Source organism: Staphylococcus saccharolyticus (assembly GCF_900458815.1).
GTDB lineage: Bacteria > Bacillota > Bacilli > Staphylococcales > Staphylococcaceae > Staphylococcus > Staphylococcus saccharolyticus.
On sequence record NZ_UHDZ01000001.1, the window covers coordinates 346028 to 403698 of the forward strand.

Sequence of the window (57671 nt, forward strand, 5' to 3'; positions counted from 1 at the left end):
TCGGCATTGCAGGTGGTACTTTACAAGCCACTGGTGGTATCGATTATTTAGTTTATATCGCATCTCGTGTGATTGAACGTTTTCCAAAATCGATTATATTTATTGCACCAATGATTGTGTTTTTATTTGTTTTTGGAATCGGTACAGCTAATATTGCGTTGTCATTGGAACCTATTATTGCTAAAACTGCGCAAAAAGCCCGTATTCAACCTAAACGTGCATTAACAGCATCAGTGTTAACAGCTAATTTAGCTTTATTATGTAGTCCCGCTGCTTCAGCTACAGCTTACATTATTTCAGTACTAGCCGGTTATGAGATTTCAATGGGCAAATATTTAAGTATTGTGTTGCCAACTGCATTGATTAGCATGGTCATGCTTAGCGTTTTTTGTACATTTGTTGGACGGAAAGAGAAGGTATACGATGAATCTGAGCGATTAGTCCAGATGCCAGAAGTAGAAATTGAAAATGAATTTTCTACGAAAGTCAAACTGGGCGTAATGGCATTTATCTTATGTGTATTAGGTATTTTAACTTTTGGAATTTTTCCAAACCTAATGCCTCAATTTAATGTTGGGAGCAAGGTTGTTAAAGTTGAGATGACAGAAATTGTACAATTCTTTATGTATTTAAGTGCTGCGGTTAATCTATTATTAATCAAAATTAATACATCGGATATTTTATCATCCAATATTACGCAATCAGCAATGGGGGCTTTATTCGCAGTTCTTGGTCCAGGTTGGTTAGGTGCGACAATTTTTAATGCGCCACATAATCTAAAAATATTAAAAACCGATATTGGCCATATTGTAAGTGAAGTTCCGTGGTTAGTCATTATATTAGTTTCTGTTGTAGCGATGATTGTTATTTCACAAACTGCCACTGCCTCAATTATGGTTCCTATCGTTATGAGTATTGGTATTCTGCCTATTTATTTTGTAGCGATGGTACAGACTTTGAATGTGAATTTTGTCATACCCGCTCAACCTACCTTATTATTTGCAGTAGAATTAGACGAAACAGGACGCACTAGACCGACAAGCTTTATTATTCCTGGTTTCTTTGTAATAACAGTGTCAGTTATTACTGGATTTATTATTAAAACCATTCTAGGTTACTAGCATATTTATAAATTTAATTAAAATCACCATGTGTTTGGTATTGCAGTTGTCAACTTTACTTTTAAAGTTATGGCTTGCAACCAAAAACAGGTGGTTTTTTAAAATGAATTTGATATTTCAATTTTAAAAATGAGTGTCTTAAGCTTACAGCAATGTTGAAATCTAAAGAGGGTATTATATAACTTTTTGGAAATACATAAATATTCTATATTTATGTATAAAAATCCAATCGCAATTCAATGTAAAGTTCGTTCATTTTGTTAAATTTTAATTTAACACTATTGTCATGGCAATTTTAGATGTATATCTAATTGTCTTAAATTATATAAATATTCACTTATGACTTCTAAAATATTTGTATGGAATTTGCATTATTATTAAAAGTTCGTTATTGTCATTTTTGTGAATCAATAAAAATTGAACGTAATACAACAAAAAGATTCATAAAAAATAATATTAGGGGGATCACATTTGAAAAAGGAAAAAGTTATGGACTGGATGACTTTCATAGGCGTGGTCATTGTGTTACTTTTTGCCGTTATACCTATGATGGTTTTTCCAAAAGCAAGTGAAACAATCATTACTGATATTAATAGTGCCATTACTAATTCAATTGGTTCGATTTACTTATTTATGGGGCTAGCAATATTTTGTTTCGTACTATACATAGCATTTGGTAAGTATGGGAATGTCACTTTAGGAAGAGCGAGTGACAAACCTGAGTTTAATAATTTTACATGGGCAGCTATGTTATTTTGTGCTGGTATCGGTTCAGATATTTTATATTGGGGTGTGATTGAATGGGCATTCTATTATCAAGTACCTCCTAATGGAGCGAAGGCAATGTCTGATGAAGCACTTCAATACGCGACCCAATATGGGATGTTCCATTGGGGACCAATTGCCTGGGCAATATATGTACTTCCAGCATTACCAATTGGTTACTTAGTCTTTGTTAAGAAGAAGCCGATTTATAAAATTAGTCAAGCTTGTCGTCCAATCTTAAAGGGACAAACAGATAAGTTATTAGGTAAAATTGTCGATATCTTATTTATCTTTGGATTATTAGGTGGTGCAGCAACGTCACTTGCATTAGGTGTACCAATGATTTCAGCAGGTATCGAAAAATTAACTGGTTTAGACGGCTCTAACATGGTTTTACGTTCAATCATTTTATTAACAATAACAGTTATTTTTGCAATCAGTTCTTACACTGGTTTGAAAAAAGGTATCCAAAAATTAAGTGACGTTAACGTGTGGTTATCATTCTTATTATTAGCGTTTGTATTTATTGTTGGACCTACTGTGTTTATTATGGAAACAACAGTGACTGCATTCGGTAACATGTTAAGAGATTTCTTCCATATGGCGACATGGATGGAACCTTTTGGAGGCATTCACGGACGTAAAGAAACTAACTTCCCTCAAGACTGGACTATCTTCTATTGGTCATGGTGGTTAGTCTATGCACCATTTATAGGATTATTTATTGCTCGTATTTCAAAAGGTCGTACACTTAAAGAGGTTGTTTTAGGTACAATTTGCTATGGTACGCTAGGATGTGTATTGTTCTTCGGAATTTTTGGTAACTATGCCGTTTACTTACAAATTACAGGACAGTTTAACGTTGTTAATTACTTAAATAGTCATGGTACCGAGGCAACAATTATAGAAGTGATGCATCAGTTACCATTCCCAACGATTACAATTATTTTATTCTTAATTTCAGCATTTTTATTCCTAGCAACAACATTTGATTCTGGTTCATATATTTTAGCAGCTGCTTCACAGAAAAAAGTAATTGGTGAACCTTTAAGAGCTAATCGCTTATTTTGGGCATTTGCATTATGTTTATTGCCATTTTCTCTTATGCTAGTAGGAGGAGAAAGAGCATTAGAGGTATTGAAAACAGCATCTCTGTTAGCTAGTGTACCTTTAATTATCATTTTTACATTAATGATGATATCGTTCTTAATCATTCTTGGACGAGATAGAATTAAACTGCAAAAACGTGCGGATAAATTAAAAGAAGTAGAGAGACGTTCCTTGAGAATAGTGCAGGTTAAAGAAGAACCTGAAGATGATAATTTATAGTCTTTAAAATGAAAAGCCAAGAGAATATAAGGTAAAATACGTTGCATCTCTTGGCTTTTTTCATATCTTTAGTTATTGTTATTGTTTTGTTCAGGGATAGGGAAATAATCAAATATTTCACCAGATTCTAAAGCATCGCTAAGTTGTGCAAGCCATTCGTAGTAAACTTTTGAATGTTCTAGCTGAGACTTAACATTTAACGCTTGCTCTTTTGTTTCATTGTCTAAATGATCTTTATCGAGGAATGGTTGGATAATCTTTTCAGCATCTTTTATTGCTTCCATATTCGTATCAATTTCACGTTCCCATTTGCGCGTGAAGAAGTTACGGAAAAACGTAAAGAAGTTTTTTTCAGCAATAAAATGTTGTTTACGACTGCCGCGTGTAAATTGTTGCTTAACGATATCATATTCTTGAAGTTTTTTGACACCTGAACTCATACTTGGTTTACTCATTTGAAGCTGTTGGCGCATTTCATCTAGTGTCATACTACCTTCGAACACCATTATGCCATACAAATTTCCTACGCTGCGATTAATACCGTATAAATCCATAGTTTCACCAATTGAATTAATCACTAAATCTTTAGCTTCTTCGATTTGGTGCGTGTCGTTTTTATTACGTGTCATCACTGCACCTCCAATTCTATAATTTCTTTTTATCGGTTCTTTGACAAATCAAATGTCTCAGAAAAATACATACGCCAATCATTATAAGACCTTTTATGAAAAAAAGAAAATTAATGTTCTAATTTTAAAAATTAAAATAAAGATGTTTGATACAAGTTGATATGACGACATGTATTTTACAAATATATTTAAAGAAATTGACACTTTTTCAACACCTATGATAACATAACTTTGTAAAATTCGTTAAATAAAAATTTAACAAACTTAACGGAGGTCGTTTGATGGAACTTGTAGATAAATTATCAAATCGTCAATTTATTGATGGAGAATGGGTTGAAAGTTCAAATAAAAATACAAGAGATATTATAAATCCTTACAATCAAGAAACTATCTTTTCTGTAGCGGAAGGTACAAAAGAGGATGTTGAAAGAGCGATTTTAGCTGCAAGAAGATCATTTGAAGAAGGCGAATGGTCACAAGAAACAAGTGAAGTTAGAGGTAAAAAAGTTAGAGCTATAGCAGATAAAATTAAAGAAAACCGTGAAGAGTTAGCTCAGTTAGAAACATTAGACACTGGTAAAACACTTGAAGAATCATATGCAGACATGGACGACATTCATAATGTATTTATGTATTTCGCAGGTTTAGCTGACAAAGACGGTGGCGAAGTAATTAATTCACCAATTCCAAATGCAGAAAGTAAAGTGGTTAAAGAGCCAGTAGGTGTTGTCACTCAAATTACGCCATGGAATTATCCTTTGTTACAAGCATCTTGGAAGATTGCACCTGCACTAGCAACAGGTTGCTCATTGGTGATGAAACCCAGTGAAATCACACCATTAACTACAATTCGTATATTTGAACTAATGGAAGAAGTTGGTTTCCCTAAAGGAACAATCAATCTTGTTCTGGGTGCTGGTTCAGAAGTTGGCGATGTGATGTCCGGTCATGAAGAGGTAGATTTAGTGTCATTTACAGGCGGTATCGAAACAGGAAAACATATTATGAAACAAGCAGCTGATCATGTGACTGATGTTGCATTAGAATTAGGCGGTAAAAATCCTAACATTATTTTTGATGATGCAGACTTTGAATTAGCAGTAGATCAAGCGCTTAATGGAGGATACTTCCATGCTGGTCAAGTATGTTCAGCTGGTTCAAGAATCTTAGTTCATAATGATATTAAAGATAAATTTGAACAGGCTCTCATAGCCCGCGTCAACAAAATCAAACTTGGTAATGGTTTTGATAAAGAAACTGAAATGGGACCAGTCATTTCAACTGCTCATCGTGATAAAATTGAAAGCTATATGGAAATTGCTAAAAAGGATGGCGCAACTATCGCAATTGGTGGTAAACGACCTGAACGAGAAGACTTACAAGCAGGTTTATTCTTTGAACCGACTGTAATTACAGATTGTGATACGTCTATGCGTATTGTTCAAGAAGAAGTCTTCGGACCAGTAGTTACAGTTGAAGGTTTCTCAAATGAAGAAGAAGCGATTCGCTTAGCAAATGATTCAATTTATGGGTTAGCAGGTGCTGTGTTCTCTAAAGATATCGGTAAAGCACAACGTGTTGCAAATCAATTGAAACTTGGTACAGTTTGGATTAATGATTTTCATCCTTATTTCGCTCAAGCGCCATGGGGAGGCTATAAACAATCTGGTATCGGTAGAGAACTTGGTAAAGAAGGCTTAGAAGAGTACTTAGTGACTAAGCATATTCTTACAAATACTAACCCTGAACCAGTTAATTGGTTTAGTAAGTAAGTGAAATTAAATAATTAAATTTAATTTTTAATAATAAAAATCAAACATGCACGTGGACGCTATATAAAAGCGCTCACTTACATATGTAAAACCTTTTAAGAAAGAGATGTTAACAAACAAAGAAAACAAATCAATTTTTGGAGGTCTTTAACAATGAGAAGAAAACGTGATTCATACGATTATGTCATTATAGGTGGCGGTAGTGCTGGTTCTGTACTTGGTGCACGTCTATCTGAAGATAAAGATAAAAATGTATTAGTTTTAGAAGCTGGACGTAGTGACTATTTTTGGGATTTATTTATTCAAATGCCAGCAGCATTAATGTTCCCTTCTGGTAACCCATTCTATGACTGGAGATATCAAACTGAAGAAGAACCTCATATGGGACGTAAAGTTGATCACGCGAGAGGTAAAGTATTAGGTGGTTCTAGTTCTATCAACGGTATGATTTATCAAAGAGGTAACCCAATGGATTATGAAGGCTGGGCAGAGCCAGAAGGTATGGATACTTGGGACTTTGCGCATTGTCTACCTTATTTTAAAAAGTTAGAAACAACTTATGGTGCAACACCTTATGATAAAGTTAGAGGTCACGATGGTCCTATTAAATTAAAACGTGGACCAGCAACTAATCCATTATTTAAATCTTTCTTTAATGCAGGTGTAGAAGCGGGCTATCATAAAACACCAGACGTTAATGGATATAGACAAGAAGGCTTTGGTCCATTTGATAGCCAAGTTTACCATGGTCGCCGTATGTCAGCATCAAGAGCATATTTACGCCCGGCTATGAGACGTAGAAATTTAGAAGTTGAAACACGTGCTTTCGTAACTAAATTGAACTTTGACGACGATAATAGTAAAAAAGTAACAGGTGTAACGTTTAAGAAAAATGGTAAAGAACATACTGTTCAAGCTAAAGAAGTTATTCTTTCAGGTGGTGCGTTTAATACACCTCAACTATTACAATTATCTGGTATTGGTGATTCAGAATTCTTAAAATCTAAAGGTATTGAACCACGTATGCATTTACCAGGTGTGGGGGAAAACTTCGAAGACCATTTAGAAGTTTATATCCAACATAAATGTAAACAACCTGTATCTTTACAACCAAGTTTAGATGTAAAACGTATGCCGTTGATTGGTTTACAATGGATTTTTGCACGTAAAGGTGCGGCAGCTTCTAACCATTTTGAAGGTGGCGCATTTGTAAGATCTAATGATGAAGTAGATTATCCAAACTTGATGTTCCATTTCTTACCAATTGCTGTACGTTATGATGGTCAAAAAGCACCAGTTGCTCATGGTTATCAAGTACACGTAGGACCTATGTACTCTAATTCAAGAGGTAGCTTAAAGATTAAATCTAAAGATCCATTCGAAAAGCCAAGTATTGTATTTAATTATTTATCAACTAAAGAAGACGAACGTGAATGGGTGGAAGCAATCAGAGTAGCACGCAATATTCTTAAACAAAAAGCTATGGATCCATTTAATGGTGGAGAAATTTCACCTGGACCTGAAGTACAAACAGATGAAGAAATCTTAGATTGGGTAAGAAAAGACGGTGAAACCGCATTACATCCGTCATGTAGCGCGAAAATGGGATCTTCTTCAGATCCTATGGCCGTTGTAGACCCATTAACAATGAAGGTTCACGGTATGGAAAATTTACGTGTCGTAGATGCTTCTGCAATGCCAAGAACAACAAATGGTAATATCCATGCTCCTATTCTTATGTTAGCTGAGAAAGCAGCTGATATTATTCGTGGAAGAAAACCACTTGAACCTCAATATGTTGATTATTATAAACATGGCATTGATGATGAAAAAGCAGGCGCAATGGAAGATGATCCATTCTACCAATATTAAAGCTTTTCTTAGCTAGGTAGAGAAGAGAATTTTCACTTAAAAAACTACTAGAATTCTCTTGAATCATAGTATTTGCTTATTTAATATGTTAAAGCAAACGTCTATAAATAAGCTTCATTAGTATCAAGAAATGAAACTAAAGATGATAAAAGTCTCAGAAAGATTTAAAGTATCATATCTTTCTGAGATTTTTTTAGTTATTATTTAAAATCATTGAGTTAAAATTCAATAAAAAATTTTAAGTATAATATAATTACATAAGACGTTGTACAACATGAATCTTTAAGAAGTATCTATAATAATCTTGAAGAGAGGATAATGATGAATCAAGATTTAATCCAACGATTACGTGAAAAAGAACAAAAGATGATCGAAATCAGGCGTTATCTACATGAACACCCAGAATTATCGTTTCATGAAATAACAACGCCTCAATACATTGCGGAATTTTATCAACATAAAGATTGTGATGTTGAGACAAATGTTGGACCCAATGGAGTTAAAGTAACGATAGATAGTGGTAATCCAGGAAAGACGATAGCAATACGTGCAGACTTTGATGCTTTGCCAATTCAAGAACAAACAGGTTTACCATTTGCTTCTATGAATGAAGGAGTCATGCATGCGTGTGGACATGATGCGCATACTGCTTATATGCTAATTCTTGGAGAAAGTTTAATTGAAATGAAAGATCAGTTACAAGGTAAAGTGGTTATCATACATCAACCAGCTGAAGAAATGCCTCTGGGTGGTGCCCAAGGTATGATTAAAGATGGAGTGTTAGAAGGTGTGGATTATGTATTAGGTTGTACATGTGATGAGTACTATGGAAGCAGGAAAAGTTTTTTACCGTCAAGGATTTGTTCAAACAGGACGTGTTTATTTTAAACTTGTTGTAAAAGGTAAAGGAAGACATGGTTCTTCTCCACACATGGCCAATGATGCTATTGTAGCGGGTACACATTTCGTCACGACCGCACAAACAATTGTCTCTAGACGTTTAAGTCCGTTTGAGACAGGAGTAGTAACAATAGGTTCTAGGGACAATTTAATGTCATTAAAGATCAAATAGAGATAGAAGGTGATGTACGTGCGCTCTTAGATGCCACTAGAGATATGATTCAAAATGAACTTAATCGTATTGTTAAAGGATTGGAAACAACGTTTGGTGTTATATGTGAGTTTGAATTTAAAAAAGATTATCCAGCATTATATAATGACCCTGAATTTACGTCATATGTAGCTGAAACAATTAAAAATGCTAAATTAGAAGGTATAAAAGGTGTAGAAATATGTGACCCTCAGCCTCCATCAGAAGATTTTGCATTTTATGCAACATAATTACCAAGTAAATTTATCTATGCGGGTGCTGCTCCGAAAGAAGGACCAATTTATCCTCCTCCTCATCCTAAATTTAATATTAGTGAATCTTCAATGCTTGTAGCGGCAGAGGCAGTAGGTACAGTTGTCTTAGACTATTTAAAATAAAGGAGTATTAATCATCAATGAATCAACAACATGAATATAAAGGTACCAATATTTTATTAAGTGGAATCGTATTAGCTGTTATCACTTTTTGGCTTTTTGCTAATTCTTTGCTTAACGTCATTCCAACGTTGCAAACTTCTTTTGGTGGCCATTTAGGAACTGTGAGTATTGCGGTAAGTCTAACCGCTCTTTTTTGTGGAATGTTTGTTGTAGGAGCAGGTAGTATAGCCGATAACTTTGGCAGAGTACGAATAACTTTAATAGGTCTTTGGTTAAATATACTAGGATCTTTACTCATTATAAGTACAAGCTTTATTGCTTTATTATTATTAGGTAGGGCAATTCAAGGTTTGTTTGCAGCTTTCATTATGCCATCAACACTGTCTTTAATTAAAACGTATTATTATGAATAAAGACCGACAACGTGCCCTAAGTTTTTGGTCAATTGGCTCATGGGGTGGTTCTGGCTTTTCTTCAATTTTTGGAGGTGTAATCGCCACTTTTATAGGTTGGCAATGGATATTTATTTTTTCTATAATTGTTTCTTTGATATCTATTATACTTATTAAAGGAATACCAGAATCAAGAAATATTAGACCAACTAAAGATCGATTTGATAATTTAGGTCTCGTTTTATTAGTAGTCATATTACTAAGTTTAAATATTATTATCACGCAAACTGCACAATTAGGTTTATTTTCAGAAGAGATTGTGTCACTAGGTATTGTTTTCGTACTATTATTAATTATATTTTTAATCGTTGAACATAAAGTGATGCAACCACTGATTGATTTTTCGCTTTTTAGAAATAGATTATATAGTAAGTAGTGCGACATTTGCTAATTTTTTAATTAATACTGTCGCTGGAACGCTACTTGTGACAAATACATTTGTACAGCAAGGCTTAGGATTAAGTTCGTTTGAGACAGGCTTATTATCCATCACTTATTTAATAGCAATCTTAACAATGATACGTGTCAGCGAAAAAATTTTACAAGAGTTTGGACCAAGAACGCCTATGTTAATAGGAACTTTAACTACATCAGTGGGAATTTGTCTTATGTCTATCACCTTTTTATCAACACCTTTTTATATCGCATTATGTATTATTGGTTATTTATTATTTGGTTTAGAATTATGTTTATTTGCAACGCCATCAACGGATACAGTGATTAGTCACTCACCGACAGAGAAGGTAGGAGTTGCAGCAGGTCTTTATAAAATGGCCTCCTCTATAGGAGGGGCAATGGGTATTGCACTTTCAGGAGCAATTTACGGCATCTTTTCAACCCTCTTTGACATAAAAATGAGGGAGATGATAGGGTTGTGGTTTAATTCAATAATGGCTTTTAATGCTTGCTTTATAGTCTGGTTAACATTACCACGCACAAACAAGCATTCATTATAAATTTAAATTACTTTTTGATAATTGCAAATAAAATTAAATGAATACTTATTGGTTTGATTTTTATTTAAACATTCATAATAGTATGTGTTTATATTAATTTGAAGAGGTGGTAATGTGAGTTTTTATGATTTTATACAAAACTTCATTGGTGATCAAACACCTCTAGGCGAATTGGCTTCATGGATTAATCAAGATATTAATTTTCCAATATACGAAACAGTTACAGATAATGTACTTAACTATTTCAATCAATTATCATGTTTTGATCATGAACGTATAGAAATTGTTAAACGCTCACTATCACTTTATGAGCAGAGTAGAATTTAGCACAATTATTTTGAAGTGAAATGAAGGAATGACTTATGTTAATTAATAATATTTATAAAACATATATTATAGAAGAAACTGATGACATGTTTATGATCGAGAAGAATAATGATAAGCAATATTATGGAGTATTAGAGTCTATAGGTCTATTATCTAATCATGCATTCTGCGTGTTGAACCATCTCTTTGTCAATGAAGGACATGAAGAAGTTTTCGAGGAACGTTTTTTAAAGAGAAATAAACATTTGCATGAAGTAGCTGGTTTTAGAGCTTTAAGATTTTTAAGACCTAAAGAGGAAGGCAGACATTATATTATCATCACATTGTGGGATGAACGCCAAGCATTTTATGATTGGCAAACGTCTAAAGCTTATGCTCAAACCCATAAGAAATGTGGCACGGAAAAAGGTGTTGATCATAGCATTGTTAATAGAGAATTATCTTACAATATAAGAATTGAACTAAAGCAACTTAACCATCAAGTTAATCATAACTAAATATTTTAAATTCAGTCTTACACATTGAAATAAATTGTAAGGGTAGGATTTCTTATTTCAAATAACTCTATACTATTATTTAGAAAATCAACGCAATAAGTACAATCCATTTGATTGATGAAACAGTTCTGATAGTATGAATATGTATGCGAATTGAAAGGAAGTACAATTATGAAAAAATCAGATTTACTCGCTCCAGAGAAATATAATATCGTTTCCGAAATAGAAAAATATGCTTCAGATTCTAATAAGAAAGCGATTATTTATAGAGACAATGAGCACGATAATATTTCTGTAAGTTATCAAGAGCTTATTAAAAATGCGAATAAAGTTGGGAATGTTTTCTTAAAATACGGTCTAAAAAAAGGCGACAAGGTGTTAATTATGATGCCTCGTGCAATTACTACATATGAGTTATATATTGTGGCATTAAAGCTCGGCATTGCTATTATCCCAAGTTCGGAAATGTTACGTACGAAAGACTTACAATATAGAATTATTCATGGGGAAATTAATGGAGTGATAGCATTTCATTTGCTTACAAAAGAATTTGAAGATGTTAAAGAATACGACCAGCTAACGAAGTTTATCGTGGCAGGACATCAAGATGGCTGGATTCTGTTGAAGATGAAAAGAATGGTTCAAGTGATGCACTAGAAGGTGTTGAAACATCACGAGATGATTTAGCGATTTTATCTTATACTTCAGGGACTACAGGGAACCCGAAAGCTGTTACACATTCTCATGGTTGGGGATATGCTCACTTACAAATGGCACCGAAACATTGGTTATGCATTGAACAAGATGATTTAGTGTGAGCAACAGCTGCTCCAGGTTGGCAAAAATGGGTATGGAGTCCATTCTTATCTATTCTCGGTACAGGTGCGACAGCATTTGTTTACAATAGGTGTTTCCAACCAGAAACGTATCTTGAGTTATTCAAGATTACCAAATTAATGTTTTACGTTGTACACCAACAGAGTACCGTATGATGGCAAAATTGAGTCATCTATAAGATTATAATTTGGAACATTTACACAGTCCAGTTTCTGCAGGTGAACCATTAAATCGTGAAGTTGTTGAACAATTTAAACGTAACTTTAATTTAATGGTAAGAGACGGTTATGGTCAAACTGAGAGTACCTTACTTATTGGTTTTTTAAAGGGAACTAAACCACGTCCAGGTTCAATGGGTAAAGGAATTCCTGGTAGCTTCGTTACGATTATAGATGACGATGGAAATGAAGTTAAAGCTAATGTGAAAGGAAATATTGCTGTTCCTTTAGATTTGCCGGTATTATTTAGAGGTTATTATAAGGATAAAGCACGTACGAATGCTGCTTCAGCTGGTAATTATTATGTAACTGGTGACTTAGCTCATCAAGATGAGGATGGTTATTTCTGGTTCGAAGGTCGATGTGATGACATTATTATTAGTTCAGGTTATACAATTAGGTCGTTCGAAGTAGAAGACGCATTGACTAATCATCCTGCTGTCAAAGAATGTGCAGTTGTCGCAAGTCCATATGAAATCCGAGGTAATATCGTTAAAGCTTTTATTATTTTACAGAATGATTTTGAAGCGAGCAATCAATTAATTAAAGAGTTACAAACGTTTTGTAAAAATGAGGTCGCACCATATAAATATCCTCGAGCAATTGAGTTTGTAGAAGATTTACCAAAAACGAATTCAGGTAAAATTCGTCGCGTAGAATTACGTGATGCAGAATTTGAAAAATATAATCGTCAACATTAAGTTTAATGTATGGTTGAGAGTAGGTTGAAATGTTTAAATTTCAATCTACTCTTTTTTTGACATATTAAAAATAATCATAGTTTAATTCTTGAGTCTTAATACATGGTTTGCTTAATTAAGAAGAAATAAAAGCTTAAGAATTTTAAAAATTTGGCTTTTTGACATGATTTCGAATATAAAAATGAAACCCCTTTCTCAAATATGTTGTAATCATATCATTATTATGACATACTTATAAATAATTAGTGTGACATAATAAATCAAAGAGGTGGATTACGATGACACAATTCGTTTATGCATTTAATGAAGGAAATATTTCAATGAAAGATTTATTAGGAGGAAAAGGGGCTAATCTTTCAGAGATGAAACGATTAGGTTTGCCTGTTCCTGATGGTTTTACTATTACAACAGAAGCATGTATGAGTTATTTAAAACATAATGAACAATTACCAACTAAAGTTAAAACACAATTAATTGATCATTTGGCAGCTTTCTCTGAGAGAACTGGAAAATCATTTTCTTCTGATGATCATTTATTATTAGTTTCAGTACGTAGTGGAGCAAAAATTTCTATGCCTGGTATGATGGATACAATTCTCAATTTAGGTTTAAATGATGACAATGTAGAGAAACTTGCACAGAAAACCAATGATGCTCGTTTTGCTTATGATTGTTATCGACGATTATTACAAATGTTTGGGGAAGTGGTTTACGGTATTCCTATGATGGCATTTGATACATATTTTAATGATTTTAAAAATAAGCATAGTTATCAGAGTGATGCAGAAATACCTGCAGAAGGACTAAAAAAAATTTGTGAGAGATATAAAGAGATTTATCGAAAAGAGGCTTATAAACCGTTTCCACAAGAACCTTTAAAACAATTAGAAGAAGCTGTTGAAGCAGTATTTAAATCATGGAATAACGATCGTGCTCGCGTTTACAGAGAATTAAACGACATTCCGCATGATATTGGTACAGCTGTAAACGTTCAAGAGATGGTCTTTGGAAATAGTGGAGCAAAAAGTGGAACAGGTGTCGCATTTACTAGAAATCCAGTGACTGGAGAGAATCGATTATTCGGTGAGTACTTACTGAATGCACAGGGTGAAGATGTTGTAGCTGGTATTCGCACACCCAAGGATACAGAGACATTAAAAGAGCAAATGCCTGATGTACATCAAGAGTTTGTTCAAGTAACCAAACAACTTGAAACGCATTATAAAGATATGCAAGATATTGAATTTACCATCGAAAATGGCAAATTATATTTATTGCAAACACGTAATGGAAAACGTACAGCTAAAGCAGCAATTAAAATCGCTGTTGATTTAGTTCACGAAGGATTAATTAGTCGTAAAGAATCCGTATCAAACGTAGATGTTAAATTCATCGATCAATTGTTACACCCTAATTTTAATGAAGAAGGACTAAAACAAGCGACCGTTATATCTAAGATGGGCTTACCTGCGAGCCCTGGAGCTGCAACAGGTAGAGTGGTTTTCTCTGCAGAAGAAGCAAAAGAACAAGCAGATGCAGGCCACAAAGTGGTCTTAATGCGACCAGAAACATCTCCAGAAGATATTGAAGGAATGGTATCGAGTGAAGCAATAGTAACAACACATGGTGGAATGACATCACATGCCGCAGTTGTAGCAAGAGGTATGGGTAAATGTTGTGTGACTGGATGTTCAGATGTCGAAATTGATACAGTGAATAAAACAGTTTATTATCCAGATGGTAAATTGCATGAGGGAGATACTATATCTGTAGATGGCTCAACTGGTGACTTATATTTAGGTGCAATTGAGACAGTAGATGCTGAGCATAGTGAAGAATTCGATCAATTTATGTCATGGTCAGAAGATACTGCACGTCTTCAAGTAAGAATGAATGCAGAGACACCTCAAGATATTAAAGCAGGATACGATTTCGGGGCAAAAGGAATAGGATTAGTTCGTACTGAGCATATGTTCTTTGGACCAGAACGATTGATTGAAATGCGTCGTTTCATTTTAGCTTCAAATCATGAAGAGCGTGTTCAAGCGCTAGAAAAGATTAAAACATATCAAGTAGAAGATTTTGAAATAATCTTCAAATTATCTCAAGATCGTCCTACAATAGTACGTTTACTTGATCCACCATTACATGAGTTCTTACCATCATCTGAAGAAGATATTCAAAATGTGTCTCAACAACTTGATGTTTCACCAGAATTATTGCGTAAACGTATTGTAGATTTGAGCGAAGTGAATCCAATGTTAGGTCACAGAGGTTGTCGTCTAGCAGTGACGTATCCAGAGTTATATGAAATGCAAGTTGAGGCAATTATAGAAAGTGTCTTAAAGCTACAACAAGAGGGTGTGACGTGTCAGCCAGAAATTATGATTCCTCTTGTTTCATCTGTAGAAGAATTTACAACTTTAAAAGCACGCTTAGTTAACATGATAACTCAATTAGAAAATGATTCTCATCAACGCGTAGAGTACTTGATGGGGACAATGATTGAAACACCAAGAGCTTGCTTTATTGCAAATGAATTAGCACAATACTGTGATTTCTTTAGTTTTGGAACGAATGATTTAACACAATTAACATTTGGTTTCTCAAGAGATGATGCAGGAAAATTCATAAATGTGTATACTGAAAATAACATTTTACAGCTTGACCCATTCCAAACACTAGATACGCAAGGTGTAGGTCAATTGATTCAACTAGCAGTTGAACAAGCTAAACGTACTAAACCAGAAATTAAGATAGGTGTTTGTGGAGAATTAGGTGGAGATGCTAAATCTATACGTCAATTTAATCAATGGGATATTGATTATGTGTCATGTTCACCATTTAGAGTGCCAGGTGCGATTTTAGCAACAGCTCAAAGTCAAGCGGAGGAAAGCGAGCGATAAGGTGAAGGGTAATAATCAAGTTTTAAAGTTATTTATTGTTTCTGATTCAATTGGAGAAACAGCACAACGTATGATACACGCAACATTGACACAATTCCCAAATTTAACACAAGTAGAAATTAAGAAATTCCCTTACATTAAAGATGAACAAGAATTTCTAAATATATTACAATTATCAGAGGAACAACATGCTATTGTTGCAACAACATTAGTGAGCGAATCATTTAATGCTTTAGGCCACTTGTTTGCTAAAGAACATAATATTCCTTATGTGGATTATATGTCAGAGTTAATAAGTATTATTGAGCAACATGCACATGAGACACCTTTAATGGAAAGTGGTGCTTTGCGTAAACTCAATGACGAATATTTTAAACGAATTGAGGCTATTGAATATTCTGTTAAATACGATGACGGTAAACACTTTACTGATATAGGTGAAGCGGATGCTTTAATCGTAGGGGTATCCCGTACATCTAAAACGCCATTAAGTATGTATCTGGCAAATAAAGGATATAAGATAGCAAATATTCCGCTCGTGCCTGAAGTAGCGATTCCAGATAATGTCTTTCAACAAAAAGGCTTAAAAGTATTTGGATTAACTGCGAGTCCAAAATATATTGCAAATATAAGACGTAATCGTGCAGAAACATTAGGTTTATATCCGGAATCTACGTATAACAATTTAGAGAGAATAAAAAATGAATTGTCATATGCAGAAGAAATTTTTAAAAAGTTAAACGCAACAGTGATTAACACTGAATATAAATCGATTGAAGAGTCTGCATTTTATATAGAGAAATTTTTAATGCAACGATAATTATTCGAATTCAAAAAAGGATGGATCTAAGTGTCATAAAATTGTCAAAATCTCAGTTTTAGTAATTTACATTTTATGGGTGTTGTTTTAACATAGTAATGTAGTAGCTATTGAAGAGCACTAATATTCTAGTATTTAGAGAGTTGGGTACTGATGCAATTGATATAAATAGCTCTTTAATAAGCTGGTGTGAAAAATAATACTTAAGAGGTGAACAGCATGGCTAAGTCTGACAAGAAAGACGTCGTTTTAATTGGTGCCGGTGTACTAAGTACAACATTCGGTTCTATGTTAAAAGCGATTGCGCCTGATTGGGATATTCATTTGTATGAACGTCTAGATCGTCCTGGTATTGAAAGTTCAAATGAACGTAATAATGCAGGTACAGGGCACGCAGCTTTATGTGAATTAAACTATACAGTTCAACAACCTGATGGTTCAATTGATATTGAAAAAGCTAAAGAAATCAATGAACAATTTGAAATCTCTAAACAATTTTGGGCTCATTTAGTAAAATCTGGAGCAATTAAAAATCCAAGAGATTTCATTAATCCATTACCACATATCAGTTTCGTTCGTGGTAAGAATAATGTGAAATTCTTAAAAGATCGTTACGAAGCTATGAAGAAATTCCCAATGTTCGATAATATCGAATATACTGAAGATATCAAAGAAATAAGAAAGTGGATTCCTTTAATGATGAAAGGCCGCGAGAATAATGGCGGTTACATGGCTGCAAGTAAAATCGATGAAGGTACAGACGTTAACTATGGCGAATTAACTCGTAAAATGGCTCAAAATCTTAAAGATTCATCAAATGTAGAAGTTCAGTACAATCATGAAGTTGTAGATTTTGAACGTTTATCTAACGGTAAATGGTCAGTTAAAATTAAAAATCGTAACACTGGTCAAGTCTTTGAACATCAAACTGATTATGTATTTATCGGTGCTGGCGGTGGCGCTATACCACTATTACAAAAAACTGGTATTCCTGAAAGCAAGCATTTGGGTGGATTTCCAATTAGTGGTCAATTTATTGTTTGTACTAACCCACAAGTTATTGATCAACACGATGCCAAAGTATATGGTAAAGAACCACTAGGCACACCACCTATGACTGTACCTCACTTAGATACACGCTATATTGATGGCGAAAGAACATTATTATTTGGACCATTTGCAAACGTTGGTCCTAAATTCTTAAAAAATGGTTCTAACTTAGATTTATTTAAATCAATTAAACCATATAACATCACAACTTTACTTGCATCTGCAGTTAAAAACTTACCATTAATCAAATACTCAATCGATCAAGTATTAATGACTAAAGAAGGTTGTATGAACCACTTACGTACATTCTACCCTGAAGCTCGTGATGAAGATTGGCAAGTGTATACTGCAGGTAAACGTGTTCAAGTGATTAAGGATACTGAAGAAAACGGTAAAGGATTTATCCAATTCGGTACAGAAGTTGTCAACTCTGAAGATCACTCTGTTATCGCATTATTAGGTGAATCACCAGGGGCATCAACTTCTGTTTCTGTAACATTAGAAGTAATAGAACGTAACTTCCCTGAATATACTCACGATTGGGAACCAAAAATTAATAAAATGATTCCATCTTATGGTGAATCATTAATTCACGATACTCAATTAATGAGAAAAATCCGTAAGCAAACCTCTAAAGATCTTGAATTAGGTTTCTACGATAAAACAAAATAATTAAATCATTATATGAGTCTGGGGCCCTAACAAAGAGAATTTCATCCAGAAATTCAACAGATAAAGCAAGTTGAGGGTCGTTGTGGGAGTGAGACAGAATTCAATATGAATTCTGTCTCACTTTTTTTATGTCTAAATTTAAATAAATGCCATTTTTTAAATACATAGATATCTATATATTCAAATTAATAAAATATTATTGAAAATATATAAAATAATTAGTTTTTAGTATATACTAAACTTATAAATATTTTGATATATATTTATATTTATTGGGGAAGCTTATTTATAAAAACTTTAAAGAAGAATGAAAATGAGAAAATATTTGGAGATTTTATTTATTATGATTACTATTGTATTAGCAGGTTGTTCACATAGTTTTGACGGTAATAAATCTTCATCAGAAAAATCAAAAAATAAGACGGATGTAGCAACTGAATATACTAAAGAAGACGAGTATAAAGATTTAGAAAAGAAAGTCAAGGAATTTAAACAAAAGCCAGTTCTTAACAAAATCGATGCTCTTATAACAGAGGAAAGTTTTACTAACAAGACTGGATTGCAAGGTTGGGAAGACTATAAAAGATTAATGGATAAGGTGACACTCGCAGATTACAAATATACTAAAGAATCTAAAGGATCCTCTATCGAAGAAGTCAATAAGTTTTTTAAAGATAAAAAAGGTGTCAAGACTAAAAGAATGAAGAGTGGGCAAAAAGGTTTTAAGCATATCAATTATATGTATGTAGATCGTGATGGCAAGAAAACGGGAGATAATAAGCTACCTATGTCCTACGCTCAAATTTTAGCAACATTCAAAGATGTTAAATAAATAGCTACTAATATTCAACCAGGCTTTTTTGCTTTAGATAAAAAGAAAATGGTTAAAGCTAAGGACTTGGAAGAAGTTAAAATACTGGAAGACTTAACTTGTTTGAAAGATCCCAAAGCGACATCTTATGGTATTTTACAAACAAAATATGAAGTAAAGCCATATACGCAAGTTTCGATATTAGGAAGTGGTTCTGAAAAAGAAGGAGATATATCTGATGCAATATTAGCCTATTATCTATTTTCACCAACAGAATTAGATAGTGATGATAATCATAAATATATTGAATTGCTTCAGCGCCATTTTTAAATGCTCAAAATGATTTCTCATATTATCAACTTGGCGTATTTAAAAAATTATAGAAAGTAGTATGTCATTCGATGATTAATTAAGGATTAAGATTTGTCTATAATATCAAAAAACCGTGTGGTCAAATTAGTACAACACACGGCTTTTTATATTTGACTAAACAATTTAGTGTTGTTTAGTTACAACATTCGCTTTGAATGGATAACTTAGTTTTTGTTTACAGATGCATCATAGATAGAATTTACAGCATTACCTAAAGCTTTATCAAATTCTTCTTGTGATTGGCTAGCACGTAAGTCACTAGCTAATGCACGTGAGAAACTTGCGATTAATTCGTCATTGTCTTTTAATAATTTGTTAGCTTCATCTCTGCTGTAACCACCAGATAATACTACTACACGTACAACATTAGGATGGTCAGCTAATTCTTTATATAAGTTAGCTTCAGTAGGAATAGTTAATTTTAACATTACTAATTGATCATCGTTTAAAGAATCCAAGCCTTTTTTGATTTCCGCTTTTAAAACTTTCTCAATTTCAGCTTTATCTTTAGCGTTAATATTAACTTCAGGTTCGATGATAGGTACTAAACCTTTAGCGATGATTTTTTTAGCGAATTCAAATTGTTGTTCAACAACGTCTTTGATTCCTTGTTCATTGAGTTCAAGGATGTTTGAACGCATTTTTGTACCAAAGATATGGCGTTCATTTGCACGATCCAATGTTTCATCTAAGTCATCAATAGGTTTCATTAATTGCACACCGTTTTGCTCTTCAGCAAGACCTTTGTCGACTTTTAAGAAAGGAACAACATCTTTATCTGCTAAATAGTCTCCAGTGTATTTACCTTCAACTTCACGATCCATAGTTTGTTCGAATAAAATTGCACCTAAGATTTTATCAGGTGAAAATGAAGGTGAAGTGACAACGCGAGTACGCATATCATGAACAAGTTGGAACATTTCATCTTCATTACTATATTGGTCTTCGTTCACACCATATTCTTTAAGTGCTTTAGGTGTACTACCACCACTTTGGTCCAATGCAGCAATGAATCCTTTACCATTAGTCATTTTTTCTAATTGTTCTTTATTCATACTTTCCACTCCTTAATATAGCTTTCAAGTATAGTATGATAAAAATTATCATTCATCTCAAGTTTTTCTACTCGAAAAATATGAAAAATAATTCTTTAGTTGTAAAAAAACATATTTTCAGGGTGTAAAATTAACCTCACTTTATAGTTCAATAAGTGACCATAAAATGTAAACGTATACTTGCTTCTAATAGTTGTTTGATACTCACTATATTATGTAAAAAAATTAAAGGAATATAATTAATTTTTTTAATTTTTATATTTTTATGATATCTTATATACAAAATAACATTTTTATTATTAAATAGGTAAATAAAATAGTAAGATTCACACGAGTTAATGATAAAAATGATTATTGAAAATATTGGGGGCAAAGGGTATGAATAAAAAGCAAATGTTAGCTTTGATTGCGACAAGTACATTAATATTATCTGCTTGTAGTAATAATCGAGGGCAACAAAGTGATTCAGATAATAAAGAGGAACAACAGTCATCACAAACTGATAAATCTCAAAATCATGATAAAGTTAAATATCCAAAAGGTGGTGTCAAAGGTATTTATGTTGCAAGAGGTTCTACCAAAGAAGAAAAACTGGATGAATTGATTAAGTATGTTAAAGATTCTAAATTAAATGCCATGGTTATCGATGTTAAAGATGATAATGGAAATGTCACAATGAACTTCAATACTGGCAATAAAGATATTGATAAAAACTCGTTGAATTTAAAAGAAGCTAAATCATTGCTTAAGAAATTGAAGAGAAATAATATCTATTCAATCGCTCGTATAGTGCCGTTTAAAGATAGTAAATTAGCTAAAGAACATCCTGAATGGTCTTTCAAAGAAAAAGATGGTTCCGTGTGGGAAAATGGCAAGGGCGATAGTTTTGTTAATCCATTTATAAAAGATGTTTGGAAATACAATATAGCTGTTTCCAAGATATACAATTTGATTATGTACGTTTCCCTGAAGGTTTTGAAAATGAAGCTGAACACCTTGATTTTTCTAAAGGTGATTATAAAAATAGTGAATTAAGTTCAGGAGATCAACGTGTTGATACTGTAACAAAATATCTTGAATATGCGCAAAAAGAATTGCAACCATACAATGTAAAAATTTCTGCGGATGTTTTTGGATATTCTGCATTAGTAAAAAATGCACCAGGTATTGGACAAAGTTTTCCTAAAATTTCTAAAAATGTGGATGCTATTTCATCAGTGATTTACCCATCACACTGGAGTTCAGGAGATTTTGGTCTTGAGGATCCTGATACAGAACCATATAAAACAGTTAATCGTTATATCAAAAAGGAAAACAATATTCTTAATGATTTAGGTAACAAAAAGCCTAAAACAAGACCATGGATTCAAGATTTTACTGCTTCTTACTTAGGAGAAGGAAAGTATAAAGAATATGATGCTCAAGCAATTTCAGATCAAGTTCAAGCGCTGAAAGATAATGATGTTGATGAGTTCTTAATTTGGAACGCTGCGAATGATTATACACAAGGTCCTAACTTTAATCCTAAGAAAGAAAAGGTCAAAGATTATGAACGAGATGACTCAGATAAAAAATGAATAAGATTTCTGAGAACAATATTTGATGGTTTAAAAGATTGTAGTTTTTCAATAATGAATAAGAGTGGTACAGAATTCATTATAAATTCTGTACCACTCTTTTTTTTTATCATTGATGAAGAGCAACCAATTTAAAATAACATTTTGTCACTACCAAATGTATCTCCTAAAGCTTGTTGAGCAAGTACATTGAGATAGTTCCATGGACGATCATAGTCAGGTTGGAAGAAGAAATCTTGCACAGCTAGTTGTTCTAACGTAAATCCAGCAGATATTGCCACAGAAATAGTATTAATTGAAGCTGTTACATCTTCAATAGACATCACTTGCCCACCTAAAATTTTATGACTATCCTCATCATAAATAATTTTCATGTGAATGGTCGTTCCATCTTGCATGAATTTAGGATGGATTAATTCTTCTACATATTTTTGACCTAAATGACCATCATAGCTATCTGTTTCTGAACCATGCACACCAGTCTGACCAAATTTATAATCAAATAATTGTAAACCAGAAGTACCAGAGACACGAGGCATTGTCATATCTTTACCAACCATGTTTTTAGCTGCCACGACACCTTGACGACGAGAATTCGTTGCTAATGCAATATAACGATCTTCTTCAATTGGTGCAAATGGAATAAGTGTAGCGTCACCACCTGCATACACATCTTTTGCAGATGTTTGTTGACGATGATTAATGTTAATAATACCTTTTTTACCTAAGTCTACTTTACCATCTAACCATTCAGTAGCTGGTGTGACACCAACTGCAAATAATACCGTATCCGCTTCATATTTATTTTTATCAGTTACAACTGTAGTGACATTACCATTGTTGTCACCTTGTAGAGATTGAACTGTTTCTCCACCTTTAAATTGTAAACCATGTTGTTCAGCATTTTTTTTAGAATATTAGTAAATTCTTCATCTAAATACGTGTTTAAAATGCGATCTGTAATATCAACAATTGTTGTATCAATACCGGCTTTAGCAAACGCTTCAGCAGCTTCGATACCGATATAACCGCCACCTACGACAACAGCTTTCTTAGATTGAGACATACGTTCTTTTATTTGGTCTGCCCATTCACGACCACGCATAAATAGAACATTATCGTATTGATCAATATCTTCTACTGGTGGAGTAACAGGTTTGCCTCCTGGACTTAGGAATAATTTATCATATGTGTATTCTTTAGATTGACCTTCTTCTTCAACAGTAATCGTTTTATTATTGGTATCGACGTCTGTAACTGTACTATTTGTATGAATGTCGACACCTTGTTCTTTATATGATGCTGCAGAGGCATAGTGCAACGAATCAAGAGATGGAGAAACATTTTCTAAATAGCTTTGAATACCACAGGATAGGAATGATGGTTCATCAGCACTTTCAAACACCTGAATCTCAGCGTTAGTGTCTTCTTTAAGTAATGTTTGAATCACTTCATATCCAGCATGTGAAGTACCTACAATAATATATTTCATATGCTATTCCTCCTCATTTATATCAATGCTTTAGCATTATGTCTAAATCAATATCTGTACTCATAAATTTACCCGGGTATTTTTCATCTATTCATTCTAAGCTTTGAGTATCTCTCTTTTTCAATAAATCGTCAAAAAAATGGGAGTGAGACAGAATTCATATTGAATTCTTTGTCTCACCCCGGCAACAATCCCCAACTTGCTTTGTCTGTTGAATTTCTGGATGAAATTCTCTTTGTTAGGGCCTCAGACTATAGTTGAAAAAGCTTGATATAAGCGTATTTTCAATTCAGTCATCGACTACCAATATGCGAAAAATAACTGAACAATGATTGATGTCCCAGGCTCATTTCTGATTAATTGTACTATGTTTTTATGAGATTTTACTTGAATGACGACGTCGAACAATCAATAATCCACCAACTAATAATGATGAACCTGCAATCACATTGTTGAAAAGTTGATTTGATTGTTTACCTGTGTCTGGCAATGTATTTTGAGTTTCTTCTGGTAAATCGGTAGATTGCACATCTCCCACGTAGAATGAATTAAGTTCTCTTGTTGAATCAACTGCTGGTTCTTTATGAAAGGCATGTTGAGGTGCGTGATAAGATTTAGTGGTAATTCCTTGACCTGTATAACAATTACCAGTACTTAAACTACTGTAATTTCCAAAGTGACCACTTTTATATTGTACTTCACCGTCTTTAAAAACTTTGTAAGTGCCGATGTCAGCGTCAGATTTATTATTAACACCTATTTCGTAATAGTCCCCTTTATCTTTCACGGCTTTAAAATTTTGTAAGTTGGGATTGCCACCGCTATCTTTCATAGCTTGCATAGCTATATCTTTTGCATTGTTAGCTGTTACCTCATCCGCTTTTGCTTCTGTCACATTTGTACTCGTAAACAGTAATGTTCCAGTTAAAACAGTTGTTGCAATAAGAGAAACCTTGTTCACAATGATAACTCCATTTCGAATATAAGAATTTAGAAGTTGAATGTACGCCTTTACAGTTTTAGTGTACCACCTGAATTTAATCAGTATACCGGTTTAAATGAATTCACAAATAAACTTTAAGGTATGTTAAAGAAGTTAATAAACACTCATCATTGTTCACAATCTTTGGATATTTATTGATATAGATATAAATGATACATTAATTAAAGTTGATTGTGTTTTAAAAGAGAAATAAATGTATGTTTTTAAGACAATCTATTTTATAACTAATTTATAAAATGGTACAATTTTATATAATTATATATTTGTTTTGAAAAAGGGGATGTTAGCAATGAAAAAGATTGCAAGGGCGTGTTTAGTCACAACATTACTAGTAAGTGGTTGTAGCCTAGGAGATAGCAATGATAATAAAGGGAGTTCCAAAGTAAGTGATGATAATCATCAAAGCTCTAAGAAGAACAATGAATCACAACATAAAGGTATAAGTAACGAAGATAATAATATCAATTCTGAACAACAAAATACTTACTCAGATACATATTACTCTAAAGTCTGGTTAACTGCGCTAGATAGTTATAGAAATAATAATGACATTCAGTTTGATGACTTAAAAATCCAACATGCTGATGCATCAGGAAAGTTGCTTGACCCATATCATCCTAAGGAGTCAGCAAGATTTCCAGAAGGTACGGAATTATTATCAGCAAGTGTGAGTGCTGCTGGAGCAGTTTTCTATAAAAATAATGGAGATGGTACAATAACAATTTATAATTTTCCATCACAATTTCAAGGTAGTTGGCGTAGTGCAGATTATTCAAAAAAAGAGTCTCAACGTATTATCGATGAAGCGCAAACAGTGAAGCTATATGATGCTAGTGATAGTGAAATTAATCAAATTAGTGTGCTAATGTCTTCAGAATCAACAAGTTATGGTGATCCAACTGACACGAAATCTAACTCTGAGAACGATGATCATTTAGACAATCTTATCGTAACGCGTAGTAACGTTATTGATTTAGTAGAAGAATACGAGGGTCATAAATTAGATATGAGTACGTACACTTATAAAGAACCTGAAAAGGGTAGTGATGGTAATTGGGGCTTCTCATTTACTGATAAGGATGGACATTTAGATGGTTCATAAATTGTTGACCAAGATGGTGTGGTTACTAAATATGATGGAAATGGAGATGAAGAATAATCACCATCAAAAAGGAGAACCAAAACGTAATGGCGTTGCTGGTTCTCTTTTTTTAAATTATGATTATATATGTTTCTTAGCAATAGTTGGAAGACAAATGGCCATTAATACCATAAAAATAATATGTGCAACCATCCACCAACCATACTCGCTCCAACTAAATGTAAAAAATGAGCGCTTTGCAATTGTTATTAAAAGTGGGTACAAGATGATAAAGATAAAAGATAAGGGAATATAGGCTAAATGATATAAAGGTCTTGAAACTAGGTAAATAACTAAAAAAACAATATAAATAACGAAACCTATACTTAAATGAATTAGCCCTTCAATAATAGTAGGAACTTTTTTAGGATCTATAAGAAAATCAATGTTGAGTAGTAATTGAGTGAGATGCGTATATTGCAATACGATGTCCATTACGATTGTTGTAATGAGTAAAACACCACTAATTAGAATTGCTACTAGAAAATGATAAAAATATCTTAACCACATATGATATTCCTCCATTATTATCTTATTTAATATATTCCCAATGAATCATATGATTATACATTAAATGATGTAGCGCCAGATAAATAATAAATTGACAAGATGGTAATACTTTTTAATTTTTCAGAAAATATTTATAAATCAGAAAATTATTAGTATATTGATTACTACAATATTATAAGGAATTCATTTTAAAATTGGTAACAGTTGGGATATAAAACTTAAAATACTATGCCAAGTAAGGAGAATGGATGATAATTCATAAGGAGGGTGAGTTTATCATGAGTAAATCAGTAAACCTCATTAATGAAGATAGTGAATATTTCGCGAAATCAGGTCGCATTAAATACTATCCTCTAGTAGTTGATATGGGTATGGTGCGATAGTTGTTGATGTAAATGGTAAAGAATATATTGATTTATTATCAAGTGCGAGCTCACAAAATATTGGACATGCACCTAAAAAGATTACTGAAGCAATAAAGAGTCAAGCAGAAAAGTTTGTTCATTATACACCTGCTTATATGTATCATGAACCACTCGTACGTTTAGCAAAAAAGTTATGTAAAATTGCACCTGGAGATTACGACAAAAGGGTTACTTTTGGCTTAACTGGTTCTGATGCCAATGATGGTATTATTAAATTCGCACGTGCTTATACTGGGCGACCATATATCATTAGTTTTACCAACGCGTATCACGGTTCAACTTTCGGGGCATTGTCCATGTCAGCAATAAGTTTAAATATGCGTAAACACTATGGTCCGTTACTGAATGGTTTCTATCATATTCCTTTCCCAGATAAATATAGAGGAATGTTTGAACAAGTTCAACCTAACACAGTAGAAGAGTATCTTTCGCCTTTAAAAGAAATGTTTGCTAAATACGTTCCAGCAGAGGAAGTAGCTTGTATTGTTGTTGAAACGATACAAGGAGATGGTGGACTACTTGAACCAGTACCTGGTTATTTTGAAGCCCTTCAAGAAATTTGTCATCGTTACGGTACTCTCATTGGTGTAGATGACATTCAGCAAGGTTTAGGGCGTGCGGGTACTTGGAGTTCAGTTGAACACTATAACTTTACCCCAGATTTAATTACATTTGGTAAATCTTTAGCAGGTGGACTACCTATGTCAGCTATCGTGGGGCGAAAAGAGATTATGGAGAGTCTAGATGCTCCTGCACATTTATTTACAACTGGTGCGAATCCTGTGAGTTGTGAAGCTGCTTTAGTTACACTGAAAATGATTGAGGATGAACACTTACTTAAAGCTGCAATTGACAAAGGAGTATATGTACGTCAACGTATGAATCCATGGGTAAAAAGCTATAATAGTGTCGGAGATGTTCGTGGTGTAGGATTATCTATAGGAATTGATATCGTTTCTAATAAAAAAGAAAAAATAAGAGACCCAGAGGTAGCATTAAAAATATGTAACTATTGTTTTGAACATGGTGTTGTAATTATAGCTGTGGCAGATAATGTTTTAAGATTTCAACCTCCACTAGTGATAACTTATAATCAACTTGATAAAGCATTAGATACAATTGAAGAAGCACTGAAAGAATTAGAACAAGGTCATTTAAATCATTATGAAGTAACTGAGCAGGGTTGGTAATATATGAAATTTAGCAGTAAATTAATCTGAAGAAGTTCAAAAATATTTACTTAAAATTAAAAAAGCAAGTGAATTTTATTTATCAATTATTAGAGATATACAGCAAAAAAACGACTAATATAATTGTTAGTAGCTTTTTTATTACTCTTATACTTTAAACCATATTGTTTAGTATGTTAGGTTCTTTAAACAAGTATTTTTATGTTTCAATTTTAGAAGACTTATTTATCTAATTTTACTGTTTTTACCTCTGGTATTTGAGGTAGGAATGCATGCTTAATTTTTATAAATAATGCAGCTGGCTTTCCATTGATATCAATACGATAGTAACCTATATGTTCACTTCCTTGATTACCAGATTTTCCATCGATAAAAATTTTACTTTGTTTTTTTAAAATTGATACGGTTTATTATCTTTAGCAATCTCTTTTAATTTCTTAGTATCTGCATGTTTAACATATTTATTTAATTGCATTTCACTTGAATGACACGCCCATGAATCAAAAAAGAGAAAATTCACAAAAATATAACAAATTATTAAAATAATGATTATACCAATACCATATAATAACTTTTTCATTAAAGTTCACCTAGTTTTCGGAAAAATTTAGATTTTTTGGAAGAAGCGTATATTTAATTTTACAATTATCGTAGGATATTCTTTTTATTTTAACTCATAACATTTTATTGTCGAAAATTATGTAGTTGATAATCATTATTTTATGCATGAGTTTGCATAGATAACATAATCGTTATCTCTAACGTCATTATAAATTTTTTAAGGTGATTGTTTAAAGCTTCTCCAATATATTTTAATGCCTTTACGATAGAAGGATTTACATATAAATAGTATCATACATTCAAAACTAACTGGACGTATAAATATAAAATGAAAAAACTTTAAAATATTAATGATGGATTTATTTGTATCGTATTAATAGTTGCAGTTTATGTTATTGGTGTTATCACTTATCAAAAATATAAATGCAACACTATTGTGAATAGTATTATAGAGCGAAAAGGATGAAAAGAAATAAATGTAATGATGGATGAGTCTGTAAAAGATATAGTTTCTAAAGGACAACCTGATAGTGAGTATGAATATATTGTGGGACCATTACCAGCACAGTGGACAGATGATAAAGAATATAAAATGTGGGGTGAAACACATTTAGCAAAAAAGACGTCTTATTATAAATCTTTTGGATGAAGAACCCTACATCAAATCATTAAAATATAGAGATGTATGTGCTTTTTTATCTAAATTAAAAAAACGGCGAGTGAATTTTATTCACTAACCGTTAAGTAATATTATGATTTTATTTAGGAATGTGGTACTCTTCTTCTTCATTTTTCTTAGAGTAACTTACTCCGTATATTAAATAAATGAAGATACCAATGATAAACCAAATTAAAGTGTATAACTTAGCTTCGTAACCTAATCCCCAAAATACAATTAATACCAGTACAAATGTAATCGCAGGTAATATAGGATATAAAGGTAATTTAAATTCTGGTAGAGGTAAATCTTTACCTTCACGTTTTCTTAAACGATACATTGCAAGTGATATAAACATAAAGGCTACTAAAGTTCCTGCTGAAATTAATTGCGCTAAAAATTTGAATGGGAACATTGACCCTATAATAACTCCGATAATCGTTAAATGACTAACGCTCTGTTAGGTAAGTGCTTATGATTTAAAGTTCCTAACCAGGAAGGTAATAGGCCGTCACGACCAAATGAATATAACAGACGAGAACCAGCTAACATCATACCAATTAATGCCATAAACATACCTATTACAGAAATAGATTGGACGATTGCGGCGATAATACCGTGTCCACTTTGTCGTAAAGCCCAACCTACTGGTTCAGCGTTATCCGCATATTGTGAATAATGGAACATACCCACAAGCACAAGTGCTACAGAAACAAACAGTATAATAGCAACAATTAATGAACCGAGAATACCTCTTGGCATTGTTTTTTGAGGATTAATTGCTTCTGCAGAGTTAGCTGCAATAGAATCAAATCCTATATATGCTAAGAAAATCATTGATACACCAGCATAAACATCATGCCAAACACCAAAGTCTCCAGTTTCTGTGACTTTGTGTTCAGGGACGAAAGGCACAAAGTTATTAAAGTTGATAGCCATTAATCCGACAATAACAAATAAAATGATTGCCAGTATTTTTAAAATAACTAAAATATTTTCCATGCGAGCAGCTTCTGACATGCCACGTGACAGTAATAATGCGGTTAAAATAATAACCACAGCTGTGATTAAGTCGATAATACCACCATCGCTATCATAAGGATTGGATAGCACTTTTGGTAAAGAAATACCAAGTGGGGCAATCAAGACCTCTTAAGTTAGCTGAAAAACCAGATGCCACAAAAGCAACGGTAATGAAGTATTCAGCTAAGAGCGCCCATCCGGCAACCCATCCAAAGAATTCTCCAAATAAAACATTAATCCAAGAATATGCTGATCTTGCAAAAGGCTTTGTTGAAGCCATTTCAGCATACGTAAATGCAACTAGTCCAGCAACGATTGCAGCTAATTAAGAATGATAATGCAACAGCAGGACCTGCATGTTCAGCTGTAACTACACCAGGTAAAGTGAAAATTGAAGTAGAAACAAATAGTACCTTACTCCTAAAGCAAGAAAATCACGCACACGTAATGTACGTTTAAGATGTCCATCTTTATTTTGATAAATTGTTGGATTCTCTTTTCGAGTAATTCGATTAAAAAAACTAGCCATAAAAAAACTCCACATATAAATAAGTTATCTATTTTGATTAGTCAGGAAAAGGTGTTTCATTTTAACTGTTCTACATCTTCGTTATTATGACTAATACTAGGTAAAATCTAATAATTAATATCATAGAAAAGTGTATTTTTGTCTAAAAATTCTGAAAAAATTAGTAAATTTTAAATTCTAAACGCTTTAATTGATTATAGCAGAAATTTTGAGAATAAAAATAGTTTTCTAGTAAAAAGTACATCCAATTATTTGAGAATTACAAAAAAGTGATGTTAGAAGAGCGATTTTACATATCTTCATTTAAAAGAGTATGATAGGTATAGTAAGTGAAAATTGTTAAGTTTTACATTTTTAATACTTAACATAACTAAAGAACAATTGAGTCAGGGAGTGGGATAAAATTCGTTGTTCCATATCGTTCCCGAACCCCAACTTGTATTGTCTGTAGAATTTCTAAGTGAAATTCTTTATGTTGGGGCCCAGACTATAGTTGAAAAAAGTTTGGTATAAGTGTATTTTCAATTCAGCCGACGATTGACAATGCGTGAAATTACCTGAGACACTGATTGATGTCCCAGGCTCAAAATGTGAGATTGGAGTCATCATTTCTCCGTTAATACAAAATATTATGGGAAACTGCTTTATACTTATAGCTGATATGATTTAATATGTGTTTCAGCATATGATGGTGATTTGATTTGTCGAAGTAAACGAAAAGTTAAGGATGAATAGGAATGGAAATAAAACAAATTAAATATTTTGTGGAAGTTGTACGCCAAGGCGGGATGACACAAGCTTCAGAACACCTATATATTGCTCAATCAACAATAAGTAAAGCAATCAAAAATATTGAAAATGAATACGATATCACTTTGTTTGACCGTTCTCAAAAACAAATTAAACTTACAGATATAGGTCAAACTTTCTACGATAATAGTCTAGAGTTTCTTGCATTATTCGAAAAACTATCCTTAGAAATGAATGATGTTGTAAACGTTCAAAAAGGTCATATTAAAATAGGATTGTCCCCAATGATGAACGTTCAAATGTTTACAAGTGCATTGAATCAGTTTCACAGATTATACCCGAACGTTACTTATGAGGTCATAGAGGGTGGAGGTAAAATAGTAGAAAACTTAACTTCTAATGACGATGTTGATATTGGTATCACTACGTTGCCAGTAGATCATAGTGAATTTCACTCTACACCTCTATATAATGAAGAATTACTTTTAGTAGTAAGTAATGATCATCATCTTTCTCATTTAAATAAAGTGGATATGGCAGATTTGATAGATGAGGAATTTGTGCTCTTTCACGATGATTACTATTTAAAGGATCAAATTATCGAGAACTGTAAAAGACTTGGTTTTTTCCCGAAAACAGTAGCTAATATTTCGCAAATAAGTTTTATAGCTAATATGATTCAACAAGGTATCGGTATTAGTGTTGTTCCAGAAAGCTTATTTAAATTAATGGGATACAATGTTACTGCAATTCAGTTAGAAAATGTTGAGCTTTCTTGGCATTTAGGAGTGATATGGAGAAAAGATGCATATTTAAATTATGTAACTCGAAAATGGATAGAGTTTATTTCTGAACTTGAACCACTATAATGAATGTTTAGCGAAGAGTTAGGGGCGTAAATAACATGTGCACGATTGTTAACAATTTTGTAGTAGCTGACCGCATTGAAAATGCTTTTATATCAAGTCTTTTTCAAAGTTAGTCTTGGACCCCAACATAGAAAAGCATTTAAGTAGTTTTTACAAATATAGTAAGCTAGGATAGGTCAAAGCTATCCCCTAAGAAAGCGAACCTACAACATGAAGTATTGAATATAAAGAAAGCACTAAGTTGATTGAAAAATTAAATTATCTTAGTGCTATTATTTTGGGATTTTAAGTTTTGCCTTGCCTCCTTTTTTATTTATCTGTAAATATTATTTATTATACTTTACAAAAAAATAACAATATAATTTTTGGAATAAATACAATATATTTGTTACCTTGATGTCATAGGCGGGTATCGTCTAGTAGATAGCTTTTCAAATAAACTTAGCGTTTAAAGGAACTATCCAATTGGGGAAAATAAGGCATTTGAAAGACTATAGACTAACTTACATTCCTTTTGTTCATAAAGGATAGGGGCATTACAATTTCCTATATAAACCCCATTCCTTTTATGAATAGTTAACATCGTTATTATGTATTTTATTAATACTTAGTATCGTACTATAATTATTTATGTAATAAAGTTAGTCACTGAGCTAATTACTTCGATAAATTGTTGTAAATTCGTCACTAAAATGACAATTTTTAAATTACATCGAAGTAAAATTCTAGTTATTTTAATAAAAATAATTTAACACAGTTTTGTGTGACTTTATTATGAAGGAGTTCGTTAAAATGAAAAAAATGGGGGAAAAAGTTGTTTTAGTGGGAGACGGAGCCGTTGGTTCTAGCTATGCATTTGCTATGGTAACTCAAGGGATAGCAGATGAATTTGTAATCATTGATATTGCAAAAGAAAAGGTAGAAGCTGATATTAAAGACTTAAACCACGGTGCACTTTATAGTGCTTCATCTGTAATAGTGAAAGCTGGTGAATACGAAGATTGTAAGGATGCAGACTTAGTCGTAATTACAGCTGGTGCGCCTCAAAAGCCAGGGGAAACACGCTTACAACTCGTTGAAAAAAACACTAAAATAATGAGAAGCATTGTAGATAGTGTCATGGGGAGTGGATTTGACAGGTTCTTCCTAATAGCAGCAAATCCGGTAGACATTTTAACTCGTTATGTAAAAGAAGTTACTGGTCTACCAGCAGAACGTGTCATTGGTTCCGGTACTGTTCTAGACAGCGCAAGATTTAGATATTTAATTAGTAAAGAATTAGGGGTAACACCAAGTAGTGTTCATGCAAGCATTATTGGTGAACACGGTGATTCTGAGTTAGCAGTTTGGTCTCAAGCTAATGTTGGAGGTATTTCAGTATATGAAACATTAAAAGAGCAAACTGGTAGCGAGGCTAAAGCTGAAGAAATTTACGTTAATACAAGAGATGCCGCGTACGATATTATTCAAGCTAAAGGGTCAACTTATTATGGTATAGCATTAGCATTGTTAAGAATTACCAAAGCTTTATTAAATAATGAAAATAGTATCTTAACAGTTTCTAGTCAACTAAGTGGTCAATATGGGTATAAAGATGTATACCTTGGCTTACCAACACTCATTAACCAAAATGGTGCAGTCAAAGTATATGAGACACCATTGAGTGATAACGAACAACAATTACTAGAAAAATCAATGAAAACTCTAGATGAAATATACGATTCTGTTAAACATTTAGTGTAAAAGATGAGCATAATGGAAATATGTATTAGAGAAATATAATTTTTGAAAGGAAATGAATATAAATGGCGGATAAACAATATTCTGCAGCACAAATGGTAATTGATACTTTGAAAAATAATGGAGTTGAATACGTATTCGGTATTCCAGGTGCGAAAATCGACTACTTATTCAATGCACTTGAAGATGATAATCTTGAGTTAATCGTTACTCGTCATGAACAAAACGCAGCAATGATAGCACAAGGTATTGGTCGTTTGACAGGTAAACCAGGTGTCGCACTTACAACAAGCGGACCAGGGGTAAGTAACTTAACAACTGGTTTATTAACAGCAACATCTGAAGGTGACCCAGTCTTAGCAATTGGTGGACAAGTTAAAAGAAATGACTTACTTCGTTTAACTCACCAAAGTATTGATAATGCATCACTACTTAAATCTTCAACTAAATATAGTGCTGAAGTACAAGATCCAGAATCATTATCAGAGGTTATTACGAATGCAATGCGTACAGCAACTTCAGGTAAAAATGGTGCAAGTTTCATCAGTATTCCACAAGATGTTATTTCATCACCTGTTAATGCGAAAGCAATTTCACTTTGCCAAAAACCTCATCTTGGAGTACCTTCAGAAAAAGAAATTAATGAAGTCATCGATGCAATTAAGAATTCTAAATTCCCTGTACTTTTAGCAGGAATGAGAAGTTCTAGCCAAGCTGAAACAGAAGCCGTTCGTCGTTTAGTAGAAAAAACTAACCTACCTGTAGTTGAAACATTCCAAGGTGCTGGTGTCATTAGTCGTGACTTAGAAAATCATTTCTTCGGTCGTGTAGGTCTTTTCAGAAACCAAGTTGGAGACGAACTATTAAGAAAAAGTGATTTAGTTATTACTATTGGTTATGATCCAATTGAATATGAAGCAAGCAACTGGAATAAAGAATTAGATACTAAAATCATCAACGTAGATGAAGAACATGCAGAAATTACTAATTATATGCAACCAGTTAAAGAATTAATTGGTAATATTGCTGATACAATTGATATGATTTCTAAACATGTTGATGAACCATTCATCAATCAAAATCATTTAGATGAATTAGAAAGATTAAGAGCTGAAGTTACTGAAGCAACTGGAATTAAAGCAACTCATAAGGACGGTGTGATGCACCCAATTGAAATCATCGAAACAATGCAAAAAGTTTTAAGTGATGATACAACGGTTACTGTAGATGTAGGAAGCCATTACATTTGGATGGCTCGTAAATATAGAAGTTATAATCCAAGACACTTATTATTCAGTAACGGTATGCAAACTTTAGGTGTTGCACTTCCTTGGGCAATTTCAGCTGCACTAGTTAGACCTAACACTCAAGTTGTTTCTGTAGCTGGAGATGGCGGTTTCTTATTCTCAGGACAAGAATTAGAAACAGCTGTACGTAAAAATTTAAATATTATCCAATTGATTTGGAATGACGGACGTTATAACATGGTTGAATTCCAAGAAGAAATGAAATATCAACGTTCTGCTGGTGTAGACTTTGGTCCAGTTGACTTTGTTAAATATGCTGAATCATTTGGAGCTAAAGGACTATGTGTAACTAATCAAGAAGAATTAGAAGCAGCTCTTAAAGAAGGTTATGAAACAGATGGACCAGTATTGATTGATATTCCAGTTAACTATCAAGATAATGTGAAATTATCAACAAACATGTTACCAAATGCTTTAAATTAATATTGTAGCTTAAGAAAGATAAATTAAATTTTAAAAGAACGCACGCTAAGGTAAGTAAATTATCCTTAGTTTGCGTTTCTTCAAGTAATGAATATTAATAGGAGTGAAAAAGATGACTAATGTATTGTATCAACACGGAACACTAGGAACTTTAATGGCAGGTTTGTTAGAAGGAACAGCTTCAATTAATGATTTATTAGAACATGGTGATTTAGGGATTGCTACGCTTACAGGTTCTGATGGTGAAGTTATTTTTGTAGATGGAAAAGCATACCATGCAAATGAACACAAAGAATTTATCGAATTAAAAGGTGATGAAATGACACCTTATGCAACTGTTGCAAAATTTAAAGCAGATTCAAGTTTTAACACATCTAATAAAAATCAAGATGAAGTGTTTGAAGAAATTAAAAAAGAAATGATAAGTGAAAATATGTTCTCAGCTGTTAAAATATCTGGAACATTTAAAAAAATGCATGTGCGTATGATGCCAGGTCAAGAACCACCATATACACGTTTAATTGATTCAGCACGAAGACAACCAGAAGAAACTCGTGAAAATATTAAAGGATCTATAGTTGGATTCTTTACTCCCGAATTATTCCATGGTATCGGTTCAGGTGGTTTCCATATTCACTTTGCTAATGATGATCGTGATTTTGGTGGTCACATTTTAGACTTTGAAGTGGACGATGTAACTGTAGAAATCGAAAACTTTGAAACATTTGAGCAACACTTCCCAGTTGATGCTAAATCATTTACTGATGCAGACATTGACTATAAAGATATTGCTGACGAAATCAGAGAAGCTGAATAATCATTGTATAACTGTACCTCAATTTCAAAAATGATATGACCTTTAATGATTTGAAGTCGACCCCTAAAGTTGAGATGACCTTTAGGGGTTTTTTATGTTTATACGTAAATTAAGAATGTTTATATTTAAGATGGTAAGCAGATAAAAATGTATATACTGTATCCAAATACGGGGTTTTTAATTGGTGATATCTCGCACGTCGATAAATATATCCTTGTATAGCATCTATTTCTAGAGGATTCCCATTCATAACGTCATAATACACACTTGTGCCCATTTCATTAGGGTAACCAGCATAAATATTCATAATGTCTCCAATGATTGTTTCGTTAAAATAAATACCTTCAGAGTAAGCCACTTGAACGCCATCAGCTAATATATGACGACATAATTCAGTCATATGCGGATACTGCAAAACTTTTGTAGGTTGATGTACTAAAGCAGTGATAGAATTGATACCAAGATTAACAAGTAATTTGTACCAGATTTTCATTTCAATGTTTGGTTCTAAAGTCACATTCAATTTTGAACCAATAATTTCATTCTTGAATTGGCGGGTAAGTGTGTTATCTTGAATATATAATTGATAATCTCTGAAATGTTTGATTTGATGATTGATTTTCTGTCCACTTATATAAACGACGGCTTGAAAAACGTTTGGATATGGTATTCTTTCAACTTGCCCATAACCATTTTGAGCTAATATGATTAATGAATCTTTATGAGCGATCGTAGATAGTTGCTTTATAACAGAATCTAGTTGATGAGTTTTTACCGCGATAATAATGACATCAAATAGTTGCTTCACTCTATCATATGAGGTGACTTCAATATCGAATCTGTGAGTTGTATTTTCTGGGAAATAAGACATTGTTTTATCATAGCGACCTATTAATTGTGTTTCTGGTAAAACTTTTTTTATTTCAGCTGCAATAGTTGTTCCGACAGCACCTGGACCAATAATAGCGATTGTCATAACATAATTCTTTCCTTTCTCGTAACGATTCATTATACTATTGCTAATAATATAGGAAACAGAGGGTGAAATGAATTGAAAACTTTAAATCACCTAAAGAAAATGAAAGAAGAGCAAACTAAAATTTCGATGGTCACGGCTTATGATTTTCCTAGTGCAAAACAAGTCGAACAAGCTGAGATTGATATGATTTTAGTAGGAGATTCTCTAGGAATGACTGTTCTAGGTTATGATAGCACCGTTCAAGTTACTGTAAATGATATGATTCATCATGGTAAAGCAGTAAGAAGAGGAGCACCAAATACATTTATTGTTATAGATATGCCTATAGGAACAGTTGGTGTGGGTGATGAGGAAGATTTGAAAAACGCACTAAAAATATACAAAGATACCAATGCCAATGCAGTAAAAGCGGAAGGTGCACATCTTGTATCATTTATTCAAAAGGCAACACGCATGGGCATTCCTGTCGTATCACATTTAGGCTTAACACCACAAAGTGTTGGAGTGATGGGATATAAACTTCAAGGTGATACGAAAGAAGCAGCTATTCAATTAATAGAAGATGCTAAAGCAATAGAAAAAGCAGGTGCTATTTTATTGGTTTTAGAAGCAATCCCAAGTGATTTAGCTAAAGTGATTAGTGAGCAGTTAACGATTCCTGTTATAGGTATTGGCGCTGGGAAGGATACAGATGGTCAAGTTTTGGTGTATCACGATATGTTAAATTACGGTGTCAATCGACAGGCTAAATTTGTCAAACAATTTGCGGACTTTTCAATAGGTATAGATGGCTTGAAACAATATGATCAAGAAGTTAAACAAGGTCATTTCCCATCTGAGTCCTTTACTTATAAGAAAAAGATTATGAATGAGGTAGGGTGTTATGACTAAAGTGATTACTACAGTTGAAGACATGCAATCTATTTCAAAATACTATAAGTGTTTAGGTAAATCAGTAGGTTTTATTCCAACAATGGGTGCTTTGCATGATGGGCATCTAAAGATTATGCAACAGTCTGTAAAAGAAAATGACATCACTGTTATTAGTATCTTTGTAAATCCTTTACAATTTGGGCCTAATGAGGATTTAGATGCGTATCCTCGTCAACTTGATAAAGATGTAGTTGCTGTTGAAAAGATTGATGTGGATTATGTGTTTCATCCTAGTGTGAACGAGATGTATCCAGATGAATTAGGCATTGATTTAAAGGTAGGATATTTAGCAGAGGTATTAGAAGGTGCTCAACGTCCTGGCCACTTTGAAGGTGTTGTTACAGTAGTCAATAAGTTGTTTAATATCGTTAGTCCTGATTCCGCATATTTTGGTAAAAAAGATGCGCAACAGTTAGCTATCGTTAAAAAGATGGTTAAAGACTTCAATCATCCAATTAATATTATTGGTGTAGATATAGTACGTGAAGACGATGGCTTAGCTAAAAGTTCTAGAAATGTTTATTTAACTGCAGAGGAGCGCAATGAAGCAATACATTTGAATAAAAGTTTACAATTAGCCTGTCAATTGTATCATGAGGGAGAAAGACATAGTGATTTAATTATTAAACAAATGACATCTTATCTTAATAAACATATAAGTGGAAAAATTGATAAAATTGGTATTTATAGTTATCCAGATTTAGTGCAACAAACAGTGATACAAGGACAAGTTTTTATTTCATTAGCAGTTAAATTTTCGAAAGCGAGATTAATAGATAATATAATTATTTGAGATGACACTATTGATAAGGACATTCATGAATTCTAAAATTCATAGAGCTAGAGTAACAGAATCAAATTTAAACTATGTTGGTAGCATCACAATTGATGAAGATATACTTGATGCTGTAGATATATTACCGAACGAAAAGGTAGCAATCGTGAATAATAATAATGGTGCAAGATTTGAAACGTATGTCATTGCAGGAGAACGTGGTAGTGGTAAAATGTGTTTAAATGGAGCAGCATCAAGATTAGCTGAGATAGGCGATGTGATTATTATCATGACCTACGCACAATTAAACGAACAAGAGATGGCCACGCACTCACCTAAAGTTGCAGTGTTAAATGAAGAAAATACAATTATTGAAATGTTTCATGAAAAGGAAAATACATTAATACAATAATTACTTGATGTAATAACATAAACCGAGTTGCCTATGAGCAACTTGGTTTTTGATTTTAAATTAGTATTACTCCTAAATTATTATATGAAATAATTATTATGTAGCTGACAATATGATGTTAGCATATAATCTAGAATATCATATATAACAATGGAGGTCCAAACATCTATTGAATTGTCCAAAATGTGGTCAACATTATCATCAAGAGGATGTCTTTTGTGGTAATTGTGGCAATAAGCTTTCATATGAAAGTGACGTAATAATAAAAAATCTTCAGAAATTACACCTTCACAACAAGATTATCAGCATGATGATGTAGCTAAGAGCAAGAAGGTTAATCAGTCAGTAGAGATTAAATCAGATAAACAAGATTTAAATCAACCTCATAATATTAACACAACTGTGGTTAATCAAAATGATATACATGTTCATAATGAAGAATCGCATGAATCAAAACATCACACATCAAATGAATTTATAGTTGAAATGAAACGTTTCTTTTTAGGCGTGTTCACTCATCCTGATGAGTTAATTAAAGCGCAATAATTTTTTAGTTATAAAGTTTTATTTGCTTTATTGGTAGCGGGTTTACTCATCATTTCATTACTAGTTAATGGTGTGATTCCAGAAGAAGTAGCAGTGTATCAAGTGTCAAAGGCAAATATTATTTTTAAGTTTATAGTAGGAATTGCTATTATTTTAACTGTACACATTGGTGTTACATATGCAGTGATTCGTTTAACGATACTTCCAACATTAAAGTTTAATAAAGTACTATCAGACTATGTTTTAATAGATACATTTTCGGTTGCACTATTATTCATTTCAACTTTTTTATTTATCTTGAATACGTATAAATTTGCCTCAGTTGTACTTATTGTGGCGTATTCATTATTTACTCTTTTACCAGCATATTTGGTGGTTAAATATAGTACGATGTTTCAAACACGTATTTCAAGTATGTATGGCATTATTATTTTACTATTTGCATTTTCTTTTATTGTCCTAATTTTTGGAGAAAGCATAGTTGAAAGCTTAGTGATGCAAAATTTCAGCAGACTACTTAGAAGAGTGATTTAAGTGAAGTTTTGTAAACATTGCGGGAATCACTTATATCCACATCAAAAGGTTTGTACACGTTGTGGTAAACAAATTATACGTGCTCAACAAAAAGTTAGACATCATGAATATAAATCAAGTTATCCACGAGGACACTTTAACGATTCATATCGATTTAGAAAACTCAATAAACCTATGGTCATCATTTCAATATTAGTTGCTATCATTACTATTATGTTAATAAGTGTCTTTTTCTTTTTTAAACATCAGTTGTCTCCTTATCAAACAGTTGAGCAAATTTCTGATGTATTGAAGAAAGAGGATGTACAGCAACTCTCTAAACTTATTACGTCGGATGGTCATAAGCTCAATGATGAAGAAACTAAGGCGTATTTAAATTTCCTGAAAAATCATAATAAACTTAAAGAATTGTCGCATGATTTAACGAAGAGTTTAGAACAAATGAATCAATCGAATGCAACAAGTCATGTAGTCAACCTTAATCAATTAACTATCATGAAAATTGAGAAAAAAGGAAAAACGCTAGGTTTGTTTGAACATTATGAATTTAATATTCCTCATTATTCTATTAGTATGTATGCACAAGATAATGGCAAAATCTATTATGAATATAAAGGTAAGACACATACGATTAATCTTAAAAAAGATCAACCAGTTGACGTCGGTCGTTTCCCTCTAGGAGATTACCAGTTAAAAGCTAAAAAAGAAGTTAATCATCAAACATTTAAAGGTAATTTAGTCATAATGATGAAACCTGTCCATTCAATAGTTAAAGAAAACTTTAAGGAAAAACGTTTTATGATTAAAATTAGTAATTCATATAAAGTTAAAGATGTCCGCTTATTTATTAAAAACAAAGATTCTAGAAAAGCGAAAGAGTATAAAACTTATGGTCACTATACATCAAGTGAGAAGGTTGTTATTCATGCAGAAGGAAAAGTTGGTCAACATAAAGTGAAGACAAAATCTGAAGAAGTTCAATTACCAGAAGGTGTCGAAGATTATAAAACAATAACTCTAAAATTTAATAGTGATGAAGTGAATCAATTTGTTGAGGATCAATTAGGTAATGATTCGAAAAAAGATAACAAAGAAAATGAAGACAAATCAAAAGATAAAGAGGATGATAGTAAAAAATAAGCAAGTACCGAAAAAGAATCTAAAAAGTGTTATTATGATCAGAACATTAGTAAAAAACAAGCGCTAGACGCCGTTAAACAATTTGATAAAAATATTAATGATAGTTCAAAATACATGTATGAATTTAAGAATGATGACCCACTTGATAAATGGGAAATAGAGGTTAAAGATAAGACCAAAAACGTTGTCAACAAGTACTATGTTGATACATATGACGGTTAAGTATATAAATATAGTAAAGATGATGAATTGATTACGAGTGGTTATCCTAAATAATGAAACTTAATATATGAAAAATTAAAAGTATTTTTGTATCGTAGAGCAGATTTTTTATTGGTAATACAATAGAGAATCTGCTTTTTGTATTATGGATGATATGTAAAAGTGTTTCATTTAATATAAATACTTAAATTAACGCAATCAATAATATTTTTCGAATTATTTTAGAAATAAGTATAAATGTAATTATATACTTTTTGAGGATTTAAAAAATAAATAAAATATAGGATGGGCTTATATGCATTGTCTAAATTGTGGGAATCCTGTTGAAGAGGACGATTTATTCTGTGGAGAGTGCGGTTATAAACTCAGAAGACGTTTTCAATCTGTGAATGTTGCAGAAAGAGAGATATCCCAAGCCAAATCACATGAAGCATCTAACAATGGTTCACAATCAACACAAGTAGATGAAAATAAAAATGTAGTATCTCAGCAGAGTGATTCTACAATGAAGCATAGTAAAGATGAAAATGCTAAACACAACGAACAATTTCAAAATGAAGCACTGCAGCAACACACTTCAAATCATCAACAAAGACCTCAATTTTCTCAATCTTCTACATATCAAAAACATCAACATTCTGATTATCAACAACAAGGTCAATTCAGTCAGCAGACTAAGGCAGTTACTGAAGAAAGCAAAGGTTTCTTTAAAAGTGCATTTGTATCATCAGATTATGTTATTAAGAGTTCTCAATCTTTTAGTTTTAAATTAATAATATCACTCTTAATTATTGGTTTTATTATGCTAGGAATCCTTCTCGCTTCAATAATACCGGTTGAAATTTCTTATATTGGCACATCAAAAAGTAGTGTGATTATATCGATTATTGTTGGGATTATTTTATTTTTAGCAATAATTATAGGTGCTACATACGCAATGACGCGTTTAGTTGTAAGGCAACCTATTACATTCAAGAAGGTTTTATCTGACTTTGTACTTATCAATAGTGTGTCGGTAGCCATTTTAGTGCTTTCAATTATTTTAATGTTAGCAAATGCTTATCGTTTTGGTGCTAGTGTGACACTATTGTCTTTATTACTATTTATTATTTCAGGTATTTATATGATGGCAAAATATAGTAAAAATAATGATACTAGAATATCTAGTTTTTATGGTGTGATTATTTATATCATTATTCAATCAAATTTTTGACAATCTATTGGAGCACATGAGTGATATATTTGAAGGGAGCACGTATTATTAATGAAATATTGTAGTAACTGTGGTCAACCACTACGCGAAGGAGTTAAAGTATGCACAAATTGTGGAACACCTGTTCAACGATTTAACCAACATCATCGCCATTCACAATATTCTGATCAACGACGACCCTATCAACAATCAGTGAATAAACAATCTCAATCACCTAAAGGTAATAAAAATTTTGGATCATCATAACAATTGTTTTAGCAGTATTAATCACATTATTTGTTGTGTTTGCAATATTGAAAAGCCAATTGTCTCCAAGTAAACAAGCATCACAAATTTCTCATGTGATAAAAAAAGATGATGCACAATCATTATCTCAACAACTAACATCAGGAAATAATCATTTAAGTAAACAAGAAGCACGTGCATACTTAAATTATATTAAGACCGAAGATGATTTTAATAATGTAGGAGATAAAGTAGAACAGAGTACTAAAGACGTAAAAGATAATCACTATAGAAACTTATCAGTGGATGCAAATGGAAATAATATTTTAAATATTTCTAAAGATGGCAAAAAATATTTATTTTTTGATGATTACCACTTTAATGTTCCACAACATTCTATAACACTTTTGCCAAGCAATGGTGGAAAAATAACTTACGAATTTAATGGCGATAAACGTACTATTTCTGTTGAAGAGAATAAAGAGAAAGACTTAGGTACATTCTCTGTCGGAAATTTTAATCTGAAAGCTACTAAAGAAATGGATGGTAAAAAATTTAAAGGTGCTTTAATAATTGATATGAGCAATGAAGACTCTACAGTTTATGAATCCTTTAAACAAAAACGCTTTAATGTCTATGTTGATGGTGGCTATATGTTAGATAACGTGAAAATCTATGCAAATGGCAAAGAAATCGGTGATGAATCATCTTCGGAAACATATGGACCATACGATCCTGATGAAGAGGTTGTTGTTCATGCAGAAGGTTCATATGAAGGGCATACTTTAGATACTGATAAATATACTTACAAAGAACCTGAAAAAACCGATGACTGTAAATGGGGATTCTCATTTACAGATAAAAATGGTAACTTAGCCGGATCATATACTGCTTATACAGATGATGGTTATGTAACAGAATATGATGAAAATGGCGATGAAGTTGGTTCAGGTTATTAAATTTTGAAATTTACACTAATATCAATACTCTTGAAAACACCAAAGTCAATGTTGTCATAATTCGGTAGAGTTTGATATTAGTATTTCTAATTCTAACAAAGTAACGTAAATTTCTAAGTAAATCAACTTATACTCCCTTTATATATTCAGTAATATATAATAATATTAGATTATACATATTGGGTATATTTAAGGGAGGTTTTGCTGTGATTGAAGTTAATCAAATTTTAGCAAAAATGAAAAATCAAAAAATAAATTATGATAAAGTTTTAAGAAAGATGATTTCTCAATGGGAGCGTGAAGGAGAACGTCCTAAAATACTTTTACATAGTTGTTGTGCACCGTGTAGCACTTATACATTAGAATTTTTGACTCAATATGCAGATATAGCGATTTACTTTGCTAACCCTAACATCCATCCTAAGAGTGAGTATCTGAGACGTGCAAAAGTCCAAGAACAGTTTGTTAAAGATTTTAATGACAAAACGGGTGCTGACGTTAAATATATCGAAGCGGATTATAAACCGCACGAATTTATGAAAATGGCCAAAGATAAAGGGTTAACAGAGGAACCAGAAGGTGGTTTAAGATGTACTGCTTGCTTTGAAATGAGACTAGAGATCGTTGCCGAAGCCGCAGTCAAATTTGGATATGATTATTTTGGAAGTGCGATTACGCTCTCCCCAAAGAAAAATGCTCAACTCATCAATGAATTGGGTATGGATGTGCAAAATATTTATAATGTGAAATACTTACCAAGTGATTTTAAGAAAAATAAAGGGTATGAACGCTCGATTGAATTGTGTAATGACTTTAATATTTTTAGACAATGTTATTGTGGATGTATATTTGCAGCAATGAAGCAAGGTATTGATTTTAAGCAAATTAATAAAGACGCAACTGCGTTTTTACAAAAATTTTAAATAAAAAAGCCTGAGCTTAAATTAGAAAGTGATATGTTTCAAACTCAAGTTTCAGGCTTCTTTCGTTTATATCATTCTATGAATAAATCTCACTATAGCCATAATTGCGATAACGATCATTGAGATAAAAGAAAAGTCTTTAAATCTATTACCTTTAGTATCTTTAGTGTTTTCTCCATTATCCATCATTTCACGAAGTTCGCGTTCAATTTCAAGGTCCAAATCTGTTTTGCGATAACCATTTAGACCTTGTCTTTCATCTTCTTGCATATGTTCTTTGGGTATTTTCGTAATCGTTTTTTGAGCTACATTGCTATTTATTGTCTTTTCACTCATGTTAATGCCTCCAAATCCATGACATGTATCATCAATATAAATTGAATACTTTATAAGAAAAGTTACAACAATTCATGGGAAATATAAACTTATGCATCTAAACCGATAATATCGCTTACGTTGTTGTACCCATGTTTTGTTAGATATTGAGCTATTTTTTTATTCATTCTCTTAGTTAAACCTGGACCTTCAATCACTAGTGAAGAATAGATTTGCAGTAATGACGCACCATTTCTCAACATTTTAATAGCATCTGTAGAACTGAAAATTCCGCCAGTTCCAATAATTAAAAAATTGCCTTTTGTTTGTTGATAAGCATATTTAACTAATTGTAAACTTCGTTCGAATAATGGCTTACCACTAAGTCCGCCTTCTTCAACCTTATTTTTTGAGATTAAACCATCACGTTGTCGAGTAGTATTCGCTAGCATCACCCCGTCGAACGTATTAGTAATTGACGGTAAGATATTTTTGAAGTTATATAAATCCATATCAGAAGTGAGTTTAAGGAAAATGGGTACAGTGATATCCTTTTCAGCTTTAAATTGATTCAATGCGTTACATAACATAGAGAATTCATCTTTATGATGGAAGTTTTGTAAATTCTCAGTATTAGGTGAACTAATATTAACGGTAAAGAAAGTGATATCATTTTTAAATGTATCAATGACTTTAATATAATCTTGATAGCGATTCTCGTAAGCCGTTGATTTGTTGATACCTACGTTTAATCCAACTGGAATGGTATAAGTGTGACGACGCAAATTGCTGAGAGCTTTATTCATTCCAATATTATTAAAGCCCATACGATTAATAAGTGCATTATCTTCGAGTAAACGATACATACGAGGTTTAGGATTTCCAAGTTGAGGCTTTGGTGTAATCCCACCAAGTTCAATTGCTCCAAAACCGATATTTTCAAGTACTCTAGGTACTTCACATGATTTATCAAATCCTGCTGCTAAACCGATAGGATTACTAAAAGTAATACCATGAATTTTCTGAGTTAATATTGGATTTCTATAAGTAAATATTTTATTAACCATTGGCAAAAGTGCCGAACATTTTTGTACGCATTTTAATGCATCAATGGTCACACCGTGCGCACGCTCTGGATCTAATTTGAACAATAAAGGTTTAACTAATTTATACATGTTGACGCTCCTATTTCATTATATTTGAGGCTTACTATCCTCACTTAATATGTTTGAAATTCGTTCTTTTAATAGACTAGCACTTTCATGTGAAGTTTCATAGTTAAATTAGTGAAAGTTGAAAAATGGACTTAATTTGAAGTTCAATATAAAAGTAAGGATTAATTTTAATAAGATGTGGCAATGTAGTAAAGTACAGTTATTTTCGTCTTAGGAAGGTGAGATTATGAATAAAGATTGGAAAGAAAAATTACCTCTAGAAGATGTGAAAGACATCTCTCCAGTCAGTGGCGGGGATGTGAATGAAGCATTTAAAGTCACTACAAATGAGGATGATACATTCTTTTTACTTGTTCAACGTCAACGGCCAGAGTCATTTTATGCTGGAGAGATAGCTGGATTAAATGAATTTGAAAATGCTGATATTACAGCACCACGTGTCATTGCGAGCGGGGAAATTAATGGTGATGCTTATTTAGTGTTAAGTTTTCTTGAGGAAGGAAGTAATGGAAGCCAAAGTGAACTTGCACAGCTCGTTGCTAGGATGCACCGTCAACAACAAAAAGATGGTAAGTTTGGCTTTCATTTACCTCATGAAGGAGCAGATGTATCGTTTGATAATACATGGACAAGTACATGGAAAGAAATTTTCATCGATAGAAGGATGGATCACTTAAGAGATGAACTGTTAAGAACAGGTTTATGGAAACAAGCTGATAAGAAGATATATGAACAAGTAAGAGATGTTATGGTTCGTGAACTCCAAATACATGAAAGTAAACCTTCATTATTACATGGTGATTTATGGGGTGGCAACTATATGTTTCTTAGCGATGGTCGTCCAGCTTTATTTGATCCTGCGCCATTATATGGAGATAGAGAATTTGATATAGGTATTACTACTGTATTTGGTGGTTTTACCCAAGAATTTTATGATGAATACGACAAGCAATTGCCGTTAGGTAAAGACGCTCATAAGCGTTTAGAATTTTATAGACTATATTTACTTATGATTCATTTACTTAAATTTGGTGGAATGTATGCAGGTAGTGTTCAACGCTCTATGCAAACAATTCTAGAATAGCATATGATACTCCCACTTCTTGATAGAATGATATATCGATTATAAGAAGTGGGTTTTTTGAGTGAAAATCTTTTTGATCTAATTTATACTTACCAAAAATTTAATAATACTTCTGAAAATCCTTCAGGTTTTTGAACATAGCCTATGGAAATGAACCTTTAGAGTCAATACCATTTAATAAAGTGATGATGTCTTTATGCTGATTTAAATCTTCTAGGGAAATATTAGATTCTGTATATTGACGAATTTCATATTTGAACCAACATAACATTTCGTTAAAGCGTTGTTTGCTTTCGGCATCATCTTTTACTTGAGCTGGTTTAGACATATATTGTTGATCAAGTTGACTTATGTTTAATGTTTCACCAAAAGTTTCATTGCTTCTGGCATGTCTTCATTGATCACGATATCAATGATTTCAGTATTTTTTCTTGCCAGTATTGAGCATTTGGTAAGAAAGTATTAATAGGTGGCTCATGAAATGCAATATGTTTTATTATATCTGGATATTCTTTAACACGTGCATCGCAACGATAGCGCCTGAACTAGAACCTAATACATAAACGGGTTCTTAACTTAATGATTTTACTAATTCAAAGACATCTTTCGCATCTCTTTTAACACGGTAACGACTATCTGGATTTGATACTTCGTCTGGAAGTGGTTCAGTAAGCTCACTTTGACCATAACCACGTCGATCTATCGCTACAACGTAAAATGTTCTTGTAATTGTTTGGCTAGGGGAATGAAGATATTACCTGTGCCATTTGCACCAGGAATTAAGATAAGGATAGGTCCTTTGCCTATTTTGTAATAGCGTAGTTTAGCACCTTGTAATTCTAAAATTTCCATCAATTAAGACCTCCAAAATAAGTACAAATATTTATCATTAACTTTAATGTATGTTATCTATTTGATAGGAATTGTATTAGACTTTTCCCTTTAAAGTAAAAAACAAACGCTAAGTATAAAGGTCTAAACTAGCTCGTTCTTTTTAAAAAATGTATAACTATTTGATTGAATTTTTGAAAATAGGGTAATTTTAAATTTGTACAATCAAATTAATAATGATTGACTAAATAATTTATGTAATAAAAAGGGGTATACAGATAGACATAACTTTCAGACAGAAAGATATTCCACGAAATGGAGAAGGAAGATTATGGCAGATAAACTGCAAAGAGAATTAAGCAATAGGCATATTCAATTGATTGCAATAGGTGGAGCTATAGGTACAGGTTTGTTCTTAGGTGCTGGTCAATCGATTCATTTAGCAGGACCGTCTATTTTACTAACTTATATAATAGTAGGTTTCGTTCTTTTCATGTTTATGAGAGCAATGGGTGAGTTGCTACTATCAAATTTAGGATTTAAGTCATTTGGTGACATTGCTCATCATCAAATAGGATCTATGACAGGCTTCATGGTCGGGTGGACTTATTGGTTAACATGGATAATTTCTGGCATGGCAGAGGTAACTGCTGTCGCTAAATATGTAGAGTTCTGGTATCCTGCTATACCTAACTGGTTAACAGCAGCAGCGACGATTCTGATTTTAGTTGCATTAAATTTATTTAGTGCGAAATTATTCGGAGAGTTAGAATTTTGGCTATCTATCATCAAAGTTACCACGATTTTAGCTTTAATTATTGTTGGTATTGTGATGATAGTATTTGCAATGAAAACAGATTATGGTACAGCTAGCGTGACTAATATATGGAAAGAAGGCGGATTCTTCCCAAATGGCACATCAGGATTTTTAATGTCATTCCAGATGGCTATCTTTTCATTTATAGGGATTGAATTAATAGGTATTACTGCGGGAGAAACAAAAGATCCACATAAGACGATACCACAAGCTATCAATAATGTACCTTTTAGAATATTATTGTTTTATATAGGATCATTAGCGGTCATTATGTCAGTAGTGCCTTGGAAACAATTGGATCCAGCTAATAGTCCATATGTTAAAATGTTCGGCTTAGTTGGTATTCCATTTGCTGCGGGTATTATTAACTTCGTAGTATTAACAGCAGCTGCATCATCTTGTAACAGTGGTATTTTTGCGAATAGTCGTACAATGTTTGGTTTAGCTGGCAGAAAACAGGGACCTGCCTTTTTACACAAAACGAATAAACATGGTGTGCCATATTATGCTATTTTAGTGACATGTTGTTTACTAAGTATCTCAGTAGTTTTGAATGCTGTGTTTAAAGATGCTACAAAAGTTTTCGTTCAAATAACTACATTTTCCACCGTTTTGAACATTATGATTTGGGCAATTATTATGGTTGCTTATCTTGGTTATTTAAAACATGATTCTATGCATCATAAAGAAAGTGATTACAAGATGTGGGGCGGAAAATATATGGCATATGGCATCTTGGTTTTCTTCGCTTTTATCTTTGTTATTTTACTTATAAACAGTAGCACACGCTATGCAGTACTTTTCGTGCCTGTATGGGTTGGAGCAATGTTTTTAATGTATCAAAAATATAAAAAAGAATCTCACAAAGCTGAGATTGAAACAGAAAAAGAATAAAGTAATTTTTATTGTTCTTTGTCGATAATCTAAGCACTTTCCTTTAAGTAAGGGAGAGTGCTTTTTTGAAAGCTAAACAAAATTTTGAAATATTTATCTAAATTTTCTAAAAATATTATATACTATTGAGCATAGTCTTGAGTGACATGTATGAATTTCATTAAATATCCCTCTAAGTTATTACTTCAAAGAATCATACTTGTTGTTCAAGACTTTTTATAAATATTTTTCTAAGCACATTGGGAGGTTTAAGTCGTGTCAGCAATAAGAAATATAGACGGACCAAAGGATTTTATTTTTAGAGTTTTATCAGGGGTAGCAATTGGAATTGTAGCTGGACTCATTCTAAATGCAATTTTGGGAGAAATTTTTAAATATTTAATGCAATATCATCCTATTTTTAAAACTTTATTAGGAGTCGTACAAGCCATCCAATTTACAGTGCCGGCACTCATTGGAGCATTAATTGCGATGAATTTTAATTTAACACCTCTAGCAATAACTGTGGTAGCAAGTGCTTCTTATGTAGGGAGTGGTGCCGCTCAATTTAAAAATGGAGTATGGGTCATCGCAGGTATAGGGGATTTAATTAATACGATGTTTACTGCCGCGATAGCTGTATTATTTATTCTTTTAATTGAAGAACGCGTTGGAAGTATGGCACTTATTGTTTTTCAACAGTTGTAGGTGGTTTATCAGTAACGATTGGTGTGTTTACTCTACCTTATGTGAGACTTATTACAACAGGTATTGGAAATATGATTAACAGCTTTACTGAATTGCAACCAGTGATCATGAGCATGCTTCTTTCGATGGTATTCAGTTTTATCATTATATCTCCGTTATCAACTGTAGCGATTGCCATAGCTATTGGTTTGTCAGGAATCGCAGCCGGTTCAGCATCTATAGGTATCGCTGCAACTGAAGCAGTGCTCTTGATTGGGACAAGTAAAGTAAATAGTTTAGGTATACCACTACCTATCTTTTTTGATGGAGTGAAAATGATGATGCCAAATATGGTTAAATATCCAGTCATCATAGTGCCTATTTTATTACAGCAGCTCTATCTGGTATAGCATCGGAATGATTGACATTGCGGGTACAAAAGAATCAGCAGGGTTTGGCTTTATCGGTATGGTAGGTCCAATTAATGTATTTAAATTTATGCAAGTTGATTCAGCATGGCTAAATGTAATACTTATTGTTGTTGCATGGATTTTAGACTTAATACTTAGAAAGATGATTCATTTATATTCGACGGATATATTTAAATTTATGGGGTAAGTTTAATCTCTTCAATGTTTCGTACGTTGGAGGGATTTTCTATGTTAAAATGTAACAACATCATAACAGTCTAAAAAAATATATAGTAGGTGAAATAATGTCACATAATGTAGAAGAATTACAGCTCAAAGCCGCACAGCTAAATAGGCAAACGCATGAGCTTGGGATACCGGTTATGGTACTGTTTGAAGGCATACCGGCTTCAGGAAAAACACGATTATCAAATGAGTTATTGTTACATTTAGATGCAAAATACACACAATTTATATCTACTAAATCACCACAAGCTCATGATTTAAGATATCAATTTTTACAAAAATATTGGAATTCATTACCACAGAAAGGGGATATCAATATTTATTTTAGAAGTTGGTATTCTCATTATCTAGATTATAAAGAAAATGAAATTAAGCATGATAAATATAAAAGCTATGATGTGTTAGTTAATCAAATCAATGACTTTGAAACAATGTTGAAAAAAGATAATTTTGAAATTATTAAATTTTTCATAGAAATTAATGAGGAAAAACGTCAAGAACATATTCAGCAAACCAAAAATAATCCTTTAATGAAATGGAAAGTGCAAGAATATGAGAATGTCATTCCTCAGGAAACGTATTTAAATAATATGCGTTATTTCATTAAAAAAGATAAAGATTGGAAAGTCATAGATTATACTGAACGACATCAAGCTTTTGAAAAAATGTATTTACATATTATAAAAAGATTAGAAAAAGCAATTGAAAAGGTTGAAAACGAAAATAATAATGTAGATGGAATGTTCACTACAGATTTTACAACGTCTTTATTTGATATTGACTTACCTAAAGTTCATAAGAAAACATACAAAGACAAAATTATAGAATTACAACAACGTATGAGAGAGATTCAATTTGCACTATATGAGACAAAAATCCCTTTAGTGTTAGTCTTTGAAGGTATGGATGCTGCGGGTAAGGGTGGTAATATTAAACGAATTAGAGAGAAATTAGATCCCACTGGCTATGAAGTTAATGGTATCAGTGCACCTACCGACGTAGAAAAAAATCATCACTATTTATGGCGCTTTGCGAAGAAAATGCCTAAAACAGGTCATATAGAAATATTTGATCGCAGTTGGTATGGACGTGTACTTGTTGAACGCGTTGAGGGATTTGCAAATAAAGATGAATGGCGATCTGCTTATGAAGAAATCAATCAATTTGAAAAGATGTGGACTGATGAAGGCACAATAGTATTAAAATTTTTCTTATGTTTGGATAAAGATGAACAACTTAAACGTTTCAATGACCGTGAAAAGAATCCTGATAAACAATGGAAAATTACTGATGAAGATTGGCGTAATCGAAAAAAATGGGGTCAGTATTTAGAAGCAAGCCACGACATGATTAAAAATACAAACACTTCTCATGCACCATGGTATATTATTCCAGCTAATCATAAGAAAACGGGCCGCATAGAGGTGCTTAAAACAATTATTAGAAAGTGTGAAGCAGTGTTATGGGGAGTTAAAGACTATTAATCAATGAAAAAAAGATGAAATTTTATAGGTGATTAACTTACAAATTCATCTTTTTTATTTTTGATTGAGCAAGATAAGTTTATAGAGTTATTACAGTTGTGTAACAAAGTTGCAAATTGTAATTTTACAGACAATTTAAAATAAGAACAAATAACACTGAAAATTGATGTAAAACTTCATTTCATAATGAAATTTTAAACAAATGTTAAGAAATTATATGTTACAAAGCGAAATATTTTTGTTTTAAGATTACAAAATTAACAGTACATTGTAATTTTTTGTAAGGAATGTGTAATATACAAACGTATTTTTTGTGGTATAGTGAATACCGTCAAAAGTTAACAAAAACATTTTCAATATTGCACAACGAAATTTAAAACTTACGAATACAATTTACACAATAATTAAAAATTATCTGGAGGATTTATATATTATGAAAAAGACAGTAATTGCATCATCATTAGCAGTAACTTTAGGACTTGCAGGTTATGGTTTATCAAGTCACGAAGCACACGCTTCTGAAACTACAAACGTTGATCAAGCTCACTTAGTAGACTTAGCTCAACACAATCCTGAACAATTAAACGCTAAACCAGTTCAAGCTGGTGCTTACGAAATTCACTTCGTAAACAACGGTTTCCAATATAACTTCTCATCAAACGGTACTAACTGGTCATGGAGCTATGAAGTAGCTGGAGCAGATGCTTCAAACTACGCTCAATCATCTTTAAGCCAAGCAGTGAGCTCAAACCAACAATCAAGCAACACTAGTGTTAAAGCTGTTTCAGCACCAACTACTTCAAACAGCTCTAGCCATAATTATTCAACTACAACTACTTCATACTCAGCACCAAGCACAAGCTCAGCTTCGACTAGTGGTTCAGTTAAAGCACAATTCTTAGCAGCTGGTGGTACTGAAGCTATGTGGAATACAATTGTTATGCCTGAATCAGGCGGTAACCCTAATGCTTCTAATGGTCAATACCACGGTTTAGGTCAAACTAACCAATCATGGGGTTCAGGTTCAGTAGCTTCACAAACTAGAGGTATGCTTGATTACGCTAGAAGTCGTTACGGTTCAGTAGGAGCAGCAATGTCTTTCCGTCAAGCAAACGGCTGGTGGTAAAATCTAATTTATAACTGGAAAGACAATTCGAGTTATAAATAATATAAGAGGATGGCGATTTGCCATCCTCTTTTTTTAACCATTGAAGTCTCAGACTTTAGTGGTCTTTTTTTATGTCAATTTTTAAAACTATTCATTCTCAAATCTCAAAGTTTAAGCGTTTTATTTATTGTAACAAAGGGAATTAAGCTTAATAACGATGACTGTATGATAATTTATAAAAAGAAAGTCGTGACATGATGAAATCATTAAAAAAAGTATTTCTCATTATAATCTTTCATAGTGTTTTTGGGTTGACGATTCAATTGCTGATTGCGCACTTAGGTACTAAAATTTCATTGAAATTTTTGAAGAAACATCATTTTTATTTTCGTTCTTTTAACTTTGAACTACGAGGCGAAATATGGAATCAATACTTTAAGGTAAGTCAATGGAAGAGATAGATACCTGAGGGAAGTAAGTTGAATCATAATATTTATGATAAGAGCGCGTTGACTCATGATTTAGGTAATACTCGGCAGTTATTGTTAGAAATGAAACGTACAGAATTCATACATTGGATTTCTATTTTACCAGTGATTGTTTTTATTAAAGCTCCAAAATATATCAAAGTCATCAATGTTTTATACGTTTTTCTTAGTCATTTACCGATAATTATTACTCAAAGGTATAATCGACCGAGAATTGAAAGATTGATGCGTTTAATGGAAAAGAGAGGTAGATAAATGATGACTCAATCAGTGATAGTAATTGGTGGTGGGCTTGGAGGTATTTCAGCCGCTATCCGATTGGCTCAAGAAGGTTTCTGTGTCAAACTTTATGAACAAAATAATCATCTTGGAGGAAAGGTTAATCGTCTTGAAAGTAAGGATTTGAGCTTTGATTTAGGTCCCTCAATATTAACCATGCCTTATATTTTTGAGAGGCTGTTTAAATATAGTAATAAAAAGATGTCGGACTATATTCAAATAGAACGTTTATCTTTACAATGGCGAAACTTTTTCCCTAATGGTGACACAATAGATTTATATAAAAACTCTGAAGAAACGCTACTTAATAACAATCAATTAACTGAACAAGATAAAGAAGAGCTTGATCAATTTTATAACTATGCTGAACGTATTCATCGTTTTACTTTTAATAAGGGCTTAGATTATCTTCGTGAAATTCTCAAATATCATGGGCCTTTCAGTGCTTTAAGAGGTTTCTATTACTTTTCTACGATGCAACAAGCCATCAATCGTTATGTATCAAATCCGCTGTTAAGAGAAATGTTAGGATACTTTATTAAATATGTAGGTGACTCCCTGCTGTTCTTTCAATGCTCTTTCATATGCAACAAGAACAGGGATTATGGTACATAAAAGGTGGTATGCACTATTTAGCTCAAGCGCTTGGAAAATTAGCGATTGAGGAAGGTGTAGACATTTATACTGGTGTATCAGTTGAGAATATTAAGACTTATCATAATTAAGTAGTAGGTGTTCGTTTAGATAGTGGTGAGATGATTCAATCAGATTATATTATTTCCAATATGGAAGTGATTCCTACTTATAGAGACCTACTTCATTTTAGCCAACAGAAAGTTGATAAACTTGAAAAGACGTTCGAACCAGCCAGCTCCGGTTATGTGTTACATTTAGGCATCAAACGTTCATATCCACAATTAGCACATCACAATTTCTTTTTCTCAAATGATTTTAAGCAGAATTATTATGAGGTTTTTCATAAAAAACAATTGCCGGAAGATCCAACAATTTATCTTGTGAATTCAAATAAAACAGATTCACATCAAGCTCCAGAAGGGTATGAAAATATCAAAGTGTTACCACATATTCCATATATTCAAGATAGGCCCTTTAAACAAGACGAATATGATGCATTGAGGGAGCGTGTATTAACTAAATTAGAAAATATGGGACTTACAGATTTAAGGAAAAATATTATTTATGAAGATGTGTGGACACCTGAAGATATACGATACCACTATCGTTCTAATAGAGGTTCTATCTATGGTGTCGTCGCAGACAAAAAGAAAAACAAAGGTTTTAAATTTCCGAAGCAAAGTGAGCACTTTGATAATTTATTCTTTGTAGGTGGATCGGTGAATCCTGGTGGCAGTATGCCTATGGTTACATTAAGTGGGCAACAAGTCGCTAATAAAATAGCTACCCTAGTTGCTGAAAAGGGGTGAGCTTAAATTGAAATTGTTACGAATGGTAGGCTCACTTTTCTCAATAGCATCTATCATTTGTGGGATGCTTATATACAATAGAAGAAACCGGCTATCTAAACCTCAAAAACGTTATAAAAATAATAATGAAGTGAATATAATTATACCTGCAAGAAATGAAGAAAAGCGCTTGCCACACCTTTTACAAACCTTAAATCAGCAACAAGATATCGCTAAAATTATTGTGATGGATGATGGTTCAACTGATCAGACCGTAGCAATTGCGCAAAATTTTGGGAAAACCGTATATCAAACTCATAATGATACAAATGGTTTATGGTATGGCAAGTCACATGCATGTTATCAAGGTGCTAAGCATGCTAAAACGTCATTATTAATGTTTATCGACGCTGATGTATCATTAACGATCTCTTATTCAATTGAAACTATTTTAGAGACATATCAATTACAACATAATAGAGGATTGTTAAGTATACAACCATATCATCAAACATATCGTTTTTATGAAAGTCTGTCTGAGATATTCAATTTAATGACGGTTGTAGGTATGAACGGTTTCTCAAGTTTAGCACGTCACAACCATCAAAAGATGGCATTTGGTCTAGTTACTTTAATGAATAGAGAAGATTATTTCGCTACACAAGGTCATCAAAATGCTAGAAATAGCATTATTGAAGGCTTTGCTTAAGGTCAAGCATTTCAACAAGTATCTTTACCTGTGACTATATATGAAGGCGAAAATAATGTTCAATTCAGAATGTATGAAGAAAGATTTAAGTCATTAGTCCAAGGTTGGACTAAGTACTTGTCTGTCGGTGCAAGTCAAATCCATCCAAAAGTTATGCTAGCAATTATGATTTGGTTAATGGGTTCCATTCATACCGCGGTAATGTTGTTATTAAG

Annotated in this window: 40 protein-coding genes and 13 pseudogenes (2 of these 53 running past the window's edge); 41 read left to right on the top strand and 12 right to left on the bottom strand. The window is 32.6% G+C overall.

Going from position 1 to position 57671, the window contains the following annotated elements; genetic code table 11:
• Positions 1-1121, top strand: the 3' portion of a protein-coding gene (locus tag DYE57_RS01490) for an anaerobic C4-dicarboxylate transporter family protein (RefSeq protein ID WP_115312608.1). It extends 178 nt beyond the left edge of the window; 1121 of the gene's 1299 nt are visible here — the last part of the coding sequence; its start codon lies beyond the left edge, outside the window; the stop codon is at positions 1119-1121.
• 471 nt (positions 1122-1592) lie between these two features.
• Positions 1593-3215, top strand: a complete 1623-nt coding sequence (locus DYE57_RS01495; RefSeq protein ID WP_115312609.1) for a BCCT family transporter — start codon at positions 1593-1595, stop codon at positions 3213-3215.
• A gap of 68 nt (positions 3216-3283) precedes the next feature.
• On the opposite strand, the gene cudC is transcribed toward DYE57_RS01495, so the two are convergent.
• Positions 3284-3844, bottom strand: coding sequence for a choline uptake/conversion transcriptional regulator CudC (gene cudC, locus DYE57_RS01500; protein WP_165417835.1), 561 nt, complete (start codon positions 3842-3844; stop codon positions 3284-3286).
• A 281-nt stretch (positions 3845-4125) separates the two neighbouring features.
• Between cudC and betB the strand changes: the two genes are divergently transcribed.
• The 13 genes and pseudogenes from betB to DYE57_RS01555 all read left to right on the top strand — a co-directional run bounded on the left by betB (position 4126) and on the right by DYE57_RS01555 (position 19632).
• Positions 4126-5616, top strand: coding sequence for a betaine-aldehyde dehydrogenase (gene betB / locus DYE57_RS01505; protein WP_115312611.1), 1491 nt, complete (start codon positions 4126-4128; stop codon positions 5614-5616).
• Positions 5617-5769: 153 nt separating this feature from the next.
• Positions 5770-7488 carry a choline dehydrogenase gene (betA, locus tag DYE57_RS01510; protein ID WP_115312612.1) on the top strand — a complete coding sequence of 573 codons (1719 nt, stop codon included), beginning with the start codon at positions 5770-5772 and terminating at the stop codon, positions 7486-7488.
• 321 nt (positions 7489-7809) lie between these two features.
• Complete coding sequence (locus DYE57_RS12580) at positions 7810-8376, top strand: amidohydrolase (RefSeq protein ID WP_274380056.1); 567 nt, start codon at positions 7810-7812, stop codon at positions 8374-8376.
• Positions 8315-8560, top strand: a complete 246-nt coding sequence (locus DYE57_RS12585) for a hypothetical protein (protein WP_274380057.1) — start codon at positions 8315-8317, stop codon at positions 8558-8560. The genes DYE57_RS12580 and DYE57_RS12585 overlap by 62 nt, the downstream gene beginning before the upstream one ends.
• Positions 8561-8604: 44 nt before the next feature.
• Positions 8605-8829: a hypothetical protein gene (locus tag DYE57_RS12590; protein WP_274380058.1), complete on the top strand. Its 225-nt coding sequence runs from the start codon at positions 8605-8607 to the stop codon at positions 8827-8829.
• 164 nt (positions 8830-8993) lie between these two features.
• Positions 8994-10384: pseudogene (locus tag DYE57_RS01520) on the top strand (MFS transporter).
• Between the two features lie 114 nt (positions 10385-10498).
• On the top strand, positions 10499-10711 hold the full coding sequence (locus DYE57_RS01525; protein ID WP_115312613.1) for a sterile alpha motif-like domain-containing protein: 213 nt from the start codon (positions 10499-10501) through the stop codon (positions 10709-10711).
• A 35-nt stretch (positions 10712-10746) separates the two neighbouring features.
• Positions 10747-11208, top strand: a complete 462-nt coding sequence (locus tag DYE57_RS01530; protein ID WP_115312614.1) for an antibiotic biosynthesis monooxygenase family protein — start codon at positions 10747-10749, stop codon at positions 11206-11208.
• A gap of 171 nt (positions 11209-11379) precedes the next feature.
• Positions 11380-12964, top strand: a pseudogene (gene mbcS, locus DYE57_RS01535) (acyl-CoA synthetase MbcS).
• 278 nt (positions 12965-13242) lie between these two features.
• Entirely contained in the window at positions 13243-15870 is a 2628-nt protein-coding gene (ppdK, locus tag DYE57_RS01540; protein WP_115312615.1) for a pyruvate, phosphate dikinase, read from the top strand.
• A gap of 1 nt (position 15871) precedes the next feature.
• Entirely contained in the window at positions 15872-16690 is an 819-nt protein-coding gene (locus DYE57_RS01545; RefSeq protein WP_115312616.1) for a pyruvate, water dikinase regulatory protein, read from the top strand.
• Between the two features lie 219 nt (positions 16691-16909).
• On the top strand, positions 16910-18412 hold the full coding sequence (gene lqo, locus DYE57_RS01550) for an L-lactate dehydrogenase (quinone) (RefSeq protein WP_115312617.1): 1503 nt from the start codon (positions 16910-16912) through the stop codon (positions 18410-18412).
• A 313-nt stretch (positions 18413-18725) separates the two neighbouring features.
• Positions 18726-19632, top strand: a pseudogene (locus DYE57_RS01555) (hypothetical protein).
• A gap of 127 nt (positions 19633-19759) precedes the next feature.
• Here DYE57_RS01555 and DYE57_RS01560 read toward each other — a convergent pair.
• Positions 19760-20650 carry a fructose bisphosphate aldolase gene (locus DYE57_RS01560; RefSeq protein ID WP_115312618.1) on the bottom strand — a complete coding sequence of 297 codons (891 nt, stop codon included), beginning with the start codon at positions 20648-20650 and terminating at the stop codon, positions 19760-19762.
• A 378-nt stretch (positions 20651-21028) separates the two neighbouring features.
• Between DYE57_RS01560 and DYE57_RS01570 the strand changes: the two are divergent.
• Positions 21029-22227 (top strand): annotated as a pseudogene (locus DYE57_RS01570) (putative glycoside hydrolase).
• A gap of 131 nt (positions 22228-22358) precedes the next feature.
• Here DYE57_RS01570 and DYE57_RS12680 read toward each other — a convergent pair.
• From DYE57_RS12680 to DYE57_RS01585, 3 genes and pseudogenes are all read right to left on the bottom strand, one after another.
• Positions 22359-22787 (bottom strand): NAD(P)/FAD-dependent oxidoreductase, encoded by a 429-nt coding sequence (locus tag DYE57_RS12680; protein ID WP_338014860.1) that lies wholly within the window; start codon positions 22785-22787, stop codon positions 22359-22361.
• A gap of 78 nt (positions 22788-22865) precedes the next feature.
• Positions 22866-23719: pseudogene (locus DYE57_RS12170) on the bottom strand (NAD(P)/FAD-dependent oxidoreductase); the annotation flags it as partial.
• Positions 23720-24092: 373 nt separating this feature from the next.
• Entirely contained in the window at positions 24093-24680 is a 588-nt protein-coding gene (locus tag DYE57_RS01585; protein WP_115312619.1) for an LPXTG cell wall anchor domain-containing protein, read from the bottom strand.
• A gap of 331 nt (positions 24681-25011) precedes the next feature.
• On the opposite strand from DYE57_RS01585, the gene DYE57_RS01590 reads away from it, so the two are divergent.
• Positions 25012-25824 carry a hypothetical protein gene (locus tag DYE57_RS01590; protein ID WP_115312620.1) on the top strand — a complete coding sequence of 271 codons (813 nt, stop codon included), beginning with the start codon at positions 25012-25014 and terminating at the stop codon, positions 25822-25824.
• A gap of 120 nt (positions 25825-25944) precedes the next feature.
• On the opposite strand, the gene DYE57_RS01595 is transcribed toward DYE57_RS01590, so the two are convergent.
• Positions 25945-26373 (bottom strand): hypothetical protein, encoded by a 429-nt coding sequence (locus tag DYE57_RS01595; protein WP_115312621.1) that lies wholly within the window; start codon positions 26371-26373, stop codon positions 25945-25947.
• A 278-nt stretch (positions 26374-26651) separates the two neighbouring features.
• Between DYE57_RS01595 and DYE57_RS01600 the strand changes: the two are divergent.
• Positions 26652-27988, top strand: a pseudogene (locus DYE57_RS01600) (aspartate aminotransferase family protein).
• A 221-nt stretch (positions 27989-28209) separates the two neighbouring features.
• Here DYE57_RS01600 and DYE57_RS01605 read toward each other — a convergent pair.
• Positions 28210-28568: pseudogene (locus DYE57_RS01605) on the bottom strand (hypothetical protein).
• 462 nt (positions 28569-29030) lie between these two features.
• Between DYE57_RS01605 and DYE57_RS12175 the strand changes: the two are divergent.
• Positions 29031-29198 carry a hypothetical protein gene (locus tag DYE57_RS12175; protein WP_232619699.1) on the top strand — a complete coding sequence of 56 codons (168 nt, stop codon included), beginning with the start codon at positions 29031-29033 and terminating at the stop codon, positions 29196-29198.
• A gap of 109 nt (positions 29199-29307) precedes the next feature.
• On the opposite strand, the pseudogene DYE57_RS01615 reads toward DYE57_RS12175, so the two are convergent.
• A pseudogene (locus DYE57_RS01615) lies at positions 29308-30759 on the bottom strand (APC family permease).
• Between the two features lie 737 nt (positions 30760-31496).
• On the opposite strand from DYE57_RS01615, the gene cidR reads away from it, so the two are divergent.
• The 4 genes from cidR (at position 31497) to budA (ending at position 36665) form a co-directional block, all read left to right on the top strand.
• Positions 31497-32378, top strand: a complete 882-nt coding sequence (cidR, locus tag DYE57_RS01620; protein WP_115312622.1) for a cidABC operon transcriptional activator CidR — start codon at positions 31497-31499, stop codon at positions 32376-32378.
• Positions 32379-33170: 792 nt separating this feature from the next.
• Positions 33171-34121, top strand: a complete 951-nt coding sequence (locus DYE57_RS01625) for an L-lactate dehydrogenase (protein WP_115312623.1) — start codon at positions 33171-33173, stop codon at positions 34119-34121.
• 62 nt (positions 34122-34183) lie between these two features.
• The gene (alsS, locus tag DYE57_RS01630) at positions 34184-35848 is read left to right on the top strand and encodes an acetolactate synthase AlsS (RefSeq protein ID WP_115312624.1); all 1665 of its coding nucleotides are present in this window, start codon (positions 34184-34186) and stop codon (positions 35846-35848) included.
• A gap of 112 nt (positions 35849-35960) precedes the next feature.
• On the top strand, positions 35961-36665 hold the full coding sequence (budA, locus tag DYE57_RS01635) for an acetolactate decarboxylase (RefSeq protein WP_115312625.1): 705 nt from the start codon (positions 35961-35963) through the stop codon (positions 36663-36665).
• A gap of 109 nt (positions 36666-36774) precedes the next feature.
• Here budA and DYE57_RS01640 read toward each other — a convergent pair whose 3' ends face one another.
• Positions 36775-37641 (bottom strand): oxidoreductase, encoded by an 867-nt coding sequence (locus tag DYE57_RS01640; protein WP_115312626.1) that lies wholly within the window; start codon positions 37639-37641, stop codon positions 36775-36777.
• A 75-nt stretch (positions 37642-37716) separates the two neighbouring features.
• Here DYE57_RS01640 and panB point away from each other — a divergent pair, with 75 nt between their 5' ends.
• From panB to DYE57_RS01685, 10 genes and pseudogenes are all read left to right on the top strand, one after another.
• Positions 37717-38535 (top strand): 3-methyl-2-oxobutanoate hydroxymethyltransferase, encoded by an 819-nt coding sequence (panB, locus tag DYE57_RS01645; RefSeq protein WP_115312627.1) that lies wholly within the window; start codon positions 37717-37719, stop codon positions 38533-38535.
• A complete protein-coding gene (panC, locus tag DYE57_RS01650; RefSeq protein WP_115312628.1) occupies positions 38528-39370 on the top strand; it encodes a pantoate--beta-alanine ligase in 843 nt (280 codons plus the stop codon). Before panB ends, panC begins: the two co-directional genes overlap by 8 nt.
• Before the next feature lie 10 nt (positions 39371-39380).
• Positions 39381-39764, top strand: coding sequence for an aspartate 1-decarboxylase (panD, locus tag DYE57_RS01655; protein ID WP_185802524.1), 384 nt, complete (start codon positions 39381-39383; stop codon positions 39762-39764).
• Between the two features lie 169 nt (positions 39765-39933).
• Positions 39934-40083, top strand: a complete 150-nt coding sequence (locus DYE57_RS12780) for a zinc-ribbon domain-containing protein (protein ID WP_115312630.1) — start codon at positions 39934-39936, stop codon at positions 40081-40083.
• 83 nt (positions 40084-40166) lie between these two features.
• Positions 40167-40310 carry a hypothetical protein gene (locus DYE57_RS11795; protein ID WP_165417834.1) on the top strand — a complete coding sequence of 48 codons (144 nt, stop codon included), beginning with the start codon at positions 40167-40169 and terminating at the stop codon, positions 40308-40310.
• Between the two features lie 30 nt (positions 40311-40340).
• Positions 40341-40844 carry a hypothetical protein gene (locus DYE57_RS01665; RefSeq protein WP_115312631.1) on the top strand — a complete coding sequence of 168 codons (504 nt, stop codon included), beginning with the start codon at positions 40341-40343 and terminating at the stop codon, positions 40842-40844.
• Positions 40845-41984, top strand: a complete 1140-nt coding sequence (locus tag DYE57_RS01670) for a TcaA second domain-containing protein (protein ID WP_232619698.1) — start codon at positions 40845-40847, stop codon at positions 41982-41984.
• Between the two features lie 517 nt (positions 41985-42501).
• A complete protein-coding gene (locus DYE57_RS01675) occupies positions 42502-43419 on the top strand; it encodes a zinc ribbon domain-containing protein (RefSeq protein WP_232619697.1) in 918 nt (305 codons plus the stop codon).
• Positions 43420-43470: 51 nt separating this feature from the next.
• A pseudogene (locus DYE57_RS01680) lies at positions 43471-44603 on the top strand (zinc ribbon domain-containing protein).
• Positions 44604-44839: 236 nt separating this feature from the next.
• A complete protein-coding gene (locus tag DYE57_RS01685) occupies positions 44840-45526 on the top strand; it encodes an epoxyqueuosine reductase QueH (protein WP_165417859.1) in 687 nt (228 codons plus the stop codon).
• Between the two features lie 66 nt (positions 45527-45592).
• On the opposite strand, the gene DYE57_RS01690 is transcribed toward DYE57_RS01685, so the two are convergent.
• Both DYE57_RS01690 and DYE57_RS01695 read right to left on the bottom strand, forming a co-directional pair.
• Positions 45593-45862 carry a hypothetical protein gene (locus DYE57_RS01690; protein WP_115312633.1) on the bottom strand — a complete coding sequence of 90 codons (270 nt, stop codon included), beginning with the start codon at positions 45860-45862 and terminating at the stop codon, positions 45593-45595.
• Positions 45863-45951: 89 nt separating this feature from the next.
• Positions 45952-47016 carry a quinone-dependent dihydroorotate dehydrogenase gene (locus DYE57_RS01695; RefSeq protein WP_115312634.1) on the bottom strand — a complete coding sequence of 355 codons (1065 nt, stop codon included), beginning with the start codon at positions 47014-47016 and terminating at the stop codon, positions 45952-45954.
• A gap of 226 nt (positions 47017-47242) precedes the next feature.
• Between DYE57_RS01695 and DYE57_RS01700 the strand changes: the two genes are divergently transcribed.
• Entirely contained in the window at positions 47243-48100 is an 858-nt protein-coding gene (locus tag DYE57_RS01700) for a fructosamine kinase family protein (protein WP_115312635.1), read from the top strand.
• An 89-nt stretch (positions 48101-48189) separates the two neighbouring features.
• Here the strand turns inward: DYE57_RS01700 and DYE57_RS01705 are convergent.
• Positions 48190-48952: pseudogene (locus tag DYE57_RS01705) on the bottom strand (alpha/beta fold hydrolase).
• Between the two features lie 310 nt (positions 48953-49262).
• On the opposite strand from DYE57_RS01705, the gene DYE57_RS01710 reads away from it, so the two are divergent.
• The 7 genes and pseudogenes from DYE57_RS01710 to DYE57_RS01745 form a co-directional block, all read left to right on the top strand.
• Positions 49263-50642, top strand: a complete 1380-nt coding sequence (locus DYE57_RS01710) for an amino acid permease (RefSeq protein WP_115312636.1) — start codon at positions 49263-49265, stop codon at positions 50640-50642.
• 255 nt (positions 50643-50897) lie between these two features.
• Positions 50898-51926: pseudogene (locus DYE57_RS01715) on the top strand (PTS sugar transporter subunit IIC).
• A 97-nt stretch (positions 51927-52023) separates the two neighbouring features.
• Positions 52024-53448, top strand: a complete 1425-nt coding sequence (locus DYE57_RS01720) for a phosphate--AMP phosphotransferase (RefSeq protein WP_115312637.1) — start codon at positions 52024-52026, stop codon at positions 53446-53448.
• A gap of 433 nt (positions 53449-53881) precedes the next feature.
• Complete coding sequence (locus DYE57_RS01725; protein ID WP_115312638.1) at positions 53882-54574, top strand: aggregation-promoting factor C-terminal-like domain-containing protein; 693 nt, start codon at positions 53882-53884, stop codon at positions 54572-54574.
• Positions 54575-55035: 461 nt separating this feature from the next.
• Positions 55036-55299: a glycosyl-4,4'-diaponeurosporenoate acyltransferase CrtO family protein gene (locus tag DYE57_RS12180; RefSeq protein ID WP_232619695.1), complete on the top strand. Its 264-nt coding sequence runs from the start codon at positions 55036-55038 to the stop codon at positions 55297-55299.
• A 3-nt stretch (positions 55300-55302) separates the two neighbouring features.
• A pseudogene (locus DYE57_RS01740) lies at positions 55303-56768 on the top strand (phytoene desaturase family protein).
• Between the two features lie 22 nt (positions 56769-56790).
• A pseudogene (locus DYE57_RS01745) lies at positions 56791-57671 on the top strand (glycosyltransferase family A protein); it runs 226 nt beyond the window's last position.

Bases quoted from the DNA above. Each gene is read 5' to 3' on its own strand.
- DYE57_RS01560 (WP_115312618.1), bottom strand. From the start codon at position 20,650: ATGAATAAAGAACAATTAGAAAAAATGACTAATGGTAAAGGATTCATT.
- betB (WP_115312611.1), top strand. From the start codon at position 4,126: ATGGAACTTGTAGATAAATTATCAAATCGTCAATTTATTGATGGAGAA.
- DYE57_RS01590 (WP_115312620.1), top strand. From the start codon at position 25,012: ATGAAAAAGATTGCAAGGGCGTGTTTAGTCACAACATTACTAGTAAGT.
- betA (WP_115312612.1), top strand. From the start codon at position 5,770: ATGAGAAGAAAACGTGATTCATACGATTATGTCATTATAGGTGGCGGT.
- DYE57_RS01530 (WP_115312614.1), top strand. From the start codon at position 10,747: ATGTTAATTAATAATATTTATAAAACATATATTATAGAAGAAACTGAT.
- DYE57_RS12580 (WP_274380056.1), top strand. From the start codon at position 7,810: ATGAATCAAGATTTAATCCAACGATTACGTGAAAAAGAACAAAAGATG.
- DYE57_RS01685 (WP_165417859.1), top strand. From the start codon at position 44,840: ATGAAAAATCAAAAAATAAATTATGATAAAGTTTTAAGAAAGATGATT.
- DYE57_RS01720 (WP_115312637.1), top strand. From the start codon at position 52,024: ATGTCACATAATGTAGAAGAATTACAGCTCAAAGCCGCACAGCTAAAT.
- DYE57_RS01625 (WP_115312623.1), top strand. From the start codon at position 33,171: ATGAAAAAAATGGGGGAAAAAGTTGTTTTAGTGGGAGACGGAGCCGTT.
- lqo (WP_115312617.1), top strand. From the start codon at position 16,910: ATGGCTAAGTCTGACAAGAAAGACGTCGTTTTAATTGGTGCCGGTGTA.
- DYE57_RS01710 (WP_115312636.1), top strand. From the start codon at position 49,263: ATGGCAGATAAACTGCAAAGAGAATTAAGCAATAGGCATATTCAATTG.
- cidR (WP_115312622.1), top strand. From the start codon at position 31,497: ATGGAAATAAAACAAATTAAATATTTTGTGGAAGTTGTACGCCAAGGC.
- DYE57_RS01675 (WP_232619697.1), top strand. From the start codon at position 42,502: ATGCATTGTCTAAATTGTGGGAATCCTGTTGAAGAGGACGATTTATTC.
- ppdK (WP_115312615.1), top strand. From the start codon at position 13,243: ATGACACAATTCGTTTATGCATTTAATGAAGGAAATATTTCAATGAAA.
- panC (WP_115312628.1), top strand. From the start codon at position 38,528: ATGACTAAAGTGATTACTACAGTTGAAGACATGCAATCTATTTCAAAA.
- DYE57_RS01595 (WP_115312621.1), bottom strand. From the start codon at position 26,373: ATGTGGTTAAGATATTTTTATCATTTTCTAGTAGCAATTCTAATTAGT.
- DYE57_RS01695 (WP_115312634.1), bottom strand. From the start codon at position 47,016: ATGTATAAATTAGTTAAACCTTTATTGTTCAAATTAGATCCAGAGCGT.
- DYE57_RS12680 (WP_338014860.1), bottom strand. From the start codon at position 22,787: ATGGTTGGTAAAGATATGACAATGCCTCGTGTCTCTGGTACTTCTGGT.
- alsS (WP_115312624.1), top strand. From the start codon at position 34,184: ATGGCGGATAAACAATATTCTGCAGCACAAATGGTAATTGATACTTTG.
- DYE57_RS12175 (WP_232619699.1), top strand. From the start codon at position 29,031: ATGATGGATGAGTCTGTAAAAGATATAGTTTCTAAAGGACAACCTGAT.
- DYE57_RS01700 (WP_115312635.1), top strand. From the start codon at position 47,243: ATGAATAAAGATTGGAAAGAAAAATTACCTCTAGAAGATGTGAAAGAC.
- DYE57_RS01640 (WP_115312626.1), bottom strand. From the start codon at position 37,641: ATGACAATCGCTATTATTGGTCCAGGTGCTGTCGGAACAACTATTGCA.
- DYE57_RS12585 (WP_274380057.1), top strand. From the start codon at position 8,315: ATGGAAGCAGGAAAAGTTTTTTACCGTCAAGGATTTGTTCAAACAGGA.
- cudC (WP_165417835.1), bottom strand. From the start codon at position 3,844: ATGACACGTAATAAAAACGACACGCACCAAATCGAAGAAGCTAAAGAT.
- DYE57_RS01690 (WP_115312633.1), bottom strand. From the start codon at position 45,862: ATGAGTGAAAAGACAATAAATAGCAATGTAGCTCAAAAAACGATTACG.
- DYE57_RS12590 (WP_274380058.1), top strand. From the start codon at position 8,605: ATGATTCAAAATGAACTTAATCGTATTGTTAAAGGATTGGAAACAACG.
- budA (WP_115312625.1), top strand. From the start codon at position 35,961: ATGACTAATGTATTGTATCAACACGGAACACTAGGAACTTTAATGGCA.
- DYE57_RS01725 (WP_115312638.1), top strand. From the start codon at position 53,882: ATGAAAAAGACAGTAATTGCATCATCATTAGCAGTAACTTTAGGACTT.